General features: G+C 74.0%; 64 protein-coding genes and 10 pseudogenes (2 of these 74 only partly in view). 38 read left to right on the top strand and 36 right to left on the bottom strand.

Annotated features, from left to right (window positions below; all coding sequences use genetic code 11):
* The 5 genes and pseudogenes from U6N30_RS18215 to U6N30_RS18190 form a co-directional block, all read left to right on the top strand.
* Nucleotides 1-104, top strand: partial view of a hypothetical protein gene (locus U6N30_RS18215; RefSeq protein ID WP_324273368.1) — the 3' portion only. The gene continues 841 nt to the left of window position 1, outside the view; 104 of the gene's 945 nt are visible here — the last part of the coding sequence; its start codon lies beyond the left edge, outside the window; it ends in the stop codon at nt 102-104.
* Between the two features lie 33 nt (nt 105-137).
* Nucleotides 138-665 carry a dUTP diphosphatase gene (gene dut, locus U6N30_RS18210; RefSeq protein ID WP_324273367.1) on the top strand — a complete coding sequence of 176 codons (528 nt, stop codon included), beginning with the start codon at nt 138-140 and terminating at the stop codon, nt 663-665.
* An 87-nt stretch (nt 666-752) separates the two neighbouring features.
* Nucleotides 753-1,461: pseudogene (locus tag U6N30_RS34130) on the top strand (DUF3710 domain-containing protein).
* Nucleotides 1,458-1,835, top strand: coding sequence for an OB-fold nucleic acid binding domain-containing protein (locus tag U6N30_RS18195; protein WP_324273366.1), 378 nt, complete (start codon nt 1,458-1,460; stop codon nt 1,833-1,835). The pseudogene U6N30_RS34130 and the gene U6N30_RS18195 overlap by 4 nt, the downstream one beginning before the upstream one ends.
* 143 nt (nt 1,836-1,978) lie before the next feature.
* The gene (locus U6N30_RS18190) at nt 1,979-2,635 is read left to right on the top strand and encodes a DUF3159 domain-containing protein (protein ID WP_324273365.1); all 657 of its coding nucleotides are present in this window, start codon (nt 1,979-1,981) and stop codon (nt 2,633-2,635) included.
* A gap of 36 nt (nt 2,636-2,671) precedes the next feature.
* On the opposite strand, the pseudogene U6N30_RS35560 reads toward U6N30_RS18190, so the two are convergent.
* The 3 genes and pseudogenes from U6N30_RS35560 to U6N30_RS18180 all read right to left on the bottom strand — a co-directional run.
* Nucleotides 2,672-2,908, bottom strand: a pseudogene (locus U6N30_RS35560) (TrkA C-terminal domain-containing protein); the annotation flags it as partial.
* 86 nt (nt 2,909-2,994) lie between these two features.
* Nucleotides 2,995-3,411: a potassium channel family protein gene (locus U6N30_RS35555; RefSeq protein ID WP_479690620.1), complete on the bottom strand. Its 417-nt coding sequence runs from the start codon at nt 3,409-3,411 to the stop codon at nt 2,995-2,997.
* A gap of 97 nt (nt 3,412-3,508) precedes the next feature.
* Nucleotides 3,509-4,063 (bottom strand): annotated as a pseudogene (locus U6N30_RS18180) (potassium channel family protein); the annotation flags it as partial.
* 242 nt (nt 4,064-4,305) lie between these two features.
* Here U6N30_RS18180 and U6N30_RS18175 point away from each other — a divergent pair.
* The 7 genes from U6N30_RS18175 to dxs all read left to right on the top strand — a co-directional run bounded on the left by U6N30_RS18175 (nt 4,306) and on the right by dxs (nt 11,230).
* On the top strand, nt 4,306-6,393 hold the full coding sequence (locus U6N30_RS18175; protein WP_324273364.1) for an APC family permease: 2,088 nt from the start codon (nt 4,306-4,308) through the stop codon (nt 6,391-6,393).
* Nucleotides 6,390-7,331: a class I SAM-dependent RNA methyltransferase gene (locus U6N30_RS18170; RefSeq protein WP_324273363.1), complete on the top strand. Its 942-nt coding sequence runs from the start codon at nt 6,390-6,392 to the stop codon at nt 7,329-7,331. Before U6N30_RS18175 ends, U6N30_RS18170 begins: the two co-directional genes overlap by 4 nt.
* A complete protein-coding gene (locus U6N30_RS18165) occupies nt 7,298-7,588 on the top strand; it encodes a class I SAM-dependent RNA methyltransferase (protein ID WP_324273362.1) in 291 nt (96 codons plus the stop codon). The genes U6N30_RS18170 and U6N30_RS18165 overlap by 34 nt, the downstream gene beginning before the upstream one ends.
* 42 nt (nt 7,589-7,630) lie before the next feature.
* The gene (locus tag U6N30_RS18160; RefSeq protein ID WP_324273361.1) at nt 7,631-8,074 is read left to right on the top strand and encodes a hypothetical protein; all 444 of its coding nucleotides are present in this window, start codon (nt 7,631-7,633) and stop codon (nt 8,072-8,074) included.
* Nucleotides 8,075-8,236: 162 nt separating this feature from the next.
* Nucleotides 8,237-8,467 (top strand): DUF4177 domain-containing protein, encoded by a 231-nt coding sequence (locus U6N30_RS18155; RefSeq protein WP_324273360.1) that lies wholly within the window; start codon nt 8,237-8,239, stop codon nt 8,465-8,467.
* 141 nt (nt 8,468-8,608) lie between these two features.
* Nucleotides 8,609-8,917 carry a hypothetical protein gene (locus U6N30_RS18150; protein WP_324273359.1) on the top strand — a complete coding sequence of 103 codons (309 nt, stop codon included), beginning with the start codon at nt 8,609-8,611 and terminating at the stop codon, nt 8,915-8,917.
* A gap of 120 nt (nt 8,918-9,037) precedes the next feature.
* The gene (gene dxs, locus U6N30_RS18145; protein ID WP_324273358.1) at nt 9,038-11,230 is read left to right on the top strand and encodes a 1-deoxy-D-xylulose-5-phosphate synthase; all 2,193 of its coding nucleotides are present in this window, start codon (nt 9,038-9,040) and stop codon (nt 11,228-11,230) included.
* Between the two features lie 177 nt (nt 11,231-11,407).
* On the opposite strand, the gene U6N30_RS18140 is transcribed toward dxs, so the two are convergent.
* The 3 genes from U6N30_RS18140 to U6N30_RS18130 are packed head-to-tail and all read right to left on the bottom strand — an operon-like array spanning nt 11,408 to nt 14,774.
* Nucleotides 11,408-13,294, bottom strand: coding sequence for a 3-hydroxyacyl-CoA dehydrogenase NAD-binding domain-containing protein (locus U6N30_RS18140; RefSeq protein ID WP_324273357.1), 1,887 nt, complete (start codon nt 13,292-13,294; stop codon nt 11,408-11,410).
* The gene (locus U6N30_RS18135) at nt 13,279-13,494 is read right to left on the bottom strand and encodes a hypothetical protein (RefSeq protein WP_324273356.1); all 216 of its coding nucleotides are present in this window, start codon (nt 13,492-13,494) and stop codon (nt 13,279-13,281) included. The genes U6N30_RS18140 and U6N30_RS18135 overlap by 16 nt, the downstream gene beginning before the upstream one ends.
* Nucleotides 13,491-14,774, bottom strand: a complete 1,284-nt coding sequence (locus U6N30_RS18130) for a thiolase family protein (protein WP_324273355.1) — start codon at nt 14,772-14,774, stop codon at nt 13,491-13,493. Before U6N30_RS18130 ends, U6N30_RS18135 begins: the two co-directional genes overlap by 4 nt.
* Between U6N30_RS18130 and U6N30_RS34125 the strand changes: the two are divergent.
* The 5 genes and pseudogenes from U6N30_RS34125 to U6N30_RS18100 all read left to right on the top strand — a co-directional run bounded on the left by U6N30_RS34125 (nt 14,716) and on the right by U6N30_RS18100 (nt 18,197).
* Nucleotides 14,716-16,025, top strand: a pseudogene (locus U6N30_RS34125) (sugar ABC transporter substrate-binding protein). The gene U6N30_RS18130 and the pseudogene U6N30_RS34125 sit on opposite strands and share 59 nt — an antisense overlap.
* A gap of 71 nt (nt 16,026-16,096) precedes the next feature.
* Nucleotides 16,097-16,903, top strand: a complete 807-nt coding sequence (locus tag U6N30_RS18115; RefSeq protein ID WP_324273352.1) for an ATP-binding cassette domain-containing protein — start codon at nt 16,097-16,099, stop codon at nt 16,901-16,903.
* A gap of 9 nt (nt 16,904-16,912) precedes the next feature.
* Nucleotides 16,913-17,425: an ABC transporter permease subunit gene (locus U6N30_RS18110; protein WP_324273351.1), complete on the top strand. Its 513-nt coding sequence runs from the start codon at nt 16,913-16,915 to the stop codon at nt 17,423-17,425.
* Nucleotides 17,422-17,853, top strand: a complete 432-nt coding sequence (locus tag U6N30_RS18105) for a hypothetical protein (RefSeq protein WP_324273350.1) — start codon at nt 17,422-17,424, stop codon at nt 17,851-17,853. Before U6N30_RS18110 ends, U6N30_RS18105 begins: the two co-directional genes overlap by 4 nt.
* Nucleotides 17,850-18,197, top strand: a complete 348-nt coding sequence (locus U6N30_RS18100) for an ABC transporter permease subunit (RefSeq protein ID WP_324273349.1) — start codon at nt 17,850-17,852, stop codon at nt 18,195-18,197. The genes U6N30_RS18105 and U6N30_RS18100 overlap by 4 nt, the downstream gene beginning before the upstream one ends.
* Nucleotides 18,198-18,304: 107 nt before the next feature.
* Here the strand turns inward: U6N30_RS18100 and U6N30_RS18095 are convergent, their stop codons facing one another.
* From U6N30_RS18095 to U6N30_RS18080, 4 genes and pseudogenes are all read right to left on the bottom strand, one after another.
* Entirely contained in the window at nt 18,305-18,520 is a 216-nt protein-coding gene (locus U6N30_RS18095) for a hypothetical protein (protein ID WP_324273348.1), read from the bottom strand.
* On the bottom strand, nt 18,517-20,319 hold the full coding sequence (locus tag U6N30_RS18090; protein WP_324273347.1) for a SigE family RNA polymerase sigma factor: 1,803 nt from the start codon (nt 20,317-20,319) through the stop codon (nt 18,517-18,519). Before U6N30_RS18090 ends, U6N30_RS18095 begins: the two co-directional genes overlap by 4 nt.
* Before the next feature lie 91 nt (nt 20,320-20,410).
* Entirely contained in the window at nt 20,411-21,712 is a 1,302-nt protein-coding gene (locus U6N30_RS18085) for a ribonuclease D (protein ID WP_324273346.1), read from the bottom strand.
* A gap of 18 nt (nt 21,713-21,730) precedes the next feature.
* A pseudogene (locus U6N30_RS18080) lies at nt 21,731-22,395 on the bottom strand (DUF3000 domain-containing protein).
* An 81-nt stretch (nt 22,396-22,476) separates the two neighbouring features.
* Here U6N30_RS18080 and hemE point away from each other — a divergent pair.
* From hemE to U6N30_RS18060, 4 genes and pseudogenes are all read left to right on the top strand, one after another.
* The gene (gene hemE / locus U6N30_RS18075) at nt 22,477-23,547 is read left to right on the top strand and encodes a uroporphyrinogen decarboxylase (RefSeq protein WP_324278364.1); all 1,071 of its coding nucleotides are present in this window, start codon (nt 22,477-22,479) and stop codon (nt 23,545-23,547) included.
* A pseudogene (locus tag U6N30_RS18070) lies at nt 23,544-23,810 on the top strand (FAD-dependent oxidoreductase); the annotation flags it as partial. The gene hemE and the pseudogene U6N30_RS18070, both read left to right, overlap by 4 nt.
* Before the next feature lie 95 nt (nt 23,811-23,905).
* Nucleotides 23,906-24,910: a protoporphyrinogen oxidase gene (hemG, locus tag U6N30_RS18065; protein WP_324273345.1), complete on the top strand. Its 1,005-nt coding sequence runs from the start codon at nt 23,906-23,908 to the stop codon at nt 24,908-24,910.
* A 59-nt stretch (nt 24,911-24,969) separates the two neighbouring features.
* Nucleotides 24,970-25,962, top strand: coding sequence for a hypothetical protein (locus tag U6N30_RS18060; protein ID WP_324273344.1), 993 nt, complete (start codon nt 24,970-24,972; stop codon nt 25,960-25,962).
* Between the two features lie 12 nt (nt 25,963-25,974).
* On the opposite strand, the gene U6N30_RS18055 is transcribed toward U6N30_RS18060, so the two are convergent.
* The 4 genes from U6N30_RS18055 to U6N30_RS18040 form a co-directional block, all read right to left on the bottom strand.
* The gene (locus U6N30_RS18055) at nt 25,975-26,241 is read right to left on the bottom strand and encodes a helix-turn-helix domain-containing protein (protein ID WP_324273343.1); all 267 of its coding nucleotides are present in this window, start codon (nt 26,239-26,241) and stop codon (nt 25,975-25,977) included.
* Complete coding sequence (locus U6N30_RS18050; RefSeq protein ID WP_324273342.1) at nt 26,166-27,353, bottom strand: hypothetical protein; 1,188 nt, start codon at nt 27,351-27,353, stop codon at nt 26,166-26,168. The genes U6N30_RS18055 and U6N30_RS18050 overlap by 76 nt, the downstream gene beginning before the upstream one ends.
* A 219-nt stretch (nt 27,354-27,572) precedes the next feature.
* On the bottom strand, nt 27,573-28,004 hold the full coding sequence (locus U6N30_RS18045) for a hypothetical protein (protein ID WP_324273341.1): 432 nt from the start codon (nt 28,002-28,004) through the stop codon (nt 27,573-27,575).
* A gap of 16 nt (nt 28,005-28,020) precedes the next feature.
* A complete protein-coding gene (locus tag U6N30_RS18040; protein ID WP_324273340.1) occupies nt 28,021-28,800 on the bottom strand; it encodes an AAA family ATPase in 780 nt (259 codons plus the stop codon).
* 162 nt (nt 28,801-28,962) lie between these two features.
* On the opposite strand from U6N30_RS18040, the gene U6N30_RS18035 reads away from it, so the two are divergent.
* The 4 genes from U6N30_RS18035 (at nt 28,963) to U6N30_RS18020 (ending at nt 32,709) form a co-directional block, all read left to right on the top strand.
* Nucleotides 28,963-29,529 carry a hypothetical protein gene (locus tag U6N30_RS18035; protein WP_324273339.1) on the top strand — a complete coding sequence of 189 codons (567 nt, stop codon included), beginning with the start codon at nt 28,963-28,965 and terminating at the stop codon, nt 29,527-29,529.
* Nucleotides 29,465-30,142 carry a YceI family protein gene (locus U6N30_RS18030; protein WP_324273338.1) on the top strand — a complete coding sequence of 226 codons (678 nt, stop codon included), beginning with the start codon at nt 29,465-29,467 and terminating at the stop codon, nt 30,140-30,142. The genes U6N30_RS18035 and U6N30_RS18030 overlap by 65 nt, the downstream gene beginning before the upstream one ends.
* Before the next feature lie 238 nt (nt 30,143-30,380).
* On the top strand, nt 30,381-31,112 hold the full coding sequence (gene hemQ / locus U6N30_RS18025) for a hydrogen peroxide-dependent heme synthase (RefSeq protein WP_324273337.1): 732 nt from the start codon (nt 30,381-30,383) through the stop codon (nt 31,110-31,112).
* A 97-nt stretch (nt 31,113-31,209) separates the two neighbouring features.
* A complete protein-coding gene (locus U6N30_RS18020) occupies nt 31,210-32,709 on the top strand; it encodes an HNH endonuclease signature motif containing protein (RefSeq protein WP_324273336.1) in 1,500 nt (499 codons plus the stop codon).
* A gap of 21 nt (nt 32,710-32,730) precedes the next feature.
* Here the strand turns inward: U6N30_RS18020 and msrB are convergent, their stop codons facing one another.
* The 5 genes from msrB to U6N30_RS17995 form a co-directional block, all read right to left on the bottom strand.
* Nucleotides 32,731-33,069, bottom strand: coding sequence for a peptide-methionine (R)-S-oxide reductase MsrB (gene msrB, locus U6N30_RS18015; protein WP_324273335.1), 339 nt, complete (start codon nt 33,067-33,069; stop codon nt 32,731-32,733).
* Nucleotides 33,070-33,190: 121 nt separating this feature from the next.
* The gene (locus tag U6N30_RS18010; RefSeq protein WP_324273334.1) at nt 33,191-33,358 is read right to left on the bottom strand and encodes a LuxR C-terminal-related transcriptional regulator; all 168 of its coding nucleotides are present in this window, start codon (nt 33,356-33,358) and stop codon (nt 33,191-33,193) included.
* A 17-nt stretch (nt 33,359-33,375) separates the two neighbouring features.
* The gene (locus U6N30_RS18005) at nt 33,376-33,855 is read right to left on the bottom strand and encodes a response regulator (RefSeq protein WP_324273333.1); all 480 of its coding nucleotides are present in this window, start codon (nt 33,853-33,855) and stop codon (nt 33,376-33,378) included.
* Between the two features lie 56 nt (nt 33,856-33,911).
* Nucleotides 33,912-34,628, bottom strand: a complete 717-nt coding sequence (locus tag U6N30_RS18000; protein WP_324273332.1) for a sensor histidine kinase — start codon at nt 34,626-34,628, stop codon at nt 33,912-33,914.
* Nucleotides 34,629-34,654: 26 nt separating this feature from the next.
* Entirely contained in the window at nt 34,655-35,575 is a 921-nt protein-coding gene (locus tag U6N30_RS17995) for a hypothetical protein (RefSeq protein ID WP_324273331.1), read from the bottom strand.
* Nucleotides 35,576-36,240: 665 nt separating this feature from the next.
* On the opposite strand from U6N30_RS17995, the gene U6N30_RS17990 reads away from it, so the two are divergent.
* Both U6N30_RS17990 and U6N30_RS17985 read left to right on the top strand, forming a co-directional pair.
* Nucleotides 36,241-36,888, top strand: a complete 648-nt coding sequence (locus U6N30_RS17990; protein ID WP_324273330.1) for a hypothetical protein — start codon at nt 36,241-36,243, stop codon at nt 36,886-36,888.
* A gap of 81 nt (nt 36,889-36,969) precedes the next feature.
* Nucleotides 36,970-37,380: a hypothetical protein gene (locus U6N30_RS17985; RefSeq protein WP_324273329.1), complete on the top strand. Its 411-nt coding sequence runs from the start codon at nt 36,970-36,972 to the stop codon at nt 37,378-37,380.
* Nucleotides 37,381-37,445: 65 nt separating this feature from the next.
* Here the strand turns inward: U6N30_RS17985 and U6N30_RS17980 are convergent, their stop codons facing one another.
* Nucleotides 37,446-37,649: a cold-shock protein gene (locus U6N30_RS17980; RefSeq protein WP_014377016.1), complete on the bottom strand. Its 204-nt coding sequence runs from the start codon at nt 37,647-37,649 to the stop codon at nt 37,446-37,448.
* 133 nt (nt 37,650-37,782) lie between these two features.
* The gene (locus U6N30_RS17975; RefSeq protein ID WP_324273328.1) at nt 37,783-38,412 is read right to left on the bottom strand and encodes a GNAT family N-acetyltransferase; all 630 of its coding nucleotides are present in this window, start codon (nt 38,410-38,412) and stop codon (nt 37,783-37,785) included.
* A gap of 230 nt (nt 38,413-38,642) precedes the next feature.
* On the opposite strand from U6N30_RS17975, the gene U6N30_RS17970 reads away from it, so the two are divergent.
* From U6N30_RS17970 to U6N30_RS17945, 6 genes are all read left to right on the top strand, one after another.
* Complete coding sequence (locus U6N30_RS17970) at nt 38,643-38,804, top strand: hypothetical protein (protein WP_324273327.1); 162 nt, start codon at nt 38,643-38,645, stop codon at nt 38,802-38,804.
* A 106-nt stretch (nt 38,805-38,910) separates the two neighbouring features.
* Nucleotides 38,911-39,186: a hypothetical protein gene (locus tag U6N30_RS17965; RefSeq protein ID WP_324273326.1), complete on the top strand. Its 276-nt coding sequence runs from the start codon at nt 38,911-38,913 to the stop codon at nt 39,184-39,186.
* Nucleotides 39,187-39,376: 190 nt separating this feature from the next.
* A complete protein-coding gene (locus U6N30_RS17960; RefSeq protein WP_324273325.1) occupies nt 39,377-39,850 on the top strand; it encodes an amino acid permease in 474 nt (157 codons plus the stop codon).
* Nucleotides 39,811-40,023: a hypothetical protein gene (locus tag U6N30_RS17955; protein ID WP_324273324.1), complete on the top strand. Its 213-nt coding sequence runs from the start codon at nt 39,811-39,813 to the stop codon at nt 40,021-40,023. Before U6N30_RS17960 ends, U6N30_RS17955 begins: the two co-directional genes overlap by 40 nt.
* Nucleotides 39,945-40,808: an APC family permease gene (locus U6N30_RS17950; protein WP_324273323.1), complete on the top strand. Its 864-nt coding sequence runs from the start codon at nt 39,945-39,947 to the stop codon at nt 40,806-40,808. The genes U6N30_RS17955 and U6N30_RS17950 overlap by 79 nt, the downstream gene beginning before the upstream one ends.
* A gap of 1 nt (nt 40,809) precedes the next feature.
* Nucleotides 40,810-41,271 carry a universal stress protein gene (locus U6N30_RS17945; RefSeq protein WP_324273322.1) on the top strand — a complete coding sequence of 154 codons (462 nt, stop codon included), beginning with the start codon at nt 40,810-40,812 and terminating at the stop codon, nt 41,269-41,271.
* A gap of 275 nt (nt 41,272-41,546) precedes the next feature.
* On the opposite strand, the gene U6N30_RS17940 is transcribed toward U6N30_RS17945, so the two are convergent.
* The 11 genes and pseudogenes from U6N30_RS17940 to U6N30_RS17890 all read right to left on the bottom strand — a co-directional run.
* The gene (locus U6N30_RS17940) at nt 41,547-42,728 is read right to left on the bottom strand and encodes a hypothetical protein (protein ID WP_324273321.1); all 1,182 of its coding nucleotides are present in this window, start codon (nt 42,726-42,728) and stop codon (nt 41,547-41,549) included.
* Between the two features lie 254 nt (nt 42,729-42,982).
* The gene (locus tag U6N30_RS17935; RefSeq protein WP_324273320.1) at nt 42,983-43,147 is read right to left on the bottom strand and encodes a PIN domain-containing protein; all 165 of its coding nucleotides are present in this window, start codon (nt 43,145-43,147) and stop codon (nt 42,983-42,985) included.
* Nucleotides 43,148-43,273: 126 nt separating this feature from the next.
* Entirely contained in the window at nt 43,274-43,603 is a 330-nt protein-coding gene (locus U6N30_RS17930; protein WP_324273319.1) for a type II toxin-antitoxin system PemK/MazF family toxin, read from the bottom strand.
* Nucleotides 43,590-43,853 carry a hypothetical protein gene (locus U6N30_RS17925; protein ID WP_324273318.1) on the bottom strand — a complete coding sequence of 88 codons (264 nt, stop codon included), beginning with the start codon at nt 43,851-43,853 and terminating at the stop codon, nt 43,590-43,592. Before U6N30_RS17925 ends, U6N30_RS17930 begins: the two co-directional genes overlap by 14 nt.
* 33 nt (nt 43,854-43,886) lie before the next feature.
* The gene (locus U6N30_RS17920) at nt 43,887-44,861 is read right to left on the bottom strand and encodes a DNA polymerase domain-containing protein (RefSeq protein WP_324278363.1); all 975 of its coding nucleotides are present in this window, start codon (nt 44,859-44,861) and stop codon (nt 43,887-43,889) included.
* A complete protein-coding gene (locus tag U6N30_RS17915; RefSeq protein WP_324273317.1) occupies nt 44,759-45,145 on the bottom strand; it encodes a hypothetical protein in 387 nt (128 codons plus the stop codon). Before U6N30_RS17915 ends, U6N30_RS17920 begins: the two co-directional genes overlap by 103 nt.
* Before the next feature lie 36 nt (nt 45,146-45,181).
* Complete coding sequence (locus U6N30_RS17910; protein WP_324278362.1) at nt 45,182-45,487, bottom strand: alpha/beta hydrolase; 306 nt, start codon at nt 45,485-45,487, stop codon at nt 45,182-45,184.
* A 436-nt stretch (nt 45,488-45,923) separates the two neighbouring features.
* Nucleotides 45,924-46,691: pseudogene (locus U6N30_RS17905) on the bottom strand (alpha/beta fold hydrolase); the annotation flags it as partial.
* A gap of 94 nt (nt 46,692-46,785) precedes the next feature.
* Entirely contained in the window at nt 46,786-47,295 is a 510-nt protein-coding gene (locus tag U6N30_RS17900; protein WP_324273316.1) for an ATP dependent DNA ligase, read from the bottom strand.
* Nucleotides 47,295-47,861 carry an ATP-dependent DNA ligase gene (locus tag U6N30_RS17895; RefSeq protein WP_324273315.1) on the bottom strand — a complete coding sequence of 189 codons (567 nt, stop codon included), beginning with the start codon at nt 47,859-47,861 and terminating at the stop codon, nt 47,295-47,297. Before U6N30_RS17895 ends, U6N30_RS17900 begins: the two co-directional genes overlap by 1 nt.
* Nucleotides 47,862-47,929: 68 nt before the next feature.
* Nucleotides 47,930-48,220: pseudogene (locus U6N30_RS17890) on the bottom strand (GNAT family N-acetyltransferase); the annotation flags it as partial.
* Between the two features lie 622 nt (nt 48,221-48,842).
* Between U6N30_RS17890 and U6N30_RS17885 the strand changes: the two are divergent.
* Both U6N30_RS17885 and U6N30_RS17880 read left to right on the top strand, forming a co-directional pair.
* Nucleotides 48,843-49,406, top strand: coding sequence for a maltokinase N-terminal cap-like domain-containing protein (locus U6N30_RS17885; RefSeq protein WP_324273314.1), 564 nt, complete (start codon nt 48,843-48,845; stop codon nt 49,404-49,406).
* An 81-nt stretch (nt 49,407-49,487) separates the two neighbouring features.
* Nucleotides 49,488-49,823 (top strand): GYD domain-containing protein, encoded by a 336-nt coding sequence (locus tag U6N30_RS17880; protein ID WP_324273313.1) that lies wholly within the window; start codon nt 49,488-49,490, stop codon nt 49,821-49,823.
* Here the strand turns inward: U6N30_RS17880 and U6N30_RS17875 are convergent.
* The 4 genes and pseudogenes from U6N30_RS17875 to treZ all read right to left on the bottom strand — a co-directional run.
* Complete coding sequence (locus U6N30_RS17875; RefSeq protein WP_324273312.1) at nt 49,793-50,218, bottom strand: dihydrofolate reductase family protein; 426 nt, start codon at nt 50,216-50,218, stop codon at nt 49,793-49,795. The genes U6N30_RS17880 and U6N30_RS17875 overlap by 31 nt on opposite strands.
* 128 nt (nt 50,219-50,346) lie before the next feature.
* Nucleotides 50,347-50,451 (bottom strand): annotated as a pseudogene (locus U6N30_RS17870) (dihydrofolate reductase family protein); the annotation flags it as partial.
* An 80-nt stretch (nt 50,452-50,531) separates the two neighbouring features.
* Nucleotides 50,532-50,702, bottom strand: coding sequence for a DUF3459 domain-containing protein (locus tag U6N30_RS35550; RefSeq protein ID WP_479690619.1), 171 nt, complete (start codon nt 50,700-50,702; stop codon nt 50,532-50,534).
* Between the two features lie 439 nt (nt 50,703-51,141).
* A pseudogene (gene treZ, locus U6N30_RS17860) lies at nt 51,142-52,284 on the bottom strand (malto-oligosyltrehalose trehalohydrolase); the annotation flags it as partial.
* Nucleotides 52,285-52,493: 209 nt separating this feature from the next.
* Here treZ and U6N30_RS17855 point away from each other — a divergent pair.
* The 3 genes in view from U6N30_RS17855 to U6N30_RS17845 are tightly spaced (each overlapping or abutting the next) and all read left to right on the top strand, a layout consistent with a single transcriptional unit that may run on beyond the window.
* On the top strand, nt 52,494-52,907 hold the full coding sequence (locus U6N30_RS17855; RefSeq protein ID WP_324273311.1) for an efflux RND transporter periplasmic adaptor subunit: 414 nt from the start codon (nt 52,494-52,496) through the stop codon (nt 52,905-52,907).
* Nucleotides 52,835-53,521, top strand: a complete 687-nt coding sequence (locus U6N30_RS17850) for an efflux RND transporter periplasmic adaptor subunit (protein ID WP_324273310.1) — start codon at nt 52,835-52,837, stop codon at nt 53,519-53,521. The genes U6N30_RS17855 and U6N30_RS17850 overlap by 73 nt, the downstream gene beginning before the upstream one ends.
* Nucleotides 53,518-53,923, top strand: partial view of an ABC transporter ATP-binding protein/permease gene (locus tag U6N30_RS17845; RefSeq protein ID WP_324273309.1) — the 5' end (the start) only. Its footprint extends 860 nt past the window's final position; the window shows 406 of its 1,266 coding nt (coding positions 1-406); the start codon lies at nt 53,518-53,520; its stop codon lies off the right edge, out of view. The genes U6N30_RS17850 and U6N30_RS17845 overlap by 4 nt, the downstream gene beginning before the upstream one ends.

Below are 53,923 nucleotides of genomic sequence, written 5' to 3'. Positions count from 1 at the left end.
TCCTGATCGGCGCCGCGATCGCCGGCCGCGGCAACCGCCGGGCCACCGAGAAGCTGGCCGAGCAGGTGCAGGCCGAGCTGCGCGCCACGCGACCGCTGACCTGAACCCCGTGGCCGGGTCCCTTATAGGGTCGCGACGTGCCCGAGCCGACCCCTCCGACGATCGACGTCCCGGTCCGGCTGACCTCCTCGCCGGACCTCGCGCCGCAGTACGCCCTCCCCGGTGACGCGGGTGCGGACCTGTCGGCGGCCGAGGACGTCGAGCTGGCCCCGTTCGAGCGGGCGCTCGTCGGCACGGGGGTCGCCGTCGCCATCCCCGAGGGGTACGCGGGCTTCGTGCATCCACGCTCGGGTCTGGCCCACCGGCTCGGTCTCAGCCTGGTCAACGCGCCGGGCACGATCGACGCCGGCTACCGCGGGGAGATCAAGGTCAACCTGGTCAACCTGGACCCCACGACGCCGATCCGGCTGCGGCGCGGTGACCGCATCGCCCAGCTCGTCGTCCAGCCGGTGGTGCGGGCGCGCTTCCTGCCGGTCGACGAGCTGGCCGCGAGCGAGCGGGGCAGCGGCGGGCACGGTTCCACCGGTGGGCACGCGGCGGCCGGCGGCGCGCTACCAGCAGTGGCCGGCGACGGAGCCGTCGCGACTCAGGAAGGGCGGGGCTGACATGCCGTTCGGACGACGGCGCAACCGGATCGAGCGCAGCCTGCGCGAGCGCGGGGTGCCCCGGAGCCGCAGCACCGCGAGCGCGAGGTGGAGGAGACGAGCGGTCCCTGGGACTCGGCGGACGCCCCCGACGACCGCGTGCCCCGCATCGACCTGGGCTCCATCAGGCTGCCCGGCCTCCCCGGCACCGACCTGCGGGTGGAGCTCAACCAGCAGCAGAAGGTGATCGGCGCGACGCTGCGCTCCGGGGAGTCGTTGCTGCAGGTGTCGGCGTTCGCCGCGCCCCGGGCCGGCGGCATCTGGGAGAGCGTGCGCGAGGACCTGGCGAAGAGCGCCTCCGGGCAGGGGGTCGCTGCGGGAGGTCGAGGGCCCGTTCGGCCCGGAGCTCGTGGGCACCATCGTCACGGTCCCGCCCGCGCAGCCGGGCCAGCAGGCCCCCGCCCAGCCGGTGCGCCGGGCGGCGCGCTTCCTCGGGGTCGACGGCCCGCGCTGGTTCCTCCGCGGACTCATCACGGGGCCCGCCGCGGAGAGCGCGGAGAACGCCGCGGTGCTCGAGTCGGTGTTCCGCGACATCGTCGTCGTCCGGGGACGGAGCCGATGCCCGTCCGCGAGCAGCTGCCGCTGGCGCTGCCGGCCGAGGCGGCCGCTCAGCTCGCCCGGCAGCAGCAGGCGGCGGGCGGGACGCCCGCCGGCCAACCTCCGACGGCACCGCCGCCGGCCGGCTGATCCGCTCGTGGCAGGCCTCGCGGGACGTCGCCGCTGCAGCGCCGGCGTGCGCCGTACGCTTGGTCCGTGACGGAGACCCGATCGCCCGGCTGGCTGTCCCGGACGCTGCAGCGGCTCGCGGCCGACGACCAGGCCATCGATGCGCAGGAGCTGCGGGCCGAGTCGGCCAGCGCCGGCTGCGAGCCCCTGGGGTCCTGCCAGAAGGGCGCCGTCGTCACGGTGACCGGCCGCCTCAAGTCCGTCGTCTACACGCCGCGGGAGACCGTTCCCACGCTGGAGGCGGAGCTGTTCGACGGGTCGGGCTCGGTCACGCTGGTCTGGCTGGGACGGCGGCGGATCCCGGGCATCGAGCCCGGGCGCACGCTCACCGCGCGCGGCCGGTTCGCCGCCTTCGACGGCAGGCGGGTCATCTACAACCCCTGGTACGAGCTGGGCGCCGGCTGACCGGGCCGACGTCGTGGACTTGAGCCCGGGCAGAGATCCCGGCGACAGGCGCACGGGGAGACGGCGATGAGCGCACCAGAGGACCGGGCCGATCCGCCCGCACCCCCGCCGATCCGGCCGAGGACCGGGCGGATGCGCCCCTGGTGTTCGACCGGCACATGGTGCTGGACCAGCTGGGCGGCTGGCGGGGCATGGTCGACGCCACCCTCCCGACGATCGCCTTCATCGTCGCCAACTCCCTCGACGGCCTAAGGACGGGGATCTGGGCGGCGCTCGGCGCGGCGCTGCTGGTGTTCCTCCTCCGGCTGCTGCGCCGCGAGAGCGTGCAGCAGGCGATCAGCGGGCTCTTCGCCGTCGGCATCGCGGTCGCCATCGCCGCGTTCACCGGGCAGGCCCGTGACTTCTACGTCCCCGGCATCATCCGCAACGCCGGCCTCGCCGTGGTCCTGCTGGGCTCGGTCGTCATCCGCCGTCCGCTGGTCGGCGTGATCGCGGAGTTCCTCGCCCCGAGCCACCTCGGCGCCATGGCCTCGCACCGGCACCCGGTGCCCGGCTTCCGCGGCCGGGTGGGCCGCGCCCGTGCCGTCCTCGACCCGACCGAGCGCGACCCGGAGACCGGCCGCGCCAGGCCGGACCCGGCGCCCGAGCAGCCCTGGCGCGAGGACCCGCGGCTGCTCCGGGCCTACGGCTGGCTGACGGTGCTCTGGGCCGTGGTGTTCCTCGTCCGGGCCGCGGTGCAGGGCTACCTGTACCTGGGCAGCGAGAACACCGACGCCACCGACCTCGGTGTGGTCTCCTGATCCTCGGCCTGCCGGTGACCGCGGCCGAGGTCGTCGTCACCCTGTGGGTGGTGTCCCGCCTGCACCGCCACCGCAGCGCGGACGCCGGTGGTCCCGCGGCCTAGCGGGGCCGGCTCCGGTGTCAGGGGCCAGCACGGCCTTGAGCTGGTCCTCGACCTCCGCGTGGGTGACGAACAGCAGCTCGTCCCCGGCCTCCAGCGGCTCGTCGGGGGACGGCGTGATCACCCGTTCGCCGCGCAGGATCGCGGTCAGCACGGTCTCCCGCGGGAGCGGGACGTCGCGCAGCGGCTTGCCCACCCACGGGGTGTCCTCGGCCAGCGTGATCTCGACCAGGTTGGCCGCGCCCTTGCGGAAGCTCATCAGCCGGACGACGTCGCCGACGGTGACCGCCTCCTCGACGAGAGCCGCGAGCACGCGCGGGGTGGAGACCGCGACGTCGACGCCCCAGGCCTCGGTGTAGAGCCACTCGTTGCGGGGTCCTTCACCCGCGCGACGACGCGGTTCACCGCGAACTCGGTCTTCGCCAGCAGCGACACGACCAGGTTGGCCTTGTCGTCGCCGGTCGCGGCGACGACGACGTCGCAGGTGGCCAGCTGCGCCTCCTCCAGGGAGGAGACCTCGCACGCGTCGGCCTGCACCCACTCCGCGCCCGGGACCGAGCGGGTGCGCACCTTGCGCCCGTCCTTCTCGATGAGCATGACGGTGTGCCCGTTGCCGAGCAGCTCCCCGGCGATCGACCGGCCGACGGCGCCGGCGCCCACGATGGCGACCCGCATCAGTGCTGCCCACCCTCGGGGCCCGCTCGACGACCTCGTGCACCCGGGCGGTGAGGTCGTCGGTGACGGCGACGACGAGCTGGTCGCCGTCCTGCAGGACCGTGCCGTACGTGGGCAGCTGGGCCTCGCCGAAGCGCACGAGCCAGGCGGCCCGGGCGCCCGAGGCGGCCTCGAGGTCGGCGAGCTTCCGGCCGACCCAGCCCTCGGTGACGGTGATCCGCATCAGCGAGATGTTGCCGGTGGGCTCGCGCCAGAGCTCGCTCACCTTGACCGAGAGCAGTTCCCGCAGCAGGCGGTTCACCGTCCACGGGACGGTCGCCACGCTGGGGATGCCCATCCGCTCGTAGACCTCGGCCCGCTTGGAGTCGTAGATCCGGGCGACGACGTGCTGGACGCCGAAGGTCTCGCGGGCCACGCGCGCGCTGATGATGTTGGAGTTGTCGCCGCTGCTGACCGCGGCGAAGGCGCCGGCGGAGTCCACCCCGGCGTCCAGCAGCGTCTGCCGGTCGAAGCCGAGGCCGGTGACCTGCCGGCCGGCGAACTCCGGCCCGAGACGCCGGAACGCGGCCGGGTCCTGGTCGATCACGGCGACGCTGTGCCCGACCTCCTCGAGGCGGCGGGCGATGGCGGAGCCGACGCGTCCGCAGCCCATCACGACCACGTGCACGAAGTACTCCCGCGATGCTCGTCGCGCGGGCGCCGTCCGCCGCGCGTACCGGGCGCGAAGCTACACCCGCCGGGGGCCCGGACGGGGCTGCGAGGGGCGACATCCCCTCCTGGGCGGGGCGCGCCCCGTGCGGGCGGCATCCGGTGCCGCGCGTCCGTACCATCGCCGCCGTGCCACGCCTGTCCGACCTCGGACACCTCCCGAAACGGCTCGTCCTCGGACGGGCCGTGCGCAGCGACCGCCTGGGCGAGTCGCTGCTGCCCAAGCGCTACGCGCTGCCCATCTTCGCCAGCGACCCGCTCTCCTCCGTGGCCTACGCCACGCAGGAGATCCTCATCGTCCTGACGCTCGCCGGCACCGCGTTCCTGTACCTCGCGCCGTGGCTGGCCGCGGCCGTGGTCGTGCTCCTGGTCACGGTGGTGCTCAGCTACCGCCAGGTGGTCCGCGCCTACCCCTCCGGTGGGGGCGACTACGAGGTGGCGATGAAGAACCACGGGCCCGCTGCGGGGCTCGTGGTGGGCAGCGCCCTGCTGGTCGACTACGTGCTGACCGTCGCGGTGTCGGTGTCGGCGGGCACCGACAACATCATCTCGGCGTTCCCGTCGCTCAACGACGACCGCGTGCTGATCGCGGTCGTGCTGGTCGCGGTGCTCGCCGCCGCGAACCTGCGCGGGCTCCGCGAGTCCGGTCGGGCCTTCGCGCTGCCGACCTACCTGTTCGTCTCGGGCATCCTCGTCATGCTCGTCACCGGTTTCATCCGGTACTTCTTCACCCCCGGCGGGCTGGTGGCCGAGAGCTCCGGCTACTCGATCACCCCCGAGCCGGGGTACTCCGACCTGGCCGGTCTGGCGCTGGTGCTCCTCGCCCTGCGGGCCTTCGCCTCCGGGTGCACCGCCCTGACCGGGGTCGAGGCGATCGCCAACGGCGTGCCGGCGTTCCGGCCGCCGAAGGGCAGGAACGCCGCCACCACCCTCGCCCTCATGGGTGGCATCGCCGCGACGATGTTCGCCGGGGTCACGGCCCTGGCCCTGCTGGCCGACGTCAAGTACACCGAGTTCACCTGCGATCTCGTCGGCTTCGCCGGCGACTGCGAGACCGACCCCCAGCGCACCGTCATCGCCCAGCTCGCGGCGGCCGTGTTCGGCGGCGACGGGTCGCTCGGGTTCTACGTCATCCAGACGGCGACGGCGCTGATCCTGATCCTCGCGGCCAACACCGCCTTCAACGGCTTCCCGCTGCTGGGCTCGGTCCTGGCCCAGGACCGGTTCATGCCCCGGCAGCTGCACACCCGCGGTGACAAGCTGGCCTACAGCAACGGCATCCTGCTGCTGGCCGGGTTTGCGGTGCTGCTGATAGTCGCCTTCGACGCCTCGGTCAGCCGCCTCATCCAGCTCTACATCATCGGGGTCTTCACCAGCTTCACCATCGGTCAGTGGGGGATGGTCCGGCACTGGAACCGGGAGCTGGGGCTGACCGGGGACGGGCAGGACCGACGGCGGATGCGCCGGTCGCAGGCGATCAACTTCGTCGGCGGGACCCTGACGTCGGTGGTCCTGGTGATCATCGTCGTCACGAAGTTCACCCACGGCGCCTGGCTGGTGCTGGTGTCCATGCCGGTGCTCATCGTGCTGATGAAGGCCATCAGCAAGCACTACTCGCACGTGGCGCAGCAGTTGGTGCCCGACACCGACTCGCGCACCCTGCCGAGCAAGGTGCACGCCGTCGTCCTGGTGTCGAAGGTGCACAAGCCGACGCTGCGGGCGCTGGCGTTCGCCCGGGCCACCAGGCCGGACCAGCTGACCGCGCTGACGGTCAACGTGGACGACGAGGACACCCGCGCGCTCCAGGCGGACTGGGAGCGCTACGACATCCCCTGCGCGCTCACCGTGGTGGAGTCGCCGTACCGCGAAATCACCCGGCCGGTGCTCGACTACGTCACGGCCATCCGGCGGGAGAGCCCGCGCGAGCTGGTGGTCGTGTTCGTGCCCCAGTACGTCGTCGGCCACTGGTGGGAGAACGTGCTGCACAACCAGAGCGCCCTGCGGCTGCGGGCCCGCCTGCAGTTCCAGCCGGGCGTCATGATCACCACCGTCCCCTGGCAGCTGGAGAGCTCCGTCGGCCGCGACGACGGCGACGCGCAGGGGCTCGGCCCCGCGCCCGGTGACCTCCGCAGGGGCCTGACCGACGACGAGGTCGAGAGCACCCCTATGGCTGAGGGCCCCGCCGACCGCCGGCGCCGCCCGGATCGGGCCCGCGCCCCCGGTCGGCCGCGGCCGACCGGGGGCTGGGGTGGACCGGCACCGAGTTCGAGGTGACCGTGGGCCCGGTCGCGCACGGCGGGCACTGCGTGGCCCGGCACGAGGGACGGGTCGTCTTCGTGCGGCACGGCCTCCCGGGCGAGCGCGTGGTCGCCCGGGTGACGGAGGACCGCCATCCGGGCTTCTGCCGGGCCGACGCCGTGGCGGTGCTCGAGGCCTCGCCCGTCCGCGTGGAGCGGCCGTGCCCCTACAGCGGCCCCGGGCGGTGCGGCGGCTGCGACTGGCAGCACGTCGACCCGGCCGCGCAGCGGGACCTCAAGGCGGCCGTCGTCCGGGAGCAGCTGTCCCGCCTGGCCGGTCTCGACGTCGATGTGACGGTTGAGGAGCTGTCCGGCGGGCCGCTGCGCTGGCGGTCCCGCGCCCGCTTCGCCGTCGACCGGTCTGGTGCACCGGGGCTGCGGCGGCACCGGTCGCACGACGTCGTCGGCCTGGACGACTGCCCGATCACCGTCGAGCCGGCGGCGGCCGCGGTGCTGCACCGCCGGTGGCCCGGCGCCGGTGCCGTCGACGTCTCGGTCGACTCCACGGGGGCGGTGACCACCTCGCGGCTGGACCGGCGGGGCGTGCCCACCTCGAGCCGTGTGGTCCGGCCCGGTGGCGACCTGCCGGAGGAACCCGGAGAGCGCGCGGAGCGGCGGGCCGGGGGCCGCGACTGGGAGGTCGAGGGCACCGGCTTCTGGCAGGTGCACCCGGCCGCCGCCGACGCGCTGGTCGCGGCAGTGACCGGCTTCGCCGACGTGCGTCCGGGGAGACGGTGCTCGACCTCTACGCCGGGGCCGGACTGTTCGGCGGTGCCCTCGCTCCGGCGGTGGGCGAGTCCGGCCGGGTCGTGTGCGTGGAGTCCGATCCCGGGGCGTGTGCCGCGGCCGACGCCAACCTCGCCGGGCTGCCGCAGGCCGAGGTGTGGCAGGGCGACGTCGACGCCGAGGGCCTGACCGGGTTGCTCGAGGAGCTGGGCGTCCCCGACGTCGTCGTCCTGGACCCGCCGCGGGCCGGGGCCGGGCCGGCGGTCAGCCGGCTGCTGGCCGGCACGGGCGCGCGTGCGGTGGTCTACGTGGCCTGCGATCCGGCGGCCCTGGCCCGGGACGTCGCAGCGTTCGGGGAGGCGGGGTACCGGCTCGGGGCCATCCGCGGCTTCGACGCCTTCCCCATGACGCATCACGTCGAGTGCGTGGCCCTGCTCGTCCCCTGACGTTTGATGTGACGCGGTGCACACACGTCGTACCCTCGCTGCATGTCCCGGACCGGCGCGATCCTGGGTGCTGCCGCGATCCTCGCGCTCGGCGGCTACGCCGCCCTGCCCGACGAGGGGCCGGAGTACCTCGGTGACTTCCCTCCTCGCTCGAGCAGCAGGCGGCGGAGGGGCCGCCCGCGCCGCGCTCGGACCCCGGCCCCGCAGCCGGTGGCCCGCCGCCCCTTGTGCGGGGACCCTCAGCGGTGGTCCCCGAGGCTCCGTCGGGTGGCGGCGGAGCGCCCGGCGAGCGCGTGCCGGATCCCGCCGTCGACACCTCCCGGGACGTCGAGGCCGGCTCGACGCCGGGGGACGACACCGTGCAGCCCGCCCAGCCAGGCCTTCCTCAGGTGTTCGCGAGCGTCATCGACACGCTGGAGGAGGTCACCGACTGCGTGGTCGACGGTCTCCTCACCCTGCCCGACGGCGGCCTGCTCGACTGCGTGACCGGCCTGCCGCTGCCGCTCGAGCTGCCGGTCGACCCTCCGATCGGCCCGGCGGACCCCTGGACCCGCTCGAGCCGATCCTGGGCACCGGCACCCCCTGAGAGCGCCGGTGCGCGGCTGAGCAGGAGACGGCGCCTCCCGCGCCACCGGCTAACGTCTGCGTGTGGCCACGTGGGAATACGCCTCCGTCATCACCGCCAACGACGCCGAGTCCGAGCGTGCCGGTGTCAGCATCAAGCTCCCCGGCGGACAGTCCGAACGCCAGCAGGGTGACACCAGCTCCGTCCTCAACCGCCTCGGCGCCGAGGGCTGGGAACTGGTGAGCTACCACTCCAGTGGCGCGGGCAGCTGGGGCTTCGAGCAGTTCTGGCTCAAGCGGCAGTCCGGCGCCTGAGCCGGGAGCCGCCTGCTCCGACGAGTCGGATCGAACCAATGTTCGATCGATGCGGCAGAATGCGTGTGTGGACGACACCGTGCCCCCGGGCTGGCCCGAAGAGGTGCGCCCGCCGGGCGCCCCGACTGGGAGCGCACGGCGGTGGCGTGGCTGTACGACCTGGTGCCGCCGGACTACCGGGCGCACGAGGTGCTGCGGCGCTACCCGGTGCTGCTCGCCCGGTTCGCCGCCGACCACGTCGCCGCGGGCCTCGAGGCGGCCCGCCGGGGCTGGCGCACCGTGCGGGTGGAACTGGCCGACCAGTTGCCGGCCGACGCGATCGAGGCGGCGATGACCGCCTACGAGCGCGAGGGGGCCCGGCTGGCGGCCGCGGCCCGCGGTGTCGAGGGGTGGCCGGGGCGTTGCGGGGCGAACGCTGGGTACCGCGCCTGTAGGACCGCGCCCGTGTGAGGTGCATCCGGCGGCTTCGCTCGACCGGAAGTTCAAGGGAAAGCGCGGTTACAGTTGACCGGCGGCCTGCTCCTTCTTCGCCGACCCAGCTGCCGCCGACCGAGAGGACACCGTCGAGCCGTGCCGCTCCTGCGATCGCTCCAGGGCCCCGAGGATCTGCGCGCCCTGCCGTCCGAAGCGCTGCCGACCCTGGCGGCCGAGATCCGCGACGCCCTGGTCTCCAGCGTCGCCAAGACCGGCGGGCACCTCGGCCCCAACCTGGGGTGCGTCGAGCTGACGATCGCGCTGCACCGGGTGTTCGACTCCCCGCGCGAGCCGATCGTCTTCGACACCGGTCACCAGGCGTACGTGCACAAGATGCTCACCGGCCGGGTCGAGGGCTTCGAGCGGCTGCGCCAGCGTGGCGGGCTGTCGGGGTACCCGAGCCGGAGCGAGAGCGAGCACGACTGGGTCGAGAACAGCCACGCGTCGACGTCGCTGTCCTACGCCGACGGGCTGGCCAAGGCCTTCGCCGTCCGCGGTGACACGCGCCCCGTCGTCGCCGTCATCGGCGACGGCGCACTGACCGGCGGCATGGCCTGGGAGGCGCTGAACAACATCGCGGCGGCTCAGGACCGACCCGTCGTCATCGTGGTGAACGACAACGGCCGCTCCTACTCGCCGACGATCGGCGGGGTCGCCGACGCGCTGGCCACCCTCCGGCTGCGCCCCGGCTACGAGAACGCCTTGCTCCAGGTGCGCCAGGCGCTGCACCGCGCGCCCGTGGTCGGCTCCGCGCTGTACGACGCGCTGCACGCCATCAAGAAGGGCCTCAAGGACGTCCTGTCACCCCAGGGCATGTTCGAGGACCTGGGCATGAAGTACGTCGGCCCCGTCGACGGCCACGACATCGAGGTCATGGAGTCCGCGCTGCGCCGCGCCCGCTCGTTCGGCGGGCCGGTCATCGTGCACGCCGTCACCACCAAGGGGTTCGGGTACGCGCCCGCCGAGACCGACCAGATCGACGCCTGGCACGCGACAGGGGTCTTCGACCCGGACAGCGGGGCGAGCACCGTGGCCGCCCGTGACTGGACGACGGCCTTCTCCGACGAGCTGGTGCGCATCGGCGCCGAGCGGTCCGACGTCGTGGCGATCACCGCGGCGATGCTGCACCCGACCGGGCTGGCCGCCTTCGCCGAGCGCTTCCCCGAGCGGACGTTCGACGTGGGTATCGCCGAGCAGCACGCGCTCACCTCCGCCGCGGGTCTGGCGATGGGCGGGCTGCACCCCGTCGTCGCCGTCTACTCGACGTTCCTCAACCGCGCCTTCGACCAGTTGCTGATGGACGTGGCGCTGCACGGGCAGCCGGTGACCGTCGTCCTCGACCGGGCCGGCGTCACCGGCACCGACGGCGCCTCGCACAACGGCATGTGGGACATGTCGATCCTCTCGGTGGTCCCGGGCATGCGGCTCGCGGCGCCCCGCGACGAGTCGACCCTGCGGGAGGCGCTGCGCGAATCGGTCGCCGTCACTGACGGCCCGACGGTCGTGCGGTTCCCCAAGGGTCCGCCGCCGGTCGACATCCCCGCCCTGGAGCGGTTCGGGCCCGCGGACGTCCTGCGCCGGGGCGATCGCCCGGACGTGCTGCTCGTTGCCGTCGGGTCGATGGTGCCGATGTGCCTGGCCGTGGCCGAGCGGGCCGCCGACCAGGGCATCGAGGTGACCGTGGTCGACCCGCGCTGGGTGCTGCCGGTGGCGCCGGAGCTCGTGAACCTGGCCGCCGGTCACCGGCTCGTCGTGACCGTCGAGGACGGCGGACGGGCCGGGGAGCGGGCACGACCTCACCCAGGCGCTGCAGGACCGCGAGTGCGACGTGCCGGTGCGCGCCGTCGGCCTGCCGCAGCAGTTCTTCGACCACGGCAGCCGCGGCCAGGTGCTGGCCGACGCCGGCCTGACCGAGCAGGACGTCGCCCGCCGCATCGCCGAGTGGGCCGCGACGCTGGGCGAACGCGCCGACGACCACGTCGCCGAAACCGTGGACGAGGTGCAGCGGTGATGATCGCGGAGATCCAGGTGGCGCCGTCGCCGCCCGGCACCCCGGGCGACCCGCACGCCTACGTGGAGGCGGCCATCGCCGTCATCCAGGCCGCCGGCCTCCGTTACGAGGTGGGTGCGCTCGGGACGACCGTCGAGGGCGAGGACGACGTCGTGTGGGCGACCCTGCGGTCGGCGCACGAGGCGATGCTCGCGGCCGGTGCGCCCGCCGGGCTGTCGCACATCAAGGTCGCCTCGGTGAACCGCACGATGGACAGCCTCACCGCCAAGTTCCGCTGAGCCGGGCGGGTGCATTCGTCCGCGCCGTGCGGCAGGGAGGTGCGCCGTCTACCGCGCACCTCGCTGCGATACCGCGAACCCGAGCAAGGCCCGGGCGTCGGTCGACGGGCGACGTCCCGTCCCACGACGACGGCCCGGCTCCTCGACGCTGAGGGGCCGGGCCGTCGGGCTCTGGGGCTAGGCCGGCAGCGACGCCACGCCGCGCGGCAGGAACCGCTCGCCGGTGACACGCTCGGAGACGCCGGCCCGGTCCAGGTAGGCGGAGATGCCGCCCAGCCAGAACGGCCACCCGGCGCCGAGCAGCATGCACAGGTCGATGTCCTGCACCGCCTGCACGACGCCCTCGTCCAGCATCAGCCGGATCTCCTGGGCCAGTGCCTCGACCGCCCGCTCGCGCACCTCGTCCTCGGTGAGCGGGGAGTCGCCGGCGTCGATGCCCGCGAGGTCGGGATCCACGACGCCCGGCTCGCTGTACACCGACGACGTGCCGAGCTCGACCATCTTCCTGAGCCCCTCGCCCACGGAGAAGCGGTCGGGGAAGGCCTCGTGCATGCGCTCGGCCACGTGCAGCGCCACCGGCGGGCCGACGAGCGTGAGCAGCTCGAACGGCGTCATCGGCAGGCCCAGCGGGTCGAGCGCGCGGTCGGCGACCGCCACCGGGGTGCCCTGCTCCACCGACGCGGTGACCTCGCCGAGGAAGCGGGTGAGCAGCCGGTTGACCACGAACGCCGGGGCGTCGGCGACCAGCACGCACGACTTCTTCAGCGACTTCCCGACGGCGAAGGCGGTGGCCAGCGTCGCGTCGTCGGTCTGCTCGGCGCGGACCACCTCCAGCAGCGGGAGCACCGCGACCGGGTTGAAGAAGTGCAGGCCGACGACCCGCTCCGGATGCTCGAGCTTGGACGCCATCTCGGTCACCGACAGCGCGGAGGTGTTGGTGGCCAGCACGCACTCGGGCGACACGATCGCCTCGACCTCGGCGAACACCTGCTGCTTGACCGACATCTCCTCGAACACGGCCTCGATGACGAGGTCGGCGTCGGCGAAGACGTCCTTGGACAGCGAGCCGGTGACCAGGCCCTTGAGCTGGTTGAGCTTGTCCTGGTTCAGCCGGCCGCGCAGGGCCAGCTTGTCCAGCTCGCCGTGCACGTACGCCACGCCCTTGTCCACGCGGGCCTGGTCGATGTCGGTCAGCACGACCGGCACCTTCAGCTGCCGGACGAACAGCATCGCCAGCTGCGAGGCCATGAGGCCCGCACCCACGACGCCGACCTTCGTGACCTTTCGGGCCAGCTTGCGGTCCGGCGCGCCGGCCGGCCGCTTGGCCCGCTTGTTCACCAGGTCGAACGAGTAGAGCGAGGCCCGCAGCGGGTCGCTCGTGAGCAGCTCGGTGAGCGCGTCGTCCTCTGCCGCGGTGCCGGCGGTGAACGCGTCGCCGTCCACCCCGTTCCGGGCGAGGTCGAGGAGCTCCACGGCCCGGACAGCGCCCGGCGAGGCGTTGCGGGTGCGCGCGGCGACGACCTGGCGGGCGCGGCCGATCGCGTCGTCCCACGCCGACCGGTCCACCTCCGGGCGGTCCACGGCGACGGAGCCGTCGAGCACGCCGACGGCCCACTCGAGTGAGCGCTCCAGGAAGTCCGCGGGCTCCAGGACGGCGTCGGCGATGCCCAGCGTCGCGGCCTTCGGTGCCGGGGTCATCGTGTTCTGCGCCAGCGCGTTCTCGACGACCACCGTGACGGCGGGGTCGATGCCGATCAGGTTCGGCAGCAGCTGGGTGCCGCCCCAGCCGGGCAGCAGCCCCAGGAAGACCTCGGGGAACGCGACCATCGCCGTCGACGCGATCGTCCGGTACTCGCAGTGCAGCGCCAGCTCCAGGCCGCCGCCGAGCGCGACCCCGTTGACGAACGCGAACGTCGGGACCGGGGCGTCCTTCAGCCGGCGGAACACCCGGTGGCCGGTCTCCGCGATCTCCCGCGCCATGGCGGCGTCGGTCACCGACGGCACGCCGGAGAGGTCGGCGCCGACCGCGAAGATGAACGGCTTGCCGGTCACGCCGACCGCCACGGGCGCGGGGAGTGGGCCGCGATCTCGTCCAGCGCGGCGTCCAGCGAGGCCAGGCCACCCGGGCCGAAGGTCGACGGGCGGGTGTGGTCGTGCCCGTTGTCGAGGGTGATCAGGGCGAACTCGCCGGAGAGCCCCGGCAGGGTCAGGTAGCGGACCTTGGCGGCCGTCACGACCTCGTTCTCGAACACAGCCGTGGTCACTTGGCGGCACCTTCCCAGTTCGGGTTCTCCCAGATCACGGTGGCGCCCATGCCCAGGCCCACGCACATGGCGGTGAGGCCGTAGCGGACGTCGGGCCGCTCGGCGAACTGCCGTGACAGCTGGGTCATCAGGCGGACGCCGGAGGAGGCCAGCGGGTGGCCGACGGCGATGGCGCCGCCCCACGGGTTGACCCGCTCGTCGTCGTCGGCGATGCCGAAGTGGTCGAGGAAGGCGAGCACCTGGACGGCGAAGGCCTCGTTGAGCTCGAACAGGCCGATGTCGTCGATGGTCAGGCCGGTGCGCTGCAGCGCACGTTCGGTGGAGGGCACCGGGCCGATGCCCATCACCTCGGGTTCGACGCCGACGAAGCCGTAGCCCACCAGGCGCATGCCGACGTTCAGGCCGAGTTCCTCGGCGACATCCTCGGCGGCCAGCAGGCAGCCGGTCGCACCGTCGTTGAGCCCGGCCGCGTTGCCGGCGGTCACGTGCCCGTGCGGGCGGAACGGCGTCTTGAGCGTGCCCAGGCCCTCGAGGGTCGTCTGCGGCCTCGGCGGCTCGTCGACGGTGGCGACGCCCCAGCCGTGCTCGGCGGAGCGGGTGGCCACGGTCACCAGCTCCGGGCCGATCTGGCCGTTGGCGACGGCCTTGGCGTACTTCTGCTGGCTGGCGAGCGCGAACGCGTCGGCGCGCTCCTTGGTCAGGTGCGGGAAGCGGTCGTGCAGGTTCTCGGCGGTCGAGCCCATGACGAGCGCGGAGGGGTCGACCAGCTTCTCGCTGATGATCCGCGGGTTGGGGTCGACGCCCTCGCCCATGGGGTGGTTGCCCATGTGCTCGACGCCGCCGGCGATGGCGACGTCGTAGGCGCCGAAGGCGATGCCGCTGGCGGTGGTGGTCACGGCGGTCATGGCGCCGGCGCACATGCGGTCGATCGAGTAGCCGGGGACGGACTTCGGCAGCCCGGCCAGCAGCGCGGCGGTCCGGCCGAGGGTCAGGCCCTGGTCGCCGATCTGGGTCGTGGCGGCGATGGCCACCTCGTCCACGCGGTCGGCCGGCAGCGCCGGGTTGCGGCGCATGAGCTCGCGGATGACCCGGACGACGAGGTCGTCGGCGCGGGTCTCGGCGTAGATGCCCGCAGGTCCCGCCTTGCCGAAGGGGTGCGCACGCCGTCGACGAAGACGACAGCTCGTCCTCCATGGCGCAGCGAGCGTGGCCGTTCTCCTGATGTCACAGGACCTCCGCAGCAGTTCGGTTCCGGCCCGGGCGCGGGCTCGCCCGTTCAAGTTACCCGCCGGTAACCGGCGGGCAAAGCCGGACGGCCTCCCTGCGGGTCACCGTGTCGGTCACGGTCCGGCAACGGTGCTCTCCTGTGCTTGCGGTCACAGTCAGGACCTGGACAGGATGATCCGGCCGAATTCCGATGCATCCCCAACAAAAGGTAGGTCTGCCCTCATGGCGCGACGGAGCACCCTGACGACGGCGATCTCGGTTGCCGTCGTCCTCGGACTGACGGCTTGCGGCGGCGACGACGGCGACAGCGGCGGCGGTGGTGGTGGGGACGCGGCCGGCAAGGTCGGCGTCATCCTGCCCGACACGGCGTCCTCGGCCCGCTGGGAGACCGCGGACCGGCCGCTGCTCGAGGAGGCCTTCGAGGAGGCCGGCGTCGAGTACGACATCCAGAACGCCCAGGGCGACGCCCAGCGGATGGCCACCATCGCCGAGCAGATGATCACCGGCGGCGTCACGGTCCTGGCGATCACCAACCTGGACTCCGCGTCCGGTGCGGCGATCCAGCGCCAGGCCGAGCAGCAGGGCGTGCAGACGATCGACTACGACCGCCTGACCCTCGGCGGCGAGTCCGACTACTACGTGTCCTTCGACAACACCGAGGTGGGTCGCCTGCAGGGGAGGGGCTCGCCCAGTGCCTCGGTGACGTGGAGGCCAGCATCGCGTTCCTCAACGGCTCGCCGGACGACAACAACGCGACGCTGTTCTCCGAGGGCGCGCACGAGGTCCTCGACCCGATGGACAACTACACGCAGGTCGCCGAGCAGGCCGTGCCCGAGTGGGACAACCAGCAGGCCGCCACGATCTTCGAGCAGATGTACACCCAGGCCGGTGGCGACATCCAGGGCGTGCTGGCGGCGAACGACGGGCTGGCCAACGCGGTCATCTCCATCCTGGGCCGCAACAACGTCGCGGGAACCGTGCCGGTCACCGGGCAGGACGCCACCGCGGAGGGCCTGCAGAACATCCTCGCCGGGCGCCAGTGCATGACGGTCTACAAGCCGATCCAGGATGAGGCCCAGGCGCTCGCCGACCTGGCCGTGGCGCTCGTCAACGGTGAGACCCCGGAGGTCGACGGCGAGGTCGAGGACACCGAGGCCGACCGCATGGTGCCGGCGGTCCTCCTGGACCCCGTCTCGATCTTCCGGGAGAACGTGAGCCAGGTCATCGAAGACGGTTACCAGACCGCTGAGGACGTGTGCACCGGCGAGTACGCGGCCGCCTGCACCGAGCTCGGCATCCAGTAACCCGCTCGCCCGGTCGGGGCGCCCTCGATCGAGGGCGCCCCGACCGGCCCGTCCAGGCAGGAAGTACCCACGTGACCGCTGTTGATCGGAACCCCGGCACGACCGCACTCGGCGAGCCCACCCTCGAGCTGCGCGGGGTGGACAAGAGCTTCGGCGCCGTCCAGGTGCTCCACGACGTCGACCTGAAGGTCTACCCGGGCACGGTGACCGCGCTGGTCGGCGACAACGGCGCCGGCAAGAGCACGCTGATCAAGTGCATCGCCGGCATCCACCCGTTCGACTCCGGCGAGATCCGCTTCGAGGGTCAGCCCGTGCAGCTGCACAGCCCTCGGGACGCGGCCAAGCTCGGCATCGAGGTCGTCTACCAGGACCTCGCGCTGGCGGACAACCTCGACGTCGTGCAGAACATGTTCCTGGGCCGCGAGCGCAAGCGCGGGATGGTGCTCGACGAGCAGTCGATGGAGCAGGCGGCGCGGGACACGCTGAGCAAGCTGTCGGTGCGCACCCTGAAGTCGGTCCGCCAGCTCGTGTCGAGCCTGTCGGGTGGCCAGCGACAGACCGTCGCCATCGCCAAGGCGGTGCTCTGGGAGTCCAAGCTGGTCATCCTGGACGAGCCGACGGCCGCGCTCGGCGTGGCGCAGACCCGCCAGGTGCTCGACCTCGTCCGTCGGCTGGCCGACGCCGGGCACGCGGTCGTCTTCATCACCCACAACATGGTCGACGTGTTCGAGGTGGCCGACCGGGTCGCGGCGCTGTACCTGGGGCGCGTCGCCGCCGACATCCCGATCGACGAGGTCGACCGGACCCAGGTCATCGAGCTGATCACCTCCGGCCGGTCCGGCGACCGTGGCCTGTCGGCCGAAGACCTCGAGGACTGAGGGGACGTCATGTCGAGCAACACGCTGACCGCCGCGGAAGCCAGCGGACCGCACAAGCCCGCCGCCGGCTTCGAGGGCGACCGGCAGGACAACACCATGGCGGGCGCCGTCCGCGGCTACCTGGACAAGCTGCGTGGCGGTGACCTCGGTGCGCTCCCGGCGATCCTGGGGATCGTCACGCTCGGCATCCTGTTCACGCTGCTCCGGCCCGGCACCTTCCTGACCCCGCTGAACCTCTCCAACCTGCTGGTCCAGGCGACGCCGATCATCGTGCTCGCGATGGGCCTGGTCTTCGTCCTGCTCCTCGGGGAGATCGACCTGTCGGCCGGTGTCGTCAGCGGCGTCTGCTCCGCGGTGCTCGCCCAGCTGCTGGTCCAGGCCGGGCTGTCCTGGCCGATCGCCGTCCTGGCGGCGATCGCCACCGGCGCGTTGATCGGCCTGTTCACCGGGTCGCTGGTCGGGATGATCGGGATCCCCTCGTTCGTGGTGACCCTGGCGCTGTTCCTGGGCTGGCAGGGGTGACCCTGCGGCTGATCGGGCAGGGCGGGACCGTGCCGGTGCGCGAGCCGGTGATCCGCGCGCTGGCCAACGAGAACCTGCCCGTGACGCTCGGGTGGATCCTCGCCGTCCTGGTGGCCGTGGTGTACGCCGCCGTCGAGCTGTACCGCTGGCGGGCGAAGCGCGCGCAGGACCTGGCTCGCCAGCCGCTGGCGCTCGTCCTCGTCCGGATCGCGCTCATCACCGTCGTCGCCCTCGGGGTGACCGCCATCCTCAGCGTCGACCGGGCGCTGGCCGCCGCCATCGACCTGGCCGGCATCCCGTACGCGGTCCCGCTCGTCGTCGTCCTCCTGCTGGTCGTCACCTTCGTGCTGTCGCGCACCAGCTTCGGGCGGCACATGTACGCCGTGGGGGCAACGCCGAGGCCGCCCGCCGCGCGGGCATCAACGTGACGCGGATCCGGGTGGCCGCGTTCGTGATCTCGTCCAGCCTGGCCGCGATCAGCGGCATCCTCGCCACGTCGCGGCTCAGCTCGGTGACGCCGGACGCGGGTGCCGGCAACACGCTGCTCTACGCGGTGGGCGCCGCGGTCATCGGTGGGACGAGCCTCTTCGGGGGCCGCGGGCGCGCCCGCGACGCCGTCCTGGGTGGCCTGGTCATCGCGATCATCGCCAACGGCCTGGGCCTGCTCGGTGTCGCGGCGTACCTGAACTTCGTGATCACCGGGGGTGTGCTGCTGCTGGCGGCGAGCGTCGACGCCCTGGCTCGCCGACGGTCGGCGTCCGTCAGACGCTGAGGGCGGGAACCTCGCCCGCCACGCGGAGCCACGAACTCCTGCCGCCCGCCGTGCCACGTCCCCGGCGGGCGGCAGGACGACCTCCCCGCCCGCCGGCGCCGGGCCGCTCAGTCGCCGAAGTCCACCGCGTGCCCGAGCAGGTCGACCCGGCCGAGGGTCACCCCGCCCCCGGTGACCGCCTCGACGGACCTGGTGCCCGGCGGTAGCGGAACGGTGAGGACGCCGTCCTGTGCCGAGTGCTCGGCGAGGAACACCCGGTCGCCGTCGTAGGTGCGGATCAGTGCCACCTCCGGCGGGCCGACCACCACGAGGTCGGTGCTCATCGGGGCGCCGGTCGTGGAGTCGACGACGTCGCAGGCGGCGGCCTGGACGCGGCGCTCGGCCGGTGGACCGGCCGGCAGGATCTCCAGCCCGCAGAACGCACCCGTCGTCGACCCATCCGGCCCCTCGGGGAGATCCACTGCGCCGACACCACCAGCGCGCCGCTGGGCAGGGTGACCGTGACGACCGCGGCCTGGCCGGCCGGCCCGCTCGGCAGGCGGCCCACCCACTGGGCGGTGACAGTGGTCTGCGCGGGCGGCAGGCCCAGCTCGTCGAGCACGTACGCGACGGCGAACCACGCGGCCCGCTCGCCCAGGGCGTCGGGCCGGCCGCGCGGGTACTCGATCGGCGGCGGCTGGTCGACGTGCTCGGGGTCGGGGAGCGACCACGGCATGTCCCGCGCCTGGACCTGGCCGTCGCGCAGGACGCGGTAGGAGGTCGAGCCGTCGTAGGCACGGGGAAGGGCAGCATCTGCGTGACGGCCACGCCGTCGTCGGTCGCGACGGGGCGCCATACGCGGGAGGTCCGGCCGTCGGCGTCGACGAGCGGCCGCCGCGACACCTCGACGTCGTCGCCCGGGGCGGCCACGACGACGAGCGTGCCGGTGCGCGGGTCGGACAGGGCCACCGGCCAGTCGCCCGCGACGGCCTGGGGCCCGATCACCGAGGTCATCTGCTCGACGTCGGCCCCCGGGGGACCGGTGAACCACGTCGCCGCCAGCACACGGTTCGGCTGGACGTCGGGAGGCAGGTCCGCGGCTTCGGGCGGCACGTCGGTGGTCCAGCCGACGACGAGGGCCCAGCGGCCCCCGGCACGTCGCCGGCGTACACCACCCGGCGGGCGTCGACCGGCGGGTCGGGGAGGTAGTAGAGGATCGTCCCGTCGGGGGCACGCACGGGTGGTTCCGCCGTCCAGGGATCGCCCGGAGCCCGTCGAGGAACGCCTCGTCGTCCGTGAGGGAGCCGCGGGGAGGCGCGTCGAAGAACTCCACCGGCGGGGGCACGGCCCCCGTGGCCCGCGGGATCTCCGACACCTGACCGGAGGCGGGAGCCGCCTCCTGCGGTCGGTCCACCAGCCGCGGGACGGCGATCGCGAGCAGCACGACGGCCCCGGCGGCGGCCAGCAGGTTCCGCTGCCTGCGTCGCCGGTCCCCGGCCCGGCCGGCCACCGACCGGGCGAGCGCCGGGGCGTCGGTCGACGGGGTTCCGGCGCGGTCGGCCAGGACGTGCAGCCCGGCGCGCACCTCCTCCTCGGGGGTCACCGGGATGCCCTCGGGCGGGGGACGGCGTCGGCGGCGGGCACCGGGCCGGCGGAGAGGGCCGCGCGCAGCCGGGCCACCCCGCGCGGCCTGGGTGTTCACCGTGCTCTCCGAGCAGCCCATCAGCTGCGCCGTCTGCAGCTCGGAGAGGTCCTCGTAGTAGCGGAGCACGACCGTGGCGCGCATCCGCGGGGGCAGCGCGGCGAGCGCACGGGCGAGCGCCTCGTCGCGGTCGTGCCGGTCGCCGTCGTCCGGGGCCGCGACGTCGGGCAGCCGGCCGGTGGGCTGCTCGCGGTGCCACGCCCGGCGGCGCCAGCTGGTGTGGGTGGTCACCAGCGCGCGGCGGACGTAGGCCGACGGCTCCCCGCGCGCGACGATCCGGTCCCAGTGCCGGTAGGTCTTCATCAACGCCGTCTGCACGAGGTCCTCCGCATGCCCGCGGTCACCGGCCAGGAGGTAGGCCAGCCGCAGCAGCGCCCGCTGCTGGCGGCCGACGAACTCGGCGAAGGACAGGACGTCCTCGGCCGCGCCGTCGCCGTCCACGCCGGTCCTCCCGCCACCCGTGTCCCCTACACGCAGCAGCGTGCCGGGCGGACCCACGGGGAACCGTCACGATCGCGTAACGACGAGCGGGTCAGGCCTTCCCGACGGCGTCGGTGAGGACGGCGAGGGTGAGCTCCACCTGCCACGCGCGGGCGCCACCGGCCCGCAGCGCGTCGGCCACGGTCGCGGCGTCCCGCGGCTCCGGCGGACTCCACATGATCCGGCGGACGAGGTCCGGTGACAGGATGTTCTCCACCGGCACGGAGTGCTTCTCCGAGATCTCGGCCAGCCCGGCGCGGGCGGCCTGCAGCCGGTTCGCGGCCGCGGGGTCGCGGTCGGCCCAGCGGTTCACCGGTGGCGGCCCGTCACCGGACTTGCTGTGCAGGGGCAACTCGGCCTCGGGCAGGACCTTGCCGCGGGCCATCGCGCCGAACCAGGTGGCGACGAGCTTGCGGTTGGCACGTCCCCGGAACACCGGCAGCTCGAGCAGGGCGCCCTCGTTGGCCGGGTCGGCCTGGACGGCGGCGACCATCGCCGAGTCGGGGAGCACCCGGCCGGGCGCGATGTCGCGGCGTCGGGCCATGTCGTCGCGCGCCTCCCAGAGGCTGCGCAGCATCGCCAGCTGGCGGCGGCTGCGCAGGCCGTGCACGCCGGAGGTGCGCCGCCACGGATCGGTCTTCGGCGCCGGGGGACCGGCGGCGAGGATCGCTTCGAACTCCTGTCGCGCCCACTCGGTCTTGCCCTGCTCGTCGAGGATCGCGGCGAGCGCGTCGCGGAGGTCGACCAGGACCTCCACGTCGAGCGCGGCGTAGACCAGCCACTCCTCGGGCAGCGGCCGGGTGCTCCAGTCGGCGGCGGAGTGGCCCTTCTGCAGCGAGAAGCCCAGCAGCGACTCGACGACGGCGCCGAGGCCGACCCGGGGCAGCCCCGCCAGCCGGGCGGCCAGCTCGGTGTCGAAGATGCGCCGGGGGACCAGGCCGATCTCGGCCAGGCACGGCAGGTCCTGGTTCGCCGCGTGCAGCACCCACTCGGTGTCGGCGACGGCGTCCTGGATCACCGACAGGTCGGGCAGGGGAACGGGGTCGATCAGCCCGCTGCCCGAGCCGTTGCGGCGCATCTGCACCAGGTAGGCCTTCTGGCCGTAGCGGTAGCCGGAGGCCCGTTCGGCATCGACGGCGACCGGCCCGGTGCCGGCGCGCAGCGCCTCGGCGTACTCGACCAGCTGGGTCGAGGTCTCGACGACCGGGGGCAGGCCGTCGCGGGGTGCGAGGAGCGGCACTGCGGGAGGCGACGCCTCCGGAGCGGCGGCGTCGTCCGCAGCGGAGGGAGCGGGCTCGGTGCTCAGTTGCCGTCCACCTTCTTGCCGGTCCTCGTCGGTCGGGCCAGCGCCCACCGTCTGGCCCTGCCGATGTTAGAGAGTCTCGCTCCCGGTCCGGTCGGAGGGACCCAGCAGCCGCACTCCCGGCGGGGGCAGCCCGGCCGCGTTGCCCAGGACGTCGAGCCAGGCCTGAAGGTGGCGGTCCAAGCCGCCGTCCTCCGCCGTCCACGACGCGCGCATCTCGACGTCGACGCTGTGCTCGGGGCCGGCGAGGTCGCCGAAGCGGGTGGAGGCGGTGCGGGTGACCGTGCCGCCGACGGCGTGGTGCTCGGCTCCGGCCTCGGTCAGCGCGTCGGTGAGCCAGCTCCAGGCCACCTCGGAGAACATGGTGTCGTCGACCAGTTCCTCGTCGGTGGCGGCGGAGAGGTAGCCCACGCAGCGCGTGGTGCCCTTCCACGCCTCGTGCCCTCGGGGTCGAAGAGCACGATGAAGCGCGCGTTGGCGATCTCGAAGTCGTCGCCGCCGTCGGGGTCGGTCTCGGCCACCCGCGCGGCCACGGCGTGCGCGAAGGGCGCCAGCCGCTGCGGTGCGGGAATCTGCTCCAGCACGATCTCGGGGCGGGCACGGACGGTCGCGAGCGCGTCCAGGGCGGCACGGAACTCGGCGGGGGTTCGTCCCCGCCCGCGTCCCTGCCTCGGTTCCCGGCACTGGCCAGGCTGGTCGGCTCCACGGTGGCAGGGTAGGCCGCGAGATAGCACACCGCGCCCGACGCGCCGCAACCGTCCGCCGACCTGCGTGATCGCGGTCGCCGCTCCGGCGGCTCGCCGGCGTCTGGGAGGATCGGCGGTCGTGAGCACCGCCCCCACCCTGCGCCCTCGGGCCTGCCCTCCGACTCCGACCTCGTCCGTGCCGCCCGGGGGCTGCCGGTGAGCCGGACGCCGGTGTGGTTCATGCGCCAGGCCGGCCGGTCCCTGCCGGAGTACCGGGCGCTGCGCGCGGGCACCGCGATGCTCGCCGCCTGCCAGGACCCCGACCTGGTCACCGAGATCACGCTCCAGCCGGTCCGCCGGCACCAGGTGGACGCGGCGATCCTGTTCTCCGACATCGTGCTGCCGCTGCTCGTGGCCGGGGTGGACCTCGACATCAAGCCGGGGATCGGCCCGGTCATCGCCTCGCCGATCCGCTCGCCCGCCGACGTCGACGCGCTGCCGCCGCTGGAGCCCGAACGGCTGGCCTTCCTGGACACGGCGGTGCGCCGGCTGGTCGCCGAGCTCGGCCCGACGCCGCTGATCGGCTTCGCCGGTGCGCCGTTCACGCTCGCCACGTACCTCATCGAGGGCGGCCCGTCGAAGGAGCACGCCCGCACCAAGGCCTTCATGTACGCCGAGCCGGAGGCGTGGGGCCGGTTGCTGGACCGGCTCGCGGTCTCGGCGGCCACCTTCCTGCGCGCCCAGGTCGACGCCGGCGCCTCCGCGGTCCAGCTGTTCGACTCCTGGGCCGGCGTGCTGTCGGCCGCCGACTACGCCGAACGGGTCCTGCCGCACTCGCGTGCGGTGTTCGACGGCCTGGGTGAGCGGGACGTCCCCCGCATCCACTTCGGGGTGGGCACCGGGGAGCTGCTGCCGCTGATCGGCGACGCGGGCGCCGACGTCGTCGGGGTGGACTGGCGGATCCCGCTCGACGAGGCCGCCCGGAGGGTGGGCCCGCGGCGCTCGCTGCAGGGCAACCTCGACCCGGCCGTGCTCCTCTCCGACCGCGCGACGGTCGACCGCGAGGTCCGCCGGGTGGTCGAGCAGGGCCGCGCCGCCCGCGGGCACGTCTTCAACCTCGGCCACGGCGTCCTGCCCGACACCGACCCCGGCGTGCTCACCCACGTCGTCGAGCTGGTGCACGAGCTCAGCACGCGATGACCCGGCTGGTCGTCGTCGGGGCCGGGATCACCGGGCTGGCGGCCGCGTTCGAGTGGCGGCGCCGCCGTCCGGACGACGAGATCGTCGTGCTCGAGGCGGGGAGGCGGATCGGCGGCAAGCTGCACCGGGTCGAGCTGGCGGGGCACTGGTACGACACCGGCCCCGAGGCCGTGCTGGCCCGCGTGCCCGAGGCGGTGCGGCTGATCGAGGACCTCGGGCTGGCCGACCGGCTGGTCGCCCCCGCGACCACCCAGGCGTCGGTCGTGCTGCCCGACGGCCGGCACCCACTGCCGGCCGGGACCGTCCTCGGGGTGCCGGCGTCGGCCGACGGCCTGGACGGGATCCTCTCGGTGCAGGGGTGGCCCGCGTGCGGGCCGAGGCCGACCTGCCGCCGCTGGCCCTGGACGGCGACGTCGCGGTCGGCGCGCTGCTGCGCGAGCGGCTCGGCGACGAGGTCGTGGACCGGCTGGTCGAGCCACTGCTGGGCGGGGTGTACGCGGGCCGGGCCGACGAGCTGTCGCTGGCGGCGACGATGCCGGCGCTGGCCGCGCACCTGCCGGCGGCCGGTTCCGTGCTGGCCGCGGCTGCGGCCTCCCGCGACGCCGGGGCGCGCAGCCGCGGTGACGCCGACGGCCCGGTGTTCGCGACCGTGGCCGACGGGATCGGTGCGCTGCCCGACGCCCTCGTCGCCGCAGCGGGGGCCGTCGTCCGGCTGCGCACCCCGGCGCACGGACTGCGGCGGACGGCCGCCGGCTTCGAGCTCTCCGTCGGCCCGGCGGCGGCACCCGAGCTGCTGACCGCGGACGTCGTCCTGGTGACCGCGCCGGCGCAGAAGGCCGCCCGGCTGATCGGCGCGCTGGTGCCGGACGCGGTCGAGCCGCTGCAGGGCATCCCGTACGCGTCGATGGCGGTGATCGCGATGGCGTTCCCGGCGCAGGACGTGGACGCCGGATCCGGACTGCTCGTGCCGCCGGTCGCCGGGCGGCTGGTCAAGGGAGTCACCGTGTCGTCGGCGAAGTGGCCGCACCTGGCGGGTGGGCCGGCGCTGCTCGTCCGGTCGTCGGTCGGCCGGTTCCGGGACGAGTCGGAGCTGCAGCGCTCGGACGAGGACCTCACCGCCGCCGTCGTCGCCGACGTCGCCGACCTGCTCGGCCTCGACCGGCCCGAGCCGCTGGAGACCCGGATCGTGCGCTGGGGCGGTGGCCTGCCGCAGTACCTGGTGGGGCACCCCGCCCGGGTCGATGCCGTCCGCACCGCGGTGAGCGAGGTCCCGGGCCTGGCGATCGCCGGGGCCGCCTTCCGCGGCGTCGGGGTGCCCGCCTGCATCCGCGACGCCCAGCACGCGGTCGACGCGCTGCTGTGACGAGGGCCGACGCGCCGCTCCGGCTTGCCGTCGACGGCGCGGGTGGCGAGGGTCGGGGCATGACCCGCTCCCTCTCCCGTGGCCTGGTCGCAGGCGCGGCCGGCACCACCGCGCTGAACCTCGTCGGCTACCTGGACATGGCCCTGCGCGGGCGTCCGGCCAGCGACGTGCCCGAGCGGGTCGTCGATGCCCTCGCGGCGGGAACCGGGCGCCGGGTGCCGGGCCGCGGGACGGCCCGGCAGTCGCGCCGGTCGGCGCTGGGAGCGCTCGCCGGCATGGTCAACGGACTGGGCGTCGGTGTGCTCGCCAGCGGGGTGCGGTCCTACGGCGTGCGCTTCCCGGCACCGGTGGGGGCGGTGGTCACCGGTGCCGCGGCGATGGCGGCGACCGACGTCCCCGTCGCCCTGCTGGGCATCAGCGATCCCCGCGGCTGGACGGCGAGCGACTGGCTGGCCGACGCGGCTCCGCACCTGGCGTACGGGGCGGCGGTGCAGACCGTGCTCGAGACGATGCCGACCGACCGCGAGCGCGCGACCCCGCGCCGCCCGGCCGGGGCGGGCGTGGTGCTGCGGTCCGCGCTCCTCGGCGTGGCGGCCGGCAGCCGCAGCGCGCTCGGTTTCGCGGGCCCCGTCCTGACCGCGTCGACCTCGGCGGTCGTCCGCGACCGCGACACCACCCGCCGCCGCGTCCTGGCCGGCAAGGCGTTCGCGGCAGCGGGGCTGACGGCCGAGCTCGTCGCAGACAAGCACCCGGACGCGCCGCCCCGCGACGCCGCGGGCCCGCTGACCGCGCGCGTCCTCTACGGCGCCGAGGGCGGCGCCCGGCTGGCCGCCCGCGAACGGGCCAACGGCGCGCTGCCCGCCGTGGTCGGGATGGCCGGGGCGGTCCTGGGCTCCCTGGCCGGTCTCCGGTGGCGGAGGTGGGCCGCCGGCCGGGTGCCCGCCCTCCAGGCGGCGCTCGTCGAGGACGGTGTCGCCCTCGGGCTCGCCGCGCTGGCCTGCCTGCCCGGCCGGAACCGGCCGCACCTGGTCGCTGTGCCGCCGGCCCGCTGAGGCCACGGCCGCTCACCCACGGGTCGCGGGCACGTCCCCGAGGACGGCGGCGGCCAGCTGCGTGCGGTTCGCCAGGCACAGCTTCGTCAGGATGTTGCGCACGTGGGTCTCCACGGTCCGCGCGGACAGGAACAGCCGCCCGGCGATCTGGCGGTTGGTGAGCCCGGCCGACACCAGGCCGGCGATCTCCCGCTCGCGGGCGGTCAGCGGGTCGGTGGCCCGCGCCGCCCGGCCGGCGGCCTCGACCAGCGCGGCCGACCGCCGCGCCGGTCCCGGCATGTCGAGCCGCCTGGCCTCCGCCAGCGCCGACCGGGCCAGCTCACCCGCCCTCGGCAGGTCGGCCGCCCGGCCCCGCTGGACGAGGGCCGCGGCCAGTCCCACCCGGTCGTTGACGGCGGCGGGCCGGGCCCCGGTCCGCGTGTCGACCCGCAGCGCCTCCTCGAAGTGCGAGATCGCCTCGTCCCACCCGCCCCGCACCGCGGCGAGCCGGCCGAGCAGGACCTCCGTCGAGCCGCAGCAGTAGACACCCGCGCCGCCGGCGTCCAGGCCGAACGTGGCGACGATCCCCCGAGCGCCTCGGCCGCCGCTGCGTCGCCGAACTCCTCGACCAGCGGCACGAGCGTCTCGGCGACGCCGGCCGACTCCACGAAGTCCGGGTCGGTCAGCCGGGGCCGCAGGGCCGCGTACCGGGCCTCGGCCTCGTCCCGCCGTCCGGCGACGAGGGCGACGACGGTCCGGCTCGCCTGCACGATCGGCACGTCGTCGGCCAGGTCCATCAGCGCGACCGCCTCGCTGTCCAGGTCTGCCGCCTTCCCGGTGACCATCGCGTACTGGTAGAGGAAGGCTCCCGACATGCCCGCGGCGGACAGGTCCTGGGCCAGCTCCGTCGCCCCGACGAGGCGGGCCTGCTCGTTGAGCGCCAGCGCCTCCGGGAACCGGCCGTGCAGGGCCGAGACGGACGCGCGCAGCCGCAGGTCGTGCCACCGGACCAGCGGCAGCCGGGTGCGCTGCGCCAGCGCCCTGACGCGGGCCAGCTCGTCGTCGACCGTCGCCAGGTCGCCGGTCTCGAGAGCCGCGTCGATGCGCCACTTGGCACCCCAGAGCTCGGCCAGGGGCTGCCCGGTCACCGATGCGTGCTCGATGGCCAGCATGCCCAGGCGGAGCCGCTCCTCCCGGGGCAGCGCGGTGGGGTGGGCCTTCATCCGGGCGCGGACGGCGTCGATGACCGCCTGCGGGTCACCGCTCTCCTCGGCCAGGGTCAGGGCCTCCGTCGCGTGGGCCGTCGAGGCGGTTCCCCGCCCGGCGTCGGCCAGCACCGAGGCCGACTGGGCGAGCAGCCGGGCCCGGAGCGACGGGCGCAGCGACGGGTCCGCGAGCGCCCGCTCGCACATGCGGAGCACCGCCGGGGAAGCCGGGTGCGGCGACGTCCTGCACGGTGAGGGCCGCCGGAGCGAGCAGGTCGCTGCGTCCGCACGAGACGGCGGCGTCCGAGGCCGCCGTGGCGTGCGCCAGGCTCTCGCCGAACCGGCCGGCCCGGAACTCCGCCGTCGCGAGGTCCAGCAGCAGCTCCGCTCGTTCGCCCGGCTCGGGGCCGGCGCGGTCGGCGGCGCTCAGGGCCATCGCGAGGAAGCGGGCGGCCTCGTCGAAGGCCAGGGAGCGGGTGGCCGCCTCGGCCGCGCGGCGGCCCCAGGCCACCGCCCGCAGCAGCGTCGTCCGTTCCGAGGCCGCGCGCAGCCAGTGCCCGGCGACGAGCCCGGCCACCGTCTCGTCGTCGGTGGCCACCTCCTCCAGCGCCGCGGCGGCGCGGCGGTGCAGTTCCTCCCGGCTGCTGGGGAGAGGTCGCGGTAGATGGCGTCCCGCACCACCGCGTGCGCGAACCGCCGCCGGCCCGGCACGTCCGGCACGGCCGTGAGGACGCCGGCCCGCACCGCGGCGTCCAGCCCGCTGCGCACCTCGTCCACCGGGCGGCCGGTCACCATGGCCACCCGGCCGGCGTCGACCTCCTCGCCCAGGACCGCGGCGGTGTCGAGCAGGTCGAGCACCGGGGAGGCAGCGCCGTCAGCGTCGTCCGGACGAGGTGCCGCAGCTCGGCCGATCCTCGCCGGACGCCGACGTCGGTGTCCGTGCGATCGCCCGCAGGTAGAGCGGGTTCCCGCCGCTGCGCCGGTGCGCCTCGCGGACCGCCGCTGCCGGGGCCCGCGGGAGGAAGGCCCGGACGTCGTCCTCGGTAAGGGGATCCAGCGGCAGGGCACGGGTGGTGGGCCAGCGCAGGAGCTCGGGCAGGGTGCGGTCCAGTGGACGGTCGTCCGGCCCGCCGGCCGGGTCGCGGTAGGTGCCGACGACCAGCAGCCGGGAGCGCTGCAGCTCGCCGGCCAGGTGGCGCAGCAGCCGCAGCGAGGTCTCGTCGGCCCAGTGCAGGTCCTCGAGGACGACGACCAGGCCACCCGGCTCGGCTGCGTCGACCAGCGCCTCGGTCGCGGTCGCGATCAGCGTGAACCGCGCCGCCTCGGGGTCGGCCGATCCCTCGCGCAGCAGGTCGATCCCCGACAGCGCCTGCGCCACGGAGACCCGGACCTCGGGCAGGGTGCGGACGACCCGCCGCCACGGCCACAACGGTGGTGCACCGGGGTCGTCGACGCACCGCCCCCAGGCGACGGCGGGCGCTCGGGCCGTGGCCTCCTCGACGGTGCGGGTCTTGCCGATCCCGGCCGGCCCGCTGAGCAGCAGGAGGCCGCCCCGGCCGGCGGTGGCCGCGACGATCCCGGCCGACAGCTCCGCGAGCTCGGCGGTGCGGCCGACGAATGCATCGCCGTCGGCGGGCGCGGTGGCGGTCGCCACGGCGCGCAGTATCCACGCACGCGGGGGTGCTGAGTACCGCGTTTCGGTACCGAAGGTCAGTAGGTCGGCCCCGTGTTTCCACGGATGTCCCAGCCGTCCCGCCGCTGGATCGTTCTCCGCGCCGGGGCCGGAGCCGCCGGTCCCCGAACGAAGGAGGACCCCGTGCACGCCACCGTTCACCCCTACCGGCGACCGGCGGACGCCGGCACCGATCCCGTGGCCCCTGATCCCGTCGCCGCCGTGCTCGCGAGCGCCGGGGACCCGGCAGGATCGATCGTCGTCGAGCCCGGCGACGGCGACGGCGGCACCGTCGTCGCGCTGTGGCCGGACGGGGTCCCCGTTCCGGACGGCACCCGCTCGTACCTCCTGAGCGACCGGGTGGACGGCCTCGCCGCCGGGCGCACCCCGCTGTTCGCCCAGCTGACCTGGGTCAACGGAGCCGGCGATGCAGCCGTCGCACGGGCCGCCGAGCGCGGCGGACGCGAGCGGATCCACCCCGCGATCCAGGACGTCGAGGGTCTCGTCGGCGTGCTCGTGTTCCGCTCGGCGGACGACCGGATCCTGGTCGTGGGGCTGGCGACCGGTCTCGAGACGCACGCCGAGGTGCGGGACCGCATCGCCCGCACCCCGCTGCTGCCCGGGGAGGACCCGGCCCTGCTGCCGGGTGCGGACCGGATCGAGCTCGGCCGCGTCCTGCGGGCCGACGTCCCGGCGGAGGTGCGGTCGTGACCGCCGAGGTGGCCGCCCCGTTCTCGCAGCCGGCACCTGGCGTGTCTCCGACTCACGGACCAGGGTCACCTTCGCCGTCGGCAACCTCGGCCGCCCGGCGCACGGCTCGGTGGCGTGCAGCTGGGGTGAGCTCGAGGTGGACGACGACGGTCGGCCGGTGCGCGTGCGGGCCGAACTGGATCTGGACAGCCTGGACACGGGCATCGCCAAGCGGGACGCCGACCTGCGCAAACCCCGGTTCCTCGACATCGACCGCCGGCCGACGATGACCTGGTCGGCGGACCGGTTCTGGTCGGGCGAGGACGGTCGGTGGACGGCCGACGGGGTGCTGCACGTGCGGGGATCTCGGCGCCCGTCGCCGTCACGGGCATCGTGGAGGCCGGCCCGGACGGTTGGGTCCGGGTCCGGGGAGCGCCGCCCTGGACCGGGTGGCCGTGGGCATCCGCGCGCCCCGCTTCCTCATCGGGCGCACGGTCGAGATCGACGTCGACGCGTGGCTCAGCCGCCCCTGCCCGGGGTGAGCACAGCCGGTGGAACCCCGGACCCGGGGTGGGCCAGCCCACCACGGGTCCGGGGCATCCGCGGGGCCCGGTCGGTGTTGAACGATCCGTGAGCACCCAGCACAACCCGACCCAGTTCCACCCGACCCAGCTCCACCCGACCCAACCTGACCCGGCCGAGTTCCGCCCCGCGCAGCTCGTGGCTCCGCCGCGGCCCGTCCGCTGTCTGCGCCACCAGGTGTCGATGGCCGCCTGCGCCGACTGCCGCGCCGCGCGCAGCGCTCAGGTGCGGCGCGACCGGGCCCGACCCCGCGCCACCGAGGCAGCGGCGCCGCGGGGGACAATGACGCCATGAGCGAGCAGGGAACCGGGCAGCCGGCGGACGAGCGCAGCATCGGCAAGCGGGCGAACGAGCTCAACGCCGCCATCCGCTACACGATGTGGTCGGTGTTCCGGCTGGCCCGCCCGCTCGGCGACGACCAGCGGTCCGCGGCGGCCGACGAGCTCGGCGCGCTGCTCGACGAGCTCGCGGGCAAGGACGTCGTCACCCGGGGGACCTACGACGTCGCCGGTTTCCGCGCGGACGCCGACCTCATGGTGTGGTGGCACGCCTCGACGCCGGAGGCGCTGCAGGAGGCCTACACGCGACTGCGGCGCACCGTGGTCGGCCGGCACCTCGAGCCGGTGTGGTCGCAGATGGCGCTGCACCGGCCCGCGGAGTTCAACCGCAGCCACATCCCGGCCTTCCTCGCCGACGAGGAGCCCCGCCGCTACGTCTGCGTCTACCCGTTCGTGCGGTCCTACGAGTGGTACCTGCTGCCCGACGAGGAGCGGCGCGACATGCTCAAGGAGCACGGGATGCAGGCCCGGCCCTACCCCGACGTGCGCGCCAACACCGTCGCCGCCTTCGCACTCGGCGACTACGAGTGGATGCTCGCCTTCGAGGCCGACGAGATGCACCGCATCGTCGACCTGATGCGCGACCTGCGGGCCAGCCGCGCCCGGCGGCACGTGCGCGAGGAGGTGCCGTTCTACAGCGGCGTGCGGAAGTCGGTCGCGGAGATCGTCACCGACCTGGCGTGACGCGCCGGGCCCGGAGAAGCCCAGCTCAGCGGCCGAAAACTGTCGTACCCCTCCCGTAGCTTCGGGGCATGTTCCCCCGGGTTCGTTCGGCGTCGGCGTGACGGTGGCCGAGCTGCGCCCTGCGGTGCGCGACGACGTGCTGCCGGCCGGGGTGGTGTCGCGGCCGTCCCGTCTCGGTGACCTGCTGCCGGTCGGGCTGATGACCCCGGAGCAGAAGGCGGTACACCTGCAGCGGGTGGTGGAGGCGGAGGCCGCGCTCGCCGCGTACAGGGCCGAACTGGTGGTCGGTCTCGCCGCCCACCGGCCCGCCGGCGGCGACCGTCAACAGGGAGAGGCCGGAGCGGCATCCGGGGAGTGGGCTGCGCAGCCGCTCGACGAGGACGTGTCGGAGTTCTTCCCCGACGAGCTGGCGCTGATCCTCACCTGCTCGCGGACGGCGGCGACGCAGTCGTGGGAGGTGTCGACGACGCTGCTGCGCCGGCTGCCGGCGACGTGGGCCGCGCTGGCGGACGGGGTGCTGGACTGGCCGCGGGCCCGGGCGATCGCCCTCGAGCTTGGCTGGCCCGGCCGCGAGTCACCGGACGACGTGCTGGCCGCGGTCGAGGCGGCGGTGCTGCCGCAGGCAGCCGGACTGTCGATCCACCGGCTGCGCGCCCTGGTGCGCGGCGAGCTGATCGCGGCCGACCCGGCAGCCGCCGACCGCCGGCGGAAGCGAGCCGAACGCGCTGCCGACGTCACGGTGCGCGGCCTCGGGGACGGCATGGGCGAGGTACGGGCCACGATGCCCTACCCGGAGGCGGCCGCCGTGCGGTCGGCGGCGGACGCGCAGGCCCGCGCGCTGAAGAAGGCAGGCGACGAGCGCGCGATCGGTCAGCTGCGCAGCATGGCGCTGCACGACCGGATGACCTGTCCCTGGGAGGACCGGCCTGCGGTGAGCGCGCACGTCGAGGTGGTCGCGTCGCTCGACACGCTGGAGTCCGCCGCGGCAGGGGCACCGGGGGCGGGCAGGGCGCCGGTGCTGGTCGACGGCGAGCCGGTGACCGCTGCGCTGGCCCGCGACCTGCTGGAGCGGCTCGATGCGCTGTGTCCGGGCGGCCTGCAGGCGCCGACCGACGGCACGCTGTCCCTCTCGGTCGTCGACGCCGACGGGCGGCTGCTCGCCGCCGTCACCCGCCGCGAGCTGGAGGCCGCAGTCCGCTGCGGACAGGGGCTGGGGCCTCCGCCGTCCGTGGACCGGTACCAGCCGAGCCCCGCACAGCGGCGCTTCGCGCGCATCCGGGATCGCACCTGCCGGCATCCCGGCTGCGGCAACCGTGCCGGCTGGGCCGACCTCGACCACGTCGTCGCGCACGCCGACGGCGGCGACACCGACTGCACCAATCTGTGCTGCCTGTGCCGCCGGCACCACCGGCTGAAGACGCACGCGCGAGGCTGGTGCTACGCGATGACGCCCGAGGGCGTCCTGACGGTCACCACACCCAGCGGTGTCACCCGCGTCAGCCGACCACCCGGCATGCAGACCGCGCCGGGCAGCACCGTGCTGCGGGTCGCCGCCGAACGACAACCGACGGCCGACGACGACCCACCGCCCTTCTGACCGATCAGCCCTGGGCGTCGATCAGCTCTGGGCCGGTGAGAGCCGGATGCTCACCGAGTTGATGCAGTAGCGGTCGCCGGTGGGCGTCTGCGGGGCGTCGTCGAAGAGGTGCCCGAGATGGCTGTGGCAGGTGCCGCAGAGCACCTCGGTGCGGAGCATCCCGTGGCTGCGGTCCTCGCGGAGCACCACGTTGTCCTCGGCGGAGGCCTCGTAGAACGACGGCCAGCCGCAGTGCGAGTCGAACTTGGTCTCGGAGCGGAACAGCTCGGCCCCGCACGCGCGGCACTCGTAGACGCCGACCGCCTTGGTGTCGACGTACTCGCCGCTCCAGGGCCGCTCGGTGCCGGCCTGGCGGAGCACCGCGTACTCCTCGGGGACAGCTGCGCCCGCCACTCCTCGTCGGTCTTCTGCACCTTGGGGGTCGGGGAGGAGGTTGTCATGCCACCAGGAACGGCTCCGGCCGGATCATGATTCCCGCGGGTCAGCGCCCCAGACCCGCTTCCCGCGCCCGGACGATGGCCTGCGCCCGGTCGGTGACCTGCAGCTTCGCCAGCACGTTGGAGACGTTGTTGCGCACGGTCTTCGGTGACACGTAGAGGGCGGCGGCGATCTGCGCGTTGGACCGGCCGGCGGCCACCAGGTCGAGCACCTCCCGCTCGCGGGCGGTCAGCTGGGGAACGCGGCCTCGGGGCCGGTCGGTCCGGCGGCGAAGAACTCGGCGATCCGCCGGGCCAGCGCCGCACCGAACACCGCGCCGCCGTTGGCGACGGTGGTGATCGCGCGGACCACCTCCTCCTGGTCGGCGCCCTTGAGCAGGTAGCCGCGGGCGCCGGCGCGGACGGCGGCGAACACGGTGCCGTCGTCCTCGCTCATGGTCAGCACGACCACCCCGATGGACGGCGACGTCGAGGTGACCCGCCGGGTAGCCTCGATGCCGTCGATGCCCGGCATCTGGACGTCCATGACGACGACGTCGGGCTGCTCCTCGAGCGCCACGGCGACGGCGGCCTCCCCGTCGGCGGCGGTTCCCACGACGACCAGCCCGGGCACCGAGCCGAGCAGCATCGCCAGGCCGTCGCGGTAGACCGGGTGGTCGTCGGCGACCACGATGCGCAGCGGCTCGTTCCCCGGCACGGGCTCAGCCACGATGGTCCTCGCTCCCGCGTGGCGCTCCGCTCCTCGCTCGTTCCTCGCTGCGATGCTCACGCCCCTGTCCGCTCACCGCTTCCTCCTCCGTCGACGGGCAGCACCGCCCGCACCACCGTGCCGCCGTCCGGCGGGCAGGTCACCGAGCAGCGGCCACCGAGCTCCGCGGCCCGCTCCCGCAGCGACACCAAGCCGACCCCGGCGGGTGCGTCCGGGGCGATGCCGGCGCCGTCGTCGGTCACCGTCACCACCAGCGACCCGTCCCGGTCGCGGGCCAGCTCGATCCGGCAGGTGGTCGCCCGCGCGTGCCGGGCGACGTTGGTCAGCGCCTCGGACGCGATCCGGTACGCGGCCACCTCCACCGCGGCCGGCAGGTCGTCGGCACCTGGCCCGGCGTCGACCGTGACGACCGTGCCCGGCGCGAGCAGCCGCTCGGCCTGCTGGCGCACCGCGGCGGCCAGGCCGAGGTCGTCCAGGGCCGGCGGGCGCAGGTCGTGCACCAGCCGCCGGACGTCGGCCAGCGCGGCGGCCACGTCGTCCCGGGCCTGCCGCAGCACGCGGTCGGCGTCCTCGGCCCGGCCGGCGCCGGCGAGGTTGCGGGCCGTGTCGATCCGCAGCACGACGGCGCCCAGGCTGGGCCCGAGCCCGTCGTGCAGGTCCCGGCGCAGCCGACGCCGCTCCTCCTCGCGGGCGGTGACCAGCTGCCCGCGGCTGTGCTGCAGCTCGGCGGCGAGGGAGCTGGCGTGCGCCGCGGCGGCGGCCTGCCGCACCACGTCGGCCAGCAGTCGCTCGTCGCGGCTTACCAGCTGCGCGCGGACGCCGTCTCCGGGGAGCAGCAGCCGGCCGACCTCGGTACCGCGGTAGGCGATGGGCAGGGTCTAGACGGCGGACGGCCGCCGGCCGTGCTCGGCGACCAGCTGCCGGCCACCCACCGAGTCGACCTCGACGCCCACGTAGGGGAGCGGAAGGCCTCGGCGACGGCCGCGGCGACGGCCACGAGCTGCTCGTCGGCGTCGTCGGACCGTTCCAGCCGCTCGGCCAGCCCGGAGACCACGCGGTAGGGGTCCTCGCGCTCGCCCAGCACCCAGCGGCGGACGAACCGCCACAGCGGTGCCCGCAGCGGTCCGTAGACGCCGGCGACCAGGAGCAGGGCCAGCGGGACGGCGTTCTGCTCGCCGAACCCCTCGCCCAGCAGCGCACCGGCCGCGGCCAGGACGGCGAGGTCGAGGACGACGACGCCGACCGCCAGGCCGCCGTAGACGAGGGTGCCGCCCAGCAGCCGGTCGATGTCGACGGCCCGCGGTCGCAGGATGCCGAGGGTGACGGCCAGGCCGGTGAGCCCGATCGCGACGGCCAGGTCGATGCTCACGGTGGTGCTGGGGAAGAACAGGGCGGCGACCATCACCAGCGCATCGACCACCGCGGCCCAGAGCAGCCACCGCATCCGGCGCCGGTCGTCGCCGGTGGCGCGGCGGAGGCGGTGGACCACGACGGCCAGCGGACCGAGGATCCCGAGCGCCCCGAGCGGATAGGCCAGGTGCAGCAGCGGCAGGAGAAGGCCCTCGGGCAGCGGCAGGCTGGTGGGGTCGAGGTCGAGCGACCGGTAGACCGCAGGGACCGGGTTCTCCGACCGCCGGTCGGCGATGTCGGAGGGGCGAACAGGAGCAGGACCGGCAGTGCCGCGGTGCAGGCCAGGCTCGCGAGGGACACCGTCCGCCACCGGCCCGTCGGCAGCCGCCCGTCGGGGTAGAGCAGCAGCAGGAGCGGCAGGCCGAGGAGCAGCCAGGCCCCGAAGCGGGAGACGAACCAGAACGCGGCGGACGCCCCGCCAGCGGCGGGTCGCTCTGCACGGCGTAGGTCAGCCAGGACGACGCGAGGCCGTCGACCGCCCAGAACAGACCGCTGCCCGCGACGACCCACGAGACGGCGTTGCGCGGCGCCCGGTTCAGGAGCAGGGCACCGGGCAGCGCCAGCAGCAGCCCGGGCAGCCCGATCTCCCAGCCGGGGCCGGATTCGGCGGCGCGCCGGGCCGACTCCGGCGTCGCCAGGTCGAGCGCGACGCTGCCGGCGACGGCGGCGAGCGTGACCGCCATCGACAGCCAGCCGACGACGGGACCGATCCGGGCGGGTCCGGTCGGTCGGAGGGCGAGGACGGCGGGCTGCGCCGCGGCGGCCGACCGAGCCGCGACGGGCTGTTCCTGCACCTCCACGCGCGGATCATGCCGGGCGCGGCGTCCCGTCCGACAGGGGTCCGGTGTCCCGTCGACCCCGGGACACCGCCTGGGCGAGGTCGTCCGCGCCGGCCCTGGCCGCCCGGGACGCCGCGCCGCGACGGTGGGCGCCGGCGGTGCCACGGGGCACCGCGCCGCGCCTCCCGGAGGAACGATGACCCTGAATGCCAGCCCGACGCCCGCCCGCACCGACGCCCCGCCGGTCCCCACGCTCCGCCCGGCGCCGCAGCCGCTGCGCGCCGTCCGCCTCGGAGGAGTGGCCATGGTCACCGGGGCGGCGGCATGGGCAGTCGGCACGCTGGTCTACGACCTCGACCCGGTCACCGACGACTACTCCTGGGTCTACAAGCTCAGCTCGCTGCTGTTCCAGCTGGGGCTCGTCGCGCTGGTCGCCGTCCAGCTGCGGACCCGGGCGACCGGAACCGGCCGGCTGGCCCGCGGGTTCCTGCACGCCGAGCATGTCCTGCTCGGGCTGGCCATCGCGTCGTCGCTGCAGTGGCTGCTGGCGCCGGACCTGTCGGAGAACGCGTTCTTCGTGGCGCTGGACCTGTTCTGGCCGCTGTCGATGCTCGGCATGGCAGCGCTCGGCATCCGCATCGCCATCGCGGGCCGCTGGCGAGGGGCCGCACGCATCTGGCCGGCGATCGCCGAGACGTGGGCGCTGGTGATGTTCCCGGCCATGGCGCTGGTCAGCGAGGAGGCGACCACCTACGTCTCGGCCGGCCACCTGTTCCTCGGCTACACGATGCTCGGCGTGATCCTGGCGGTGCGCCCCGACCTGACGGCCGCTCGTGACCGATAGCGGAGACTGGGGAGTGACCTCCCTGATCCCACCGCGCCGGGCGACCTGCTCCCCGACGCCTGGTTCACCCGCGACCTGCCGGTGCTGCGCGCCATCGCCCGTCTCGTCGACAGCTCCGACCACGGCAGCTCGCCGTACCTGCTGGGTGCGGTGGTCCCGGCCAGCGGCCTGCCCAAGGCGGAGGTCGTCGCGGCGGCGAAGGCGCTGGCGGACGCGGGGTACGTCGAGCCGCTGACCAACCACGCGGGGGACATCGTCCGGATCACCGGCATCTCGGCCGAGGCCCGGCGGCTCACCGGCCTGTGGCCGACGCCGCAGAGCGAGTGGGAGCGGCTCACCGAGCAACTGGCCGCCCGGGCCGCGCACGCGCCGACCGACGTCGAGCGGGCGCGCTGGCAGGCCTTCGCCGACGCGGCGGCCGCCGTCGGCGAGCACGACGGGGCCCTGCTGATGTCGGCGCTGATCGGCGGCTACGTGCCCCGGGCTCGCTGAGACAGCCCGCGAACGACAGCGCCCCCGCCCGGAGACCGGGCGGGGGCGCTGTGCTGATCAGGTGATCAGAGCGGCGTGACGTTCGCAGCCTGCGGGCCCTTCTGGCCCTGCTCGATGTCGAACGCGATCCGCTGGCCTTCATCGAGCGAGCGGTACCCGCTGGACTGGATGGCCGAGTAGTGGACGAAGACGTCCGGTCCGCCACCGTCGGGGGTCGCGAAACCGAACCCCTTCTCAGCGTTGAACCACTTCACTGTTCCTTCGGGCATTGCTCGCTCCTAGCTGTGGTGGTGCATCGGGGTCCTGCCATAGCGCAGGGCCTTCCCGATGCGACAACCCTAGTCGTACAGCGCGCGATCGGACCAGGTGGCGGGCGGTTTCGTGACCTGGGGTTCCCCGCGGTCATCCGGCCCAGTGCTCCAGGCGGCGGAGGAGGCCGCCGCGCACGCCCGGCCACTCCGTGCGCACGATGGAGTAGTAGGCGCTGTCGCGGACGGTGCCGTCGGTGGCGGTCGTGTGCGCCCGCCGGATCCCCTCGAAGCGTCCGCCGAGTCGCTCGATGGCGGTGCGGGAGCGCTGGTTGCGGGCGTCGGTCTTCAGCGTGACGCGCAGCACCTGCCAGACGTCGAACGCGTGCCCCAGGAGCAGCAGCTTGACCTTGGTGTTCACCGCCGTCCGCTGGACGGATGCCGCGTACCAGGTGCTGCCGATCTCCCCGACGTTCGGCGGCCGGTCATCGTCCGGGACGACGACACCTGGATACCCGACGACGTCCAGGTCGAGGAAGCGGGTGGAGCCGACGACGGCGTCGTCCCGGGTGCGGACGACGGCGAACGGGAGCACCCGCCCGCCGGCCTGCTCGGCCAGCGCGGCGCGCACGTACTCTTCCGCCTGGCCCGGCCCGTCGGGGACGGCGGTGAAGGCGTAGCTGCTGCGGTCCTCGGCGGCGGCCGCCGCCAGACCGGGCGCGTGGCCCATGGCCAGGGGCTCCAGGCGGACGGAGGTGCCGGCCAGACCGAACGCGCGCAGCACCGTGAAACCTCCCGTCGGGAGCCCCGTGGCTCGCCTCGTCGACCTCGCCTGATCGAAGCATCGTCGTCGGCCGCGGGTCTTGCGCATTTCCTGCGGCTTTCTCGTCGAGCGCCTGCGGCCGGCACCGGAGAGTCGTCGGTGACCGGGAGGACCCGGCCGCCGACCGAGCCAGGAGATGCCGTCATGGAGACCGCCTTCGCCCAGCCAGCAGTGCCCGCCCCTATCCGCTGGTGGACCTGGACGACCTGCACGACGCAGACCTCGAGGTCGTGCTGGCCGAGCAGCTGAGCGAGGCGGTGGCGTCGGCGAAGGAGCTCGCGGACCTGGCGGGCGCCGACGCGCTCTCCGCCCACGCGCTGCGGCCGCACCTGCTGCTGCTCGCCGTCTTCTGACCGGCTAGAGCAGGGTGCCGGGGTCCTTCGGGAAGCGGTGCCCGGCGAACGAATAGGGGTTGCCGGTGTACCCCTGCGCGGGAGCGGTTCCTCGACGCGCTCGGCGGTGACCGCCAGTGGCGCCGGCCGCCACGAGTCCACGGTGATCGGCCCGTCCCAGATCTCCCCGTGCGCGTCCGCCTGGCGCAGGCGCCAGTCGGCCATCGAGCGGCCCCAGCGCCGGAGGCCGAGGTCGCCGGCCACGAGGGCCGCGGCGCCGACGGCGAGCACCAGGAAGGCATCGGTCAGCGCGGTGGCGACGTCCAGCGACGAGATCTCGGCCCACCCGATCTGGTCGAGCTGGTACCCGACCACCTCGAGGACGACGTACAGCACGCCGTAGACCAGGAACGAGACCCTCACCCGTACCGGATCGACCGGTGGCGGCCGCCCCTGGAGCCGCTGCGTCGCGCCGCCTCACCCGTCCGGATGAGCGACGGATCGGCTGCCCACGGTCCGGATGGCGAGTCCGGGACGGATGGCGGAAGGTGACCGGGTCGGCAGCACGCCCTCGACACCGGAACGAGAACCTCGTGGCGGAGACCAGCGTGAGCGCAGTGGACCACGAGGACAGCGGCGGGCTCCGGCGGTCCATCACCGGCAAGCAGCTGTTCTTCTACACCCTCGGCGACGTCCTCGGCTCCGGCATCTACGTCCTGATCGGGCTGGTCGCCGCCGCCGTCGGCGGCGCCTTCTGGATCGCCTTCGCCCTCGGCGTGACCGTCGCGGCGATCACCGGTGCGGCCTACGCGGAGCTGGTGACCAAGTACCCGCAGGCAGCCGGTGCCGCCCTCTACGTGAAGAAGGCCTTCGGCAGCACCGCGCTGACCTTCCTGGTCACCGTCTCGTTCCTCTCGGCCAGCTTCGCGGCGACGGGTTCTCTCGCGACGGGGTTCGCCTCCTACTTCGCCACGCTCTGGGAGGGCCGCCGGCGCTGCTGGTGTCGCTGGTCTTCCTCCTCGCCCTGGTGGTCGTCAACTTCATCGGCATCACCGAGTCGGTGGTGATGAACATGCTGATGACCTTCGTCGAGGTCGCCGGCCTGCTCATCGTGATGGTCATCGGCATCTGGTACATCGCCCAGGGGACGCCGACTTCGGCGTGCTCACCGACATCAGCGTCTCCGGCAATCCGGCGCTGGCGGTGCTCGCCGGCATCGCCTTCTCGTTCTTCGCGATGACCGGCTTCGAGAACACGGCCAACGTCGCGGAGGAGACGGTCGACCCGCACCGGTCCTTCCCGCGGTCCCTGGTCGGCGGCATGGTCGTCGCCGGCACGGTCTACGTGCTGGTCTCCATGGCCGCGGCCCTCACCGTGCCCGTCGACCAGCTCGCCAACTCCGACGCGGCCCTGCTCGAGGTCGTGAAGCAGGGCATCCTGCCGTTCTCCACCGACGGCATGACGACGCTGTTCTCGGTCATCGCGCTGATCGCGATCACGAACACGACGCTGGTCACCATCGTCACCCAGCCGCGGATCCTCTACGGCATGGCCAAGGAGGACGTCGTGCCGGGCGTCTTCGCCACGATCCACGCCACCCGCCGCAGCCCGTGGGTGGGGCTGCTCTTCAGCGCGGCGGTGGTCGCGGGTCTGCTGATCGCCGGGACCGTCCTGCTGGAGGCCGGCGGCGGCATCGACCTGGTCAACCGGCTCGCACTGGTGACCGTCGTCCTGCTCCTGGCCATCTACGCCCTGGTGATCGTCGCGTGCCTGAAGCTCCGGGGGCGCGACGAGGACGAACGGACCTTCCGCGCCAACACGCCCCTGCTGATCGTCGGGCTCGTCGGCAACCTGGCCATCCTCGGGTTCTCCATCTACGACGACCCGTCGTCGCTGATCTGGTGTGCCGCGCTCATCGCCGTCGGCGTCGTGCTGTTCCTGATCGAGTACGCCGTCGGCTCGCGGAACCGACCCCCGGGCGCCGAGCGCGGAGACCCGGAGACCGCCGCCCGGACGGAGGTCTGAGATGCATGTCGTCGTCGCGACCGACGGGTCGGCGCAGTCGCTTGCCGCGGCGCGCCACCTGACGTCCTTCGCCGACCCCCGGAAGATCACCGGGATCTCGGTGGTGGCGGTGATCCGGCCGCTGGCCTCGGTCGCGTTCGCCGACGAGATCTCCGAGGCCGAGCAGCGGCCCGACGGCGAGTGGACGGGCAGCTTCCGGCAGGCGGCGCAGCGTGCCGTCGACGCGGTGGCGGCCGTCTTCGACGACTGGGGTCCGCCGGTGGACAAGCAGGTCCGGAGCGGCTCTCCCGCCGCCGAGATCATCGAGGCAGCGGAGCAGTCCGACGCCGGGCTTGTCGTGGTGGCCGCCGGTGGACGCGGGCTCAGCGACACGTTCCTGCTCGGCAGCACCGCCCAGCGGGTCCAGCACTATGCGCCGTGCCCCGTCCTCGTCGTGCGTCCCGCACCCCGGCGCAAGGCCTGACCCGCCGCGCCGGCTCGGCGACGGAGCCCGCCGTCAGGATGTCTTCGAGGAAGCCGGGCCGCGCCTCGGCGGCCACGCAGATCACCCGCTGTCGTTGGTGGCCGGTCAGGACGGTTGCCGGAGGACGTCGGCCGGCAAGCGTTGCCCACGGGAATCCTCGCCGTAGCGAACCGGGCGGCCTTCCACGCATATTTCCCGGCTGCAGCGGGGTCTCGAACGTGCTCGAGCACCTTCTCGGGAAGCGCAACGGCACCGATTCGCTCAAGCGTTCATCGTCATTCCGGGTCGACGCCGCACCGTTCCGATATCGGCCCGGGATTTCCGGCGGCGGCAGCGACCGCCCGTTCGAGGAAGTGCACCGGTAGACCTGCCTGTTCACCGTTCCATCTCACCCACGTCGGCAGCAGCGTCTTCACCGCGACGGTGACGGGGTGCTCAGGCTGCCAATCGCTGATCAGGGTGAGCTGATACTGCGCGCGGTGGGGCGAGGCAGCGTGCTGGGTGCCCGGCAGGGCGCCCTCGAGCCACTCTGCCGCCACGGCGTCGACTGCCTCGGGATCGGGTTCGGTTCCGTGCGTCGTGCGATGCCACGCGACGAACGCCTCGACCATCGGCTCGGTGTCGATGTCGTGGTACAGCGACCTCGACTCGGGAAGCGCCATCCCACGCTTCCGCAGCGCCTGCGCGAGGTCGTGGGTCCGGCGGGACGCCCGGAACCAGTTGTCTGTCACATCTCGTGGTTCGGTTCCCTCGACCAACTCTTCGCCCGCCTCGTAGTGGACCAAACAGGCCAACTGCTCGCCGGTCTCAATCGGGGCGGGGCTGGAACGGTCGGCCGCGTCGCCTACCAGGGAACGCCACGCGGCGGCCGCCTCATCCACGTTGTCGAAGACGCCTGCGTGCACGAGACGGACCAGCCCGCACGCGTCGATGTCGAACAGGAACACCGATCGGTCGGTGCCTCCGGGATAGCTGAACCCGGCGATCACCGCGAGCCGGGCGCCGTAGACATCACGCAACTGCCACATCTCACCGGTGGCGCTGATCCGCGGCAGCAGGCGCAGCCACTCCGGCTGCGACTGGTAGGCGTCTCTGCGCAGCTCCTTCGTGGCACGTCCCAGCGCGGTCTGGGCCGCCGCGGACAGCGCGGGTGAGCCGATCGAGGCCAGGCCATGCAGCAGCCACCACGGCGCCTGCCATGCGTCGTTCCGGGACCCCTCGGCTCGGATCCGAGCTAACGCAGCGTCGACGAGTTGCTCGAACCACCAGTCGAACCACAGTCCTCGATCCTCGTCACGGATGACCCGGTACAGCTCAGCGCCCAGCAGTTCCGCCGTCGCCTCTTCGAGCTGGCGCGGGCCCCGCGCCGCCAGGACGACCCTCGCGCGGTCGAGTACACCCGTGATCGACGGTTGGAACCACCCCGGTGGCTGCCGTGGGCCTGCGAGCGACTCCATGACCGTCCACGCCGCCTGGTTCCCACCACCCGGTGAACCGCCCAACCCCGGCGCTCGGCACCCGGTCTGGCGGATACGTTCGCCTTGCTGCGTTTCGCTTTCCTGCCCCTGCGACCACGCGACACCGGTGACATGCGCCCGAGGGTAGGGGCGTTGGCCGGGCCACGACGGTCCTACCCAGGCCGGCCAGGTGGCGGCGCATCGGCTCGGAGCGCGCATCCACCCGCTGCGCGGTAATCGTCGAGCAGCGCGCGTCAGGTCAGGACCAGGCGCTCGATCGGCTGGCCGGTGATCTCGGCGATGACGTCGAAGTCGTTGTCATGGTGCAGGACGATCAAGCCGGCGAGTTCCGCGCTGCCAGCGACGATGAGGTCGGCGACCGGGTGAGCCCGGTCGTGCCCGATGTCGGTGAGGCGCACTGCACCTCGACGGCGCGATCCTCGATGGTCGGGGTCTGGTACCCCACGGGCATCGACGTCAGCGGCGGCCGACGTGTCGCCGCGCGGAGGTCCGGACCCGACCCCTGGGTGCGCGCCGCTGGATGATCACAGGCCGAGGTAGACCTTGAGCTGTCGACCGAGTCGATCCAGTTCCTGAGTGGTCAACAGCCCGCGTTGTTTCAGGAGGCGCTCGCGCGCCACGGGCTGCAGGCCGGTGACGTCTGCGTAGGACTCGTCGTACCGCGTGAGCCCAGCGTCGACGCTCAAGGCCACGTGGGTCTGCTCCGGGCCGTTCGTGCCGGTCACGGGGATCACCGCGACGTGGCCCAGTCGCACGTTCATCGGGTTGATGCTCAAGACGATCGCTGGATGCTCGCCGAAGTCCTCGAACTCGACGTCCCAGACCTCACCGCGGAAGGGCTCAGGACGAGGCATCTGTCCGAGGGCGTCTCGAAGTCGGGCGGACCCCGATCGGGAGGGGCGGTTCTTCGTCGCCGTAGAAGTCATCCGCGCTACGCGCCATGCGCTCCTCGGCTGCGCGGCGATGGAGCAACTCGAGTGCTGCCTTGACGATTTCGGTGCGCCCGTCGAGGCCAAGGATCTCGGCGTCGCGACGCAACTGAGCGGCCAGATCGTGGCTGATGCGTGCCTGCCACGTCTCGAAAGCGCCGGTGCTTGTCGTCATAGTGCATACGATCTGCCGTACAGGTCCTGCCCGTCAAGCCGCGCCGGCGCTCACGTCCACGACTCTGGCCTGATCGCTTCTCAGACGTCGAGGGCGTCGCGCGGAACACGGTGGGCGCTGGACGCGATCTGCCATCGCCTCCGCCTGTCGACCAGGCCCGGTCGACGAACGGCGGGCATAGGGGGCTTCGGGGCGGGCCGAGACCGACCTCGTGACCGCGGAGGGGTTACTCGTCTCCGTCGGCGGGCTTCTTAGCGCGGCTGGGCTGCACCCGCATCGGCTCGCCCGGCATCTTCGGGTAGTCGGGGGATAGGGCAGGTCGCCCAGGCCGGCGTCTGTCACCTGCTTCTCGAAGAGCTCGAGCAGCGGCTCGATGCCGAAGGCGTGGCCGGCCAGGCCGGCGTGCTTGTCGCCGACCTGCCGGAAGCGGTCGGGCATCGTCAGGACGTCGAAGTCGAACGGCGTGACGTCGGGCAGCTCGTCCCAGTCGACCGGCGCCGAGACGGGCGCGTGCGGCTTGGGCCGGATGGAGTACGCCGAGGCGATCGTGCGGTCCCGGGCCATCTGGTTGTAGTCGATGAAGATCTTCTCGCCGCGCTCCTCCTTCCACCACGACATGGTCACGCGGTCGGGCAGGCGCCGCTCCAGCTCGCGGCCGAAGGCGATCACCGCGTGCCGCACCTCGGTGAAGGTCCACCGCGGCTGGATCGGCACGTAGATGTGCACCCCGCGCCCGCCCGAGGTCTTCGGCCAGCCCTCCATGCCGAACTCGTGCAGCAGCTCGCGCACGTGCGGGGCGACCCACACGGCGTCGGAGAAGTCGGTGCCCGGCTGCGGGTCGAGGTCGATGCGGATCTGGTTCGGCGACTCGACGTCGCTCTTGTCCACCGGCCACGGGTGGAAGGTCAGCGTGCCGAGGTTCGCGCACCACGCGACGACGGCCACCGAGTCGGGCGCGATCTCGTCCGCCGTCCGGCCGCTGGGGAAGGTGATGTGCGCCGTCGGCACCCACGGCGGGGCGTTCTTGGGCACCCGCTTCTGGTAGAACGCGTCGCCGGTGTTGTCCACGCGCGTCGAGATCCGGGCGCCCTCGAACACGCCCCGGGCCAGCGCTCCAGCGTCGTCGGCCGGTCCTCGAGCGCGAACAGGATGCCCTCGCCGACGGCGACGAAGTACTCCACGACGTCGATCTTCCGGATGCCCTTCTCCCCGAAGTAGGGCTTCTCCGGGTTGGAGACCCGCACCTCGAGCCCGTCGACGTCCAGGACGACGGCGTCCTTGCTGCTGGCCATCAACCGATCTCCCTCACCGTGGACCAGCGCAGAGTGTCACGCAGGGCAGGTGAGCCCGTCCATCGGCACGGTGAGGTCGACCAGGTACGCGTTGACCGCCGCGGTCACGCAGTCGGTCTTGGGATAGGCCGTGTGCCCCTGCCCCTGCCAGGTCAGGAGGACGGCGGACTCGAGGTCCTCGGCCAGGTCGACCGCGCCCGGCAGCGGGGTCACCGGGTCACCGGAGGTGCCGATGACGAGGATCGGCGCGCTGCCCTCCGCGTCCCGCTCGGGCAGCGGTGTCCGCTCCGCCTCCCAGACCGAGCAGGTGTAGAGCCCGGCTGCCGAGCCCGCGCCGAACAGCGGGTACTGCTCGTTCCACTGCGCCGCCAGGTCGCGGACCTCGCCGGCCTCGAACTGCTCGTCGCGGTCGGCGCAGTTGATCGCGATGTTCGCGTCGAAGAGGTTGGAGTAGGTGCCGTCCTCCAGTCGCCCGGAGTAGCCGTCGGCCAGGAGAACACCCCTTGGCGTCGCCGGCCTGCGCCGCCGCCAGCGCCTGCGCGAGCTGCGGCCAGGACTCGGTGCCGGTCAGGCCCGCCCGGACCGCCGTCATCACCACGCCCGGGGTGGCCTGCCGGGTCTCGCCCGGCTCGGTGCTGGGGATCGGTGTCGCGTCGGCCTGGCCGAGCAGCTGCTCGAGGAACTGGCGGGGCTCCGGCCCGAGCGGGCAGCCCGCCAGCAGCCCCACGCAGTTCGCCGCGAAGGCGTCGAAGCCCGCCTCCAGCCCGGCCGCCCGCTCCTCGGCGTTCGCGCGCAGGTCGGTGCCCGGGTCGACGGCGGCGTCCAGCACCATGGCGCGCACCTTGTCGGGGAACAGCTCGGCGTAGGTGGAGCCCAGCGTGGTGCCGTAGGAGTAGCCCAGGTAGGTCAGCTGCTCGTCGCCGAGCGCCTCACGCAGCCGGTCCATGTCGCGGGCGGTGTCGACGGTGTTGAACGTGCCCAGGGCATCGCCGTACTCCTCGGCGCACCCGTCGGCGATCTCCTGCGCGAAGGCGAACGTCGCGTCCAGGTCCTCCTCGCTCACCGGGCGCGGATCGGCGGCGACCATCTGCTCGTGCCGCTCGTCGGGGATGCACTCGACGGGAGTGGACAGGCCCACGCCGCGCGGGTCGAAGCCGACGATGTCGAACCGGCTCACGACCTCCTCGGGCAGCGTGAGGGCCAGGCCGATCGCCGCGTCGGCACCCGATGCCCCCGGCCCGCCCGGGTTGACGACCAGCGAGCCGATGCGGTCGGTCTGGGTGCCGCTGACCACGCGCACCAGGAACAGCGGCAGCGTCGCGCCCTCCGGCTCGTCGTAGCTGATCGGCACCTCGGTGCGGCCGCACTCGAACGACAGGTTCCGGTCACCGCCGGGCCGGCCGGCGACCAGCGTCTGGATCTGGGTGTTGCAGTCCGACCACTCGATCGGCGCGGCCTCCGGCTCGGGAGCCTCGGTCGCCGTGGCGGTGGCGGCGGCCTCCTCGCTCGAGGAGCCGGCGAAGGAGGTGCAGCCGGCCAGGACCATGCTCAGGGCGAGCAGGATCGACGGAACGGCCAGCCGGCCGGAGTGCAGACGCATGATCACGAGCGTAGGAGTCGCGCGGCCGCCGTGCAGGCGATCACTCCCGATCGGGCGACCCGTCGGCGATCAGCACCTCGCCGAGGTCGTAGCGCACCGGCACCTCCAGCTGGTCGTAGGTGCAGCTCAGCGCGTCCCGGTCGGGGCGCCAGCGGAGGAACTGGCCGGTGTGACGAAGTCGACGGCCCTCGAGCTGGTCGTACTTGATCTCCACGACCAGCTCGGGTCGCAGCGGCACCCAGGAGAGGTCCTTCTTCGCGTTCCACCGGCTCACCGCCCCGGGCATGCGGTTCTCCCCGTTCTCCTGCACCTGCGCGTTCGCCCAGTCCTGCCACGGGTGCCCGTCGAGCGCCTCCGCCCGGTAGGGCGCGAGCTCCTCGACCAGCTCGGCCCGGCGCTTCATCGGGAAGGACGCCGCGACGCCGATGTGCTGCAGCGTGCCGCCGTCGTAGAGCCCCAGGAGCAGCGACCCCACGATCGGCCCGCTCTTGTGCCAGCGGAAGCCGGCGACCACGCAGTCCGCCGTCCGGACGTGCTTGACCTTCGTCATCAGCCGCTGGTCAGGCCCGTACGGCAGGTCCGCGGCCTTGGCGACGACGCCGTCCAGCCCGGCCCCTCGAACGTCTCGAACCAGCGTTCCGCGGTGGCGGCGTCGCGGGTGACGCCGGTCAGGTACACCGGCGGCCGCACCCCGTCGAGCGCGGCCTCCAGCCGGGCCCGCCGCTCGGAGAACGGCGTCTCCAGGAGCGACTCGTCGGCGAGGGCGAGCAGGTCGAAGGCGACGAAGGACGCCGGCGTCTGCTCGGCCAGCAGCCGCACCCGGGACTCCGCCGGGTGGATCCGCTGCAGCAGCGCCTCGAAGTGCAGCCGGTTCCCGGCCGGGACGACGATCTCGCCGTCGACGACGCACCTCTCCGGGAGGTGGGCCTTCACCGCTTCCACCACCTCGGGGAAGTAGCGGGTGAGCGGGCGCTCGTTGCGGCTGCCCAGCTCGACCTCGTCGCCGTCGCGGAACACGATGCAGCGGAAGCCGTCCCACTTCGGCTCGTACAAGAAGTCTCCGGTGGGCACTGTGGTCGCCGCCTTGGCCAGCATCGGCTTCACCGGCGGCAGCACGGGGAGATCCATGTCGGTCAGTCAAGCAGCTGGAGCCGACAGCACCACCGGTCGCACCGGCGGCCCGCTCACAGCTCCAGCGACATCTGCTGGGCGGTGACGGTGAAGCCGAGCCGCTCGTACAGCGCGATGGCAACGGCGTTGTCGCCGAACACGTTGAGGCCCAGGTGGGTGACGCCCGGCGCCCGCACGGCTGCCGCGGCCGCCCGCACGAGCTGCGCGCCCACGCCACGGCGGCGTTCGGTCGAGACCACCTCCAGGTGGTAGATCCAGGCCGCACCTTCGCGGTCGGGCCCCTGGCTCGCCGCCCACACACCGCCGAGCAGTGCGCCGCCGTGCCGCGCCGCCAGGAAGACGTGACCCGGGGTGGCCGCGCCCTGGGGAGCAGCGCGCCGACGTCGGCGGCGGCCTTCGTCTCGGCGGCCTCCCTCGCGAGACCCCGCTGCGACCGCAGCCCGTCGGCGTACGTCGCCCGCGACCCCTCGAGCAGTCGCTCGACCTCCTCCGGCGTGGCAGGGAGACCTCGACGTCCGGAGCCGGACCTGCCGGACGCCACGCCGGCACCGCCCGCTCGACGGCGTCGAGGACGTGCGGCTCCCGCCGGGCGACCAGGGCGCCCCCGGCGTGCTCGATCAGGTAGCCGTCGCCGGCCGGCCCGTCGACGCCGACGACCACGAACTCCCGGGCCCCGCCGGTCATCAGTGCGGCGACCACCTCGATCAGGTGGCGGTCGTCCTCCTCGACCTCGATGCTCCGGCACAGGAACCAGCCGGCCTCGATCCGCACCGACCGGTCGTCGGCGCACGCCACCCGGATCCGTTCCCCGGCGGCCGGTGGCAGGAGCTCGACGAGACGGCCGAAATCCGTCGTCCGCCCGTGGTGCTGCAGGGCGAGCGCGCGCAGGCGTGCCTTCGTCGACTCCCAGTCCATGCGGGCACCCTGTCAGAGCGGCGCGACCGTCGGGCATGCGAAGGTGCGGGCATGGCCACCGTCCACGCCACGACCATGGCGCCCACCAAGCTCGAGCTGCTCACCGGCTGGTTGCCCCGTCAGCCCTGGTACCGCGGTACCGGGACGCCGGAGCTGTCGCGGGCGGGCGGTTTCCGCCTGGACGACCCGGCCGGCGAGGTCGGGATCGAGCTGATGCTGGTCACCGACGGCAGCGGTGCGGAGGCGAGGACCTACTTCGTCCCGGTGACCTATCGCGGTGCCGCGCTGGACGAGGCAGCGGACGGTCTCGTCGGCACCTCGGAGCACGGCGTCCTCGGCACCCGGTGGATCTACGACGCGGAGCACGACCCGGTGGCGACGGCGCAGCTGCTCGCGTTCGTGGCCGGCGCCGTCGAGGCGCAGCACCAGAGCCGGAGCGACACTCGCGATCCCACCGTCGGCCGCTCCTGGTCGGGCGACGGAGAGCCCCGGACCGTCAAGCTGGTCCGGGTGCCGGAGCCGGGGCAGCCGGGCACGGCCACCGGAGCGGTCGAGGTGGACTGGACGCGACCGGACGGGAGCGCCGCCCGCGGCGTCGTCGCCGTCGTCCGCTAGCCCCTCCCGCGCCGGCGGACCTCGACGCCGTCCGGCCGCACCCCTAGCGTCGAGCCGCGGGGGCGACCGGGAGGCCCGACCATGCCCATGTACCTGACCAGGTTCAGCTACACCCCCGAGACCTGGGCGATGCTGATCGCCCACCCGGAGGACCGCCGGAGGGCGGCGAGCGCCTACATCGAGTCGGTCGGCGGAAAGCTGCACGGGTTCTGGTACGCCTTCGGGTCCCACGACGGGATCAACCTGTGGGAGGCGCCGGACAACGTCTCGATGGCGGCCGTGGCGCTGGCCATCGGCGGCGGCGGTGCCCTCAGCTCCATCGAGACCACCGTGCTGATGACGGTCGAGGACACCCTGGAGGCGCTGGGTCGCGCCCAGGCCGTCGGCTACCGCGCGCCGGGCGCGGCGACCGCGTAACGGGCGAACAGCGTTCCGTCCTCCTCCAGCACCTGACGCAGCCGGAGACGGGCCGGATCCGGCAGCGCTCCGCCCAGGAGACGTGCCTCCCCGCCGACGAGGGCGGGCGCGATCGACAGGTCCAGCTCGTCGACCACACCGGCGGTCAGCGCGCTGTGCAGCAGACCCGGCCCGCCCTCGCACAGCACCTGCTCGATGCCCAGCTCGGCCAGCCGGTCGAGGGCCAGCGGCAGGTCGACGTCGTCGTCCCCGCAGACCAGCACCCGCGCCCCGGCCTCCGCCAGCGCCGCGCGACGGTCCGGGTCGGCCGCCTCGCAGGTGACGAGGACGGTGGGGGAGACGGCACCGGCCACGAGCCGGTCGTCGGGAGCCAGCGACGCTCGCCGGGAGACCACCACCACCGGCGCGGTGGCCGGCCGGCCGAGCTCGGCGCGCAGCCGGCCCACGGGGAGTCGGCGGTGACGGGCCGGTAGCCCTCGGCCGACGAGGTCCCGTGCCCGACCAGGACGGCGTCCGACAGCGCCCGCAGCACCCGGAAGATCCGCTTGTCGCCCGGGGAGCCGAGGCCCTCGCTGCGTCCCGCCACGGTCACCGCGCCGTCGAGGGAGACGACGAAGTTCACCCGCATCGAGCGGCCCGGGGGCAGCCGGTAGGCCTCGACCAGGCCGTCGTCGTCCAGCTCGGCCGGGTCCGGGAGGAGGCGGCGCATCAGCGGACGCCGACGACGGCCGCGCTCTCGGCGGCGAGGGTTACGGTGTCGCCGTCGACCGCCGGCAGCTCGTCGGTGCTGAACCAGACGTCGGCCACGGGACGGTCCAGATCGATCTCGCGCGGCTCCTCGGCCAGGTTCACCACCACCCGCAGCGCGCCCCGGTGCACCACCAGCCAGCGGTCGGCGTCGTCCCAGGTGACCTGCACGGCGGACAGGTCGGGGTCGACCAGGTCGGGGTGGGCGCGGCGCAGCGCCAGCAGCGAACGGTGCACGGCCAGCAGCCGCTCGTGCGGCTCCCTCGACAGCTCCGACCAGTCGAGCTTGGAGCGGGTGAAGGTCTCCGGGTCCTGCGGGTCGGGCACGACGTCGGCGTCCCAGCCGTGCTCGGCGAACTCGCCGATCCGGCCCTCGGCCGTCGCCTTGCCCAGCTCGGGCTCCGGGTGGCTGGTGAAGAACTGCCACGGCGTGGCGGCGCCCCCTCCTCGCCCATGAACAGCATCGGCGTGAACGGGCTGGTGAGCACGATCGTCGCGCCGACGGCGAGCAGGCCGGGGAGAGGGTCGCCGAGATGCGGTCGCCGACGGCGCGGTTGCCGATCTGGTCGTGGTCCTGCAGGTAGCCGAGGAACTTCCAGCCGGGCAGCGTGGCGGTGTCGACCGGGCGGCCGTGGTGCCGGCGGCGGAAGCTCGACCAGGCGCCGTCGTGGAAGAAGGCGCCGGTGAGCACCTTCGCCAGCCCGCCCAGACCGCCCTCGGCGAAGTCGGCGTAGTAGCCCTGCCCCTCGCCGGTGAGCACCGAGTGCAGCGAGTGGTGGAAGTCGTCGCTCCACTGCGCGGTGAGGCCGAGGCCGCCGGCCACCCGCGGGGTCACCATGCGGGGGTCGTTGAGGTCGCTCTCCGCGATCAGGGTCAGCGGCCGGCCCACGGCGACCGACAGCTTGTCGACCTCCTGGGCCATCTCCTCCAGCACGTGCGTCGCCCGCTCGTCGACCAGCGCGTGGACGGCGTCCAGCCGCAGGCCGTCGACGTGCATGTCGCGCAGCCACATCAGCGCGTTGTCGATGACGTAGCGCCGCACCTCGTCGGAGTCGGGGCCGCTGAGGTTGATCGAGTTGCCCCAGGTGTTGGCGCCGCCGTCGGCGAAGATCGGGAAGAACTCGGGCAGGTAGTTCCCGGACGGGCCGAGGTGGTTGTAGACGACGTCCTGGATCACGCCCAGGCCCTGCTGGTGGCAGGCGTCGACGAAGCGCTGGTAGGCCGCGGGCCCGCCGTACTCCTCCTGCACCGCGTACCAGAGGACGCCGTCGTAGCCCCAGTTGTGCGTGCCGTTGAACGCGTTGACCGGCAGCAGCTCGACGAAGTCGACGCCGAGCCGCACCAGGTGCCCCAGCCGGCCGATCGCCGCGTCGAAGGTGCCCTCGGGCGTGAACGTCCCGATGTGCAGCTCGTAGACCACGCCGCCGGCCAGCGGGCGGCCGGTCCAGGCGCGGTCGCCCCACTCGTGTGCCGCGGGGTCGAACCGGCGGGAAGGGCCGTGCACGCCCTCGGGCTGGCGCCGGGAGCGGGGGTCGGGACGGGGAGTGTCGTCGTCGTCGATCAGGTAGCCGTAGTCGGCCTCCGGAGCGGCCTCCACCTCGGCCCGCCACCAGCCCTCGTCGTCCTTGCGCATGTCGTGGACGGCGCCGTCGACCTGGAGCCGCACCCGTTCGGGCAGGGGCGCCCAGACGGCGAACTCGACGGGAGCGGACATGCGGGGGCCTCCGGTGCGGGGCGGGTGGGGTGGATGGCGACAGAGCAGTGGGGAGCGGAAGGGGCGGACGCATCATGCCCGCCATGCCGCTGGTCAACCCCAGGTCGTACACCGCGCGTCCGCCCGCAGGATGACGACACCGTGCTAGCGAGCCGATACGTTCCCTCGATACCGGTACCACCGGGTACCCGAGCGCGCAGGGAGCGTGCATGTCCGTCGTCCGCACCATCGTCTTCCCGGCTCTCCGGCTGCTCGTCTGGGCCGTCATCGCCGTCGCCCTCGTCGTCCTCGCCTTCCGCGGCGGCACCGACACCTCCGATCCGGGCGGGCCCGGTGCACCGACGCTCGACCTCGGCTCCCCGACGGTTCCCGTCAGCCGGGGGACGGTCGCCAACACCGTCTCCGTCACCGGCACGGTGGTCGCCGACGCCGCCGTCCCGGTCAAGGCCACGGCCGCGGGCACCGTCCGCCGGGTCCTGGTGGCGGAGGGCGCGACCGTCACCGCCGGGCAGACCCTCCTCGAGATCCGCTTCGAGGAGGAGCTCGCCCCGTGGCCGGCACCGACGCCGAGGGCAACCCGACGTCGACCCCACGCCCACCGCGGGTGCGCACCGCCACGGTGACCGCTCCGTCCGCGGGCACGCTGACCGCCCTCGACGTCCTCGTCGACCAGATCGTGGCCGTCGGCGACACGGTCGGCGCCGTCTCCCCGGGGACCCTGTCGGTGACCGCGACCCTCACGCAGGCCGAGCAGTTCCGGCTGCTGACCCCGCCGGCCACCGCCGAGGTCGAGGTGCAGGGCGGCCCCGCGCCGTTCACCTGCACCGCCCTCGCGCTGGGCGTGCCGGCTGCTGGGGAGACGCCCGACGTTCCGTCGACACCGGACATGGGAGGCGCCGGCGGAACCGGCGGAGGGACGACGGCGCGCTGCGCGGTGCCCGCCGGGGTGACGGTCTTCGCCGGCATGGGAGCGACGGTCCGGGTGCAGGCGGGCACGGCCGAGGACGTGCTCGTCGTCCCCGTCACCGCCGTCCAGGGGACGGTGCAGTCCGGCAACGTCTGGGTGCTCGCCGACGACGGGACCGAGGAGCAGCGGCCGGTCACCCTCGGCCTCACCGACGGTGACCAGATCGAGGTCAGGGAGGGCCTGACCGAGGGCGAGCAGGTGCTGCAGTTCGTGCCGGTGCCCGACGACACCCCGGTCCAGGACCCGATGATGGGCGGGCCGTACGGATGAGTCTCCTGGAGCTGCGCGGGATCAGCCGGGAGGTGCTGCTCCCGGACGAGAGCGTCCTGCCGATCCTCACCGGGGTCGACCTCGACGTCGCGCCCGGCGAGCACGTCGCCATCGTGGGCCGCTCCGGGTCGGGCAAGTCGACCCTGCTCAACCTCCTCGGCCTGCTCGACACCCCGACGTCGGGCAGCTACCTGCTGGACGGCGAGCCGACCGACCAGCTGTCGGCCCGGCGGCGGTCGCGGCTGCGCGGCGAGGTCTTCGGGTTCGTGTTCCAGCAGTTCAACCTGCTGCCGCGCCGGACCGCGGCCGAGAACGTCGCGGCGCCGCTGCTCTATGCCCGCGGCCGCGACTACCTGAGGCGCCGGCGCACGGCCCGGGAGATGCTCGACCGGGTGGGGCTGG

This window comes from Blastococcus brunescens, assembly GCF_035320885.1.
Classification (GTDB): domain Bacteria; phylum Actinomycetota; class Actinomycetes; order Mycobacteriales; family Geodermatophilaceae; genus Blastococcus_B; species Blastococcus_B brunescens.
The sequence above is the reverse complement of the archived record's forward strand: the minus strand, read 5'-3'. Positions and strand labels throughout refer to the sequence as shown.

Bases quoted from the DNA above. Each gene is read 5' to 3' on its own strand.
- U6N30_RS35555 (WP_479690620.1), bottom strand. From the start codon at position 3,411: ATGCGGGTCGCCATCGTGGGCGCCGGCGCCGTCGGCCGGTCGATCGCC.
- U6N30_RS18160 (WP_324273361.1), top strand. From the start codon at position 7,631: ATGTCCCGGACCGGCGCGATCCTGGGTGCTGCCGCGATCCTCGCGCTC.
- U6N30_RS18110 (WP_324273351.1), top strand. From the start codon at position 16,913: ATGTCGAGCAACACGCTGACCGCCGCGGAAGCCAGCGGACCGCACAAG.
- U6N30_RS18095 (WP_324273348.1), bottom strand. From the start codon at position 18,520: ATGAGCACCGACCTCGTGGTGGTCGGCCCGCCGGAGGTGGCACTGATC.
- U6N30_RS18060 (WP_324273344.1), top strand. From the start codon at position 24,970: ATGACCCGCTCCCTCTCCCGTGGCCTGGTCGCAGGCGCGGCCGGCACC.
- U6N30_RS18055 (WP_324273343.1), bottom strand. From the start codon at position 26,241: ATGCCGGGACCGGCGCGGCGGTCGGCCGCGCTGGTCGAGGCCGCCGGC.
- U6N30_RS18050 (WP_324273342.1), bottom strand. From the start codon at position 27,353: ATGTGCGAGCGGGCGCTCGCGGACCCGTCGCTGCGCCCGTCGCTCCGG.
- hemQ (WP_324273337.1), top strand. From the start codon at position 30,381: ATGAGCGAGCAGGGAACCGGGCAGCCGGCGGACGAGCGCAGCATCGGC.
- U6N30_RS17990 (WP_324273330.1), top strand. From the start codon at position 36,241: ATGACCCTGAATGCCAGCCCGACGCCCGCCCGCACCGACGCCCCGCCG.
- U6N30_RS17980 (WP_014377016.1), bottom strand. From the start codon at position 37,649: ATGCCCGAAGGAACAGTGAAGTGGTTCAACGCTGAGAAGGGGTTCGGT.
- U6N30_RS17945 (WP_324273322.1), top strand. From the start codon at position 40,810: ATGCATGTCGTCGTCGCGACCGACGGGTCGGCGCAGTCGCTTGCCGCG.
- U6N30_RS17940 (WP_324273321.1), bottom strand. From the start codon at position 42,728: ATGGAGTCGCTCGCAGGCCCACGGCAGCCACCGGGGTGGTTCCAACCG.
- U6N30_RS17930 (WP_324273319.1), bottom strand. From the start codon at position 43,603: ATGCCTCGTCCTGAGCCCTTCCGCGGTGAGGTCTGGGACGTCGAGTTC.
- U6N30_RS17925 (WP_324273318.1), bottom strand. From the start codon at position 43,853: ATGACGACAAGCACCGGCGCTTTCGAGACGTGGCAGGCACGCATCAGC.
- U6N30_RS17915 (WP_324273317.1), bottom strand. From the start codon at position 45,145: ATGGCCAGCAGCAAGGACGCCGTCGTCCTGGACGTCGACGGGCTCGAG.
- U6N30_RS17900 (WP_324273316.1), bottom strand. From the start codon at position 47,295: ATGACGAAGGTCAAGCACGTCCGGACGGCGGACTGCGTGGTCGCCGGC.
- U6N30_RS17885 (WP_324273314.1), top strand. From the start codon at position 48,843: ATGGCCACCGTCCACGCCACGACCATGGCGCCCACCAAGCTCGAGCTG.
- U6N30_RS17880 (WP_324273313.1), top strand. From the start codon at position 49,488: ATGCCCATGTACCTGACCAGGTTCAGCTACACCCCCGAGACCTGGGCG.
- U6N30_RS17855 (WP_324273311.1), top strand. From the start codon at position 52,494: ATGTCCGTCGTCCGCACCATCGTCTTCCCGGCTCTCCGGCTGCTCGTC.